Origin of the sequence: Pseudomonas sp. 102515, from assembly GCF_031085165.1 — a bacterium.
GTDB lineage: Bacteria > Pseudomonadota > Gammaproteobacteria > Pseudomonadales > Pseudomonadaceae > Chryseomonas.
Genome location: NZ_JAVHTY010000007.1, coordinates 1 through 54,689 on the forward strand (window position 1 = coordinate 1; position 54,689 = coordinate 54,689).

Below are 54,689 nucleotides of genomic sequence, written 5' to 3' on the forward strand. Positions count from 1 at the left end.
CTTCCCGAACTCAGAAGTGAAACGATGCATCGCCGATGGTAGTGTGGGGTTTCCCCATGTGAGAGTAGGTCATCGTCAAGCGCCTAACACCCAGCACCCCCGCTCAGTTCATTCTGGCGGGGGTGTTGTCTTTGGGGCGGAAGAAAGTCGAACGGAGTCCGGGAATGCCGTTGCTGAAACTGCTGAGTGATGGAAAATTTCATTCCGGCGTCGAGCTTGGTGAGGCCTTGGGCATCTCCAGAAGTGCCATCTGGAAGCGTCTGAAGATGCTGGAAGATGACCTGGGCGTCGAAGTGTTCAAGGTGCCGGGCCGGGGCTACCGCCTGGAAGAGCCGCTGTCGCTGCTCGATGCCGAGCGGATCGCCGAGGAGGGCGGCTGGCCGGTAACGGTCCTGGGCTCCATCGACTCCACCAATGCGGAAGCGCAACGTCGTTTGCAACAGCAGTTGCCTCCATTCGCCTTGCTGGCCGAGCATCAGCAGGCCGGCCGCGGCCGTCGCGGTCGTGCCTGGGTCAGTCCCTATGGCAAGAATCTCTATCTCACCGCCGTGGTCTCCAGCCCGGGCGGGATCCAGAAGCTGCAGGCCCTGAGCCTGACCATGGGCCTGGCGGTCATTCGCACGCTGCAACAGCTGGGCGTCGAGGATGCCTGCTTGAAGTGGCCCAACGACGTCCTGGTGCGTGGCCGCAAGCTAGCCGGCATCCTCATCGAATTGTCGGGTGATCCGCAGGACGTTTGCCAGGCCGTCATCGGCATCGGTATTAACGTCAACATGCGTCTGGCCGACAACATCGATCAACCCTGGATCTCCATGGCCGAAGCACTGGGCGGTCTGCAGGATCGCAACCAGGTTGCCAGCCTGCTGCTCCGGGAGATCGACAACCTGTGGCAGATTCACCGCCAGGCTGGATTCGCCGCCCTGCGCGGCGAATGGGAGCGTTATCATGGCTGGCAAGGTCGAGCGGTAACCCTGTCTTCGGGGGTTCGCTGTATTCAGGGCACAGTGGCAGGAGTTGCCGAAGATGGGGCTATCCTCATGCATGTAGACGGTCAGACACAGGCGTTCAGCGGTGGCGAATTGAGCCTGAGCCTAGATCATGATTCTTGAACTCGATTGCGGTAACAGCCTGATCAAGTGGCGGCTGCTCGCCGCCGGCGCCGAAGTGGCCGCTACGGGCATCGTCGACAGCGACGATGCCCTGGTGGCTGCGTTGTCCCAGCCGGATACACCGCCACTGGCGGCTTGTCGTCTGGTCAGCGTGCGCAGCGATGAAGAGACCCAGCAGCTCAAGGAGTTGCTGACCGCGACCTTCGGTATCCCCTGTTACCAGGCCGTGCCGGTAGAGGCCTGGAATGGCGTGCGCAATGGCTATCGTGATCATCAGCGCCTGGGCATGGATCGCTGGCTGGTGATCCTGGCCGCGGTACAGCTCGCCGAGGGCAAGGCTTGCGTGGTCCTGGATCTGGGCACCGCGGTCACGGCCGATCTGGTCGATGCCCAGGGCGAGCACCAGGGAGGGTTCATCTGTCCGGGGATTCCGTTGATGCGTCGGGAACTGCAGACCCATACCCGTCGGATCCGCTACGATCCACATTGGGCCAGTGGTGAACGCTACGAGGCGCCGGGACGCACGACCATCGAGGCCGTGGAGCGTGGGTGTCTCTACATGCTCAAGGGATTCGTCCGTACCCAGTACGAACTGGCTCAGGAAATGTTCGCCGAAGGCTGCGAGATCTTTCTGACCGGGGGTGACGCGGAACTGGTCAAACATGTCGTTCCGGGCGCGCGAATCGTGCCCGATATGGTGTTTGCTGGATTGGCTTTGGCGTGTCCGCTCGAGAACGAATGATGCGTTGGTTGTTTCTGCTATTGGTGGTACTGAACGTTTTCTACTACATATGGCACCAACAGCAGGTGCCGTTGCTGGGTAAGGAAATCGCCCCTCTGGCGCTGTACAAAGGCGAGCGTGAAAACATTCGCCTGTTGAACGAGACGGCATCTGGTGACGCTGCACGGCGTCAGTGACGGCGGTACCCTTCGATGAGGAGCGAAGATGCTGACGCTAGGTAATCTCTGCCTGTTGCTGGGCGCAGTCGGCATTGGTCTGTGGTTCTGGCACGCCCACGGCATTCGCGAACGAGCGCTGGTGCTGGCCGAGCAGGAGTGTCGTCGCCGCAAGGTCATGCTGCTCGATGGTGCCGTGGCTTTTTCCCGCTTTCGCTGGCTGGCCGATGCCAAGGGGCGCAAGCGCCTGGCGCGGTTGTTCGCCTTCGAATTCACCGTGACGGGCGAGGAGCGGCTCGATGCCTCTCTGGCCCTGTTCGGCAAGGCCCTGGCCAAGGTCGAGTTCGCGCCTTTCGTGGTGCCCGAGGTTGAGCGCCCAACCGCGGATTCGGTGGTGGCTTCGGCTCCTGCCTATCAGGCCAAGCCCGAGCACGGCCAGGTGGTCTATCTGGATCAATGGCGGCAGCGCCAGCGTACCGAGACCAACAGGCGCCAAGAGCCGGAGTGATCTCCGGCGCTCTCTCCCCCCACTTTTCCTTCCGTAGTCCCGACGATCAGCTCCGGCTGGTCCGTTCTGGCTTTCCGCTTCTTTTCATGTGATCCCTGATGTTCAGCCCTCTCGTTACCTTTCCTGCACTCTATTTCGCCACCCTCCTCATGTTGGCCGGCTCCGGCCTCTTCACCACCTATATCGGTCTGAGACTTACCGGAGAAGGGGCGGGGGACCTGTGGACCGGCGCCTTGATGGCGGCCTACTATTTCGGACTGGTCTGCGGTGGCAAGTTCGGTCATCGCCTGATCGCCAGTGTCGGCCATATCCGTTCCTATGTGGCCTGCGCCGGTGCGGCGACGGTCACGGTGCTCATTCACGCCCTGATCGATGACCTGAACGTCTGGATCGCGCTGAGGTTCGTCATGGGCGTGGTGATGATGAATCAGTACATGGTGATCGAGAGCTGGCTCAATGAGCAGGCGGAGAATCATCAGCGCGGCAAGGTGTTCGCCGGCTACATGGTGGCGGTGGACCTGGGGCTGGTGATCGGCCAGGCGCTGTTGGCCTGGCATCCGCAACTCGACTACAAGCCGCTGCTGCTGGTCGCCATCTGCTTCGCCTCCTGCCTGATTCCCCTGGCCATGACCCGCCGGGTGCACCCGGCGAAGCTGGTGGCGGCGCCGCTGGAGATCCGTTTCTTCTGGCAGCGGGTACCCCAGTCGCTGGTGACCATCTTCACCGCGGGTCTGCTGGTAGGCGGCTTCTATGGCCTGGCGCCGGTATTCGCCAGTCGCAGTGGCCTGGATACGGCGCAATCGAGCTTCTATGTCGGGTTGTGCATCGTCGCGGGTTTCTGCGCCCAGTGGCCGCTGGGCTGGCTGTCGGATCGTCTCGATCGCTGCAAGCTGATTCGCGCCAATGCGGTGTTGCTGTGCCTGGCGGCGGTGCCCCTGTGGGGGCTGATCAGCTTGCCCTATCCGTGGCTGCTGGCCGCGGGCTTCGTCTCGGGGATGCTGCTGTTCACCCTCTATCCGCTGGCCACGGCCTTCGCCAACGACCACGTCGAGCCCGAGCGGCGAGTGGAGTTGTCGGCGATGCTGCTGACCACCTATGGCGTCGGTGCCTGCATCGGGCCACTGCTGGCCGGCGCGGCCATGGAGCATTTCGGCCCCGGCACCTTCTATGTGCTGACCTCGGCCTATGCGCTGATCCTGATCGTCTTCGTGCAGCCCCGTTTCGTCAGTGGCGAGCACCGGCTGGACGCGGCACCGCTGCACCACGTGGCCATGCCGGATTCGGTGAGTCCGATGGCGACGGCGTTGGATCCGCGCATCGACGAGGTGCCGCAGGAGATGGTGGTGGAGGCCCCTGCCAGCATTGGGCCGGGTAGCGAGAAGATCCATTGAGCGAGCCCGGCGCAAGGCCGGGCAAGAAGGAGCGGGTAGCGCTTAGGCCTGGCGGGTCTGGCCGGCCTCGATCAGGCGGTCGAGGGTCTGGGCCGAACCGTTTTCGGCCAGGACGTCACCCTGCAGGCGCTGCTGCTGGCGGTCGATCAGCCGACCCATGGGGTGCTGGCTGGATTCTTCGGCCACTTCATCGCCACCGAGACGCTGCTGCTGGTCTTCGATCACCTGACCCAGGGGGCGCAGGCTGGATTCCTCGGCGATCCGGCGTTCCTGCAGCTGGCGTTGCTGCTGCTTGATGACCTCACCCAGCGGCCGCAGACCGGATTCTTCGGCCAGGGTGCGTTGCTGCAGGCGCTGCTGCTGTTGCTTGATCAACTGGCCCAATGGGCGTTGGCTGGATTCCTCGGCGATCTGGGTGGCAGCGCTCGGGGTGAAGGCGAAGTCCTGGGCGAAGGTGTTCAGGGCCAGGGCGGTCAGGGCGAAACCGAAGGCGATACGCAGGTTCATGATGGTGTCCTCTGGGGAAACTGTGCTGGAGTGCGTTCAGTATCCCGAGCAGGACCGCCTGAAAAAAATAGACTGGCCAGATAGTGACTATCAGCGCCGTCGATGCCTTTCAAAAGGTCTCTAGCCTCCCGTCGATGATTCCGGCTTCTCCACTTCGCTCAGGTGCGCGTCGCCGAACAGTTCGCGCAAGGCGGCGGCATAGTCGCGCGTGCCTATCACCATGCTGTTGGAATGGGTTCCGCCGGGGATCAACAGCAGGCGCTTGGGCGGCCGAGCTGCCGCATAGAGGGCTTCGCTGAAGCGGGGAGGGACATAGCGATCATCGCCGCCGTGGACGATGAGCACGGGGATATGGATGTCCGGGATCTTGTCCAGGGAATCGAATTTCTCCGACATCAGCCAGCGCAGGGGAAAGCGCGTGTCGACCACGGCCGAGGCGGCATCGGCCAGGGTGGTGAAAGTGGACTCGATAATCAGACCGGCCGCGGCGGGATAGCTACCGGTGGGATCTCCGTCGCGGGCGATGCGCCAGGCCAGGTCCACCGCTACGGCGCCGCCCAGGGAGTGACCGTAGAGGTATCTCTTGCGGGGATCGGGCTGCAGGCTCTGCAGGTGCTTCCAGGCGATGCGGGCATCCTGGTAGACGCTGCGCTCCGACGGGACGTCGCCAGGGCTTTCGCCGAAGCCGCGATAGTCGATGGCCAGTACCGAATAGCCGAGTTGCCGCAGGGTGGCGATGCGCCGGACCTGGGCGGTGAGATTCCAGCGGGTGCCATGCAGATAGAGCAGGGTGGGCGCGTCCGGACGGCGGGCGGGCCACCACCAGGCGTGCAGGTAGTCGGTGCCGGTCAGGCCGTCGGGGACCGGCAGATTGAACTGGCGGACGCCTTCCGGCACGCCGGTGAACCAGCTGGCGGTGCCGGGTTCGATACTGAACACCCACTGGCGTTCGCGATAGGCCAGCTCGGAACAGCCATAGGGGACCCCGACCCCCACCAGCAGGGTGACGAAGAGCAGCGGGATCAGGCGGCGGCGGAGCAGGGTGGCAAGGGACATGGCTTTCTCTGGATACCGGAAGACGCAGGGTAGGGGCATTCGTCGCCTGACGCGAACCCCCGTTTCGGTTGGACAGTCATCCTAGAGACAGCGACTGCAGCGACCCCCAACCTGAGGTGAGCCATGAGTGCGACAGCCAAGAAGAGCGATCCCGAGCTCTGGGAAAAGGTGAAGAAAGAGATTACCGAGGGCGACAAGGGCGGCAAGCCTGGGCAATGGTCGGCGCGCAAGGCGCAACTGGCTTCCCAGGAGTACCAGAAGCGCGGTGGTGAATACCAGGGCGGCAAGGGCAAGGACAATCATCTGCAGCAGTGGACCGACGAGAAGTGGGACACCCGCTCCGGCAGGCAGTCCGAGGAGACCGGCGAACGCTATCTGCCGGAAAAGGCCCGGGACTCCCTGAGCAAGGAAGAGTACCAGCGCACCACCGCCAAGAAGCGCCGTGACACGCGCCGCGGCAAGCAGCACTCCAAGCAGCCGGCCGATGTGGCGCGCAAGGCGGCGTCGGCGCGCGAGTCGGGCCTGGCCGGTCTGACCAAGGACGAGCTGATGAAACGTGCGGCGCGCCGCGAGGTGCGGGGCCGGTCGCGCATGAAGAAAGACGAACTGGTGAAGGCGTTGCAAAAGGCAGGTGAAAAATGAGCACCAAGAAGGCTTCCAACGACGACAAGAAGGACGACAAGAAGGAGGTGCGCAGCGAGTTCAAGCAGGTGGTCAACATGACCCCGAGCCAGTTGCGCAAATGGCTCAGCGGCGATACCAGCAAGGGCGTGGGCATGACCAAGGGTGGCAAGAAGGTCAAGGCCGCCAACGATGGCAAGGCGGTCGGTCATGCCATGGGTGAGCGCATCCTCGAGCTCAAGGGCAAGCGCCAGGCCGAGCTGGAAGACGACGACTACCAGGCCATGCGCAAGGTCATCGGCTATGTGCATCGCCATCTCAAGCAGCGACCGGACGGTGACATCGAAGACTCGCGCTGGCGCAAGTCGTTGATGAACTGGGGCCATGACCCCCTGCGCGACAAGCGCAGCGCCTGATCCCGACGAACCGCAGCCCAGGCTGCGGTTTTCCTTTCTGTGCAGAGTGACTGGCCGAATTTGTGGGCAACTGTGACGCCGCAGCGCGGACGCAAAGGAGTAGGGTAGCCGCCTATCTATCTGAACACGCTCAAGGAGTTGTCGATGGCACCCCGGGATCTGTTGCTGGCACTGGTCGTCATCCTGGCCTGGGGGGTGAACTTCGTCGTCATCAAACTCGGCCTGCATGGCGTGCCGCCCATGCTGCTGGGTACCCTGAGATTCTGTCTGGCGGCCTTTCCGGCCATCCTCTTCGTGCGGCGTCCCCAGGTGTCCTGGCGGCTGCTGCTGGCCTACGGCCTGACCATTTCCCTGGGACAGTTCGCCTTCCTGTTCTCGGCCATGTACGTGGGCATGCCGGCGGGGCTGGCCTCGCTGGTATTGCAGGCCCAGGCCTTCTTCACCCTGGCATTCGCGGCGACCTTTCTCGGTGAGAAGGTGCGCCGGGCGAGTCTGGTCGGGCTGCTGGTGGCGGCGCTGGGCCTACTGCTGATCGGTACCGAGCATGGCGTCACCATGACCCTGGCCGGTTTCCTGCTGACCCTGGCGGCGGCGGCCATGTGGGGGCTGGGCAACATCGTCACCAAGAAGATCGGCAAGGTGGACATGCTCGGCCTGGTGGTCTGGGGCAGCCTGATTCCGCCCATCCCCTTCTTCGTCCTGTCGCTGCTCCTGGAAGGTCCCGAGCAGATTGCCACGGCGCTGACCTCGCTGTCGGGCGGTTCGGTCTTCGCCATCGTCTACCTGGCCTTTATCGCCACCCTGGTCGGCTACGGTATCTGGAGTCGCCTGCTGTCACGCTATCCGGCCGGCCAGGTGGCGCCCTTTTCCCTGCTGGTGCCGGTGGTGGGGCTGACCTCGGCCGCCGTGTTGCTGGGTGAGCAGATGACTCTCCAGCAGGAAGTGGGTGGCCTGGCGGTCATGCTCGGCCTGTTGATCAATGTCTTTGGCGGTCGCTGGCTGGATGCGCGGGACAAGGCCTCATCCGCTGCATGATGTTGCACGTTTATAAATGATTGTGCATGATCTGCTGGTCCTTTTGGAGTATTAGCGATGACTGCCATTCACCTTCCCGAAGAACGCCAGGCCGCGATCCTGGCCCTGCTGCGCGAACAGGGCCGGGTCCTCTCGGCCGAACTGGCCGCGACCTGGGGCATTTCCGAAGACAGCGTGCGCCGCGACCTGCGCGAACTGGCCCGTCAGGGCCTGTGCCGCCGGGTGTATGGTGGGGCGCTCTCGCTGCTGACGCCGCCGGAGGCGCTGCCGGCGCGTATCGGTCAGGACGAGGCGGCCAAGCAGACACTGGGGCGGGCCGCGGCCGGGCTGGTGCAACGGGGGCAATTGCTGTTGCTCGATGCCGGCTCGACCAACCTGGCCATCGCCCAGGCGTTGCCCATGGATCTCGACCTGACCGTGGCCACCAATGCGCCGGTGATCGCCACGGCGCTGCTGCAGCGGCCGGGCATCCGGGTGCTGATGATCGGCGGCCTGGCTGCGCCGAAGTCCGGCGCCTGCCTGGGCGCCCGGGCGCTGCGCGATCTGCGCGGCGTGCGCGCGGACCTGGCCTTTCTCGGCACCTGCGCCCTGGCGGTAGAAACCGGGGTGACCGGCTTCGACCTGGAAGAAGCCGAGTTCAAGGCGGCCGTGGCCGAACAGAGCAGCCAGGTCGCTGTCGCGGTGACCGCCGAGAAGCTCGACAGCGTGGCCTTCTATCATGTGCTCCGGCTCGATCAGCTGAACCACCTGGTGCTGGAGCCGGGGTTGAGCGAGGAGCGCCTGCAGCCCTATCGCGACGCCGGCCTGCACCTGCATTCGCTCGCCAGCGACCGCTGATCTCTCGCCCAAGGATTCCCATGACCTCTGCCGTACTGCGTCGCCAACGCCGCGCCACCTCTACCGTCTTTCTCGCCAATGGTTGCGGAATCGGTGGCTGGGCGGCCGCCATTCCCGAACTCAAGCGCGATCTGGCGCTGGGCGACGGCCAGTTGAGTCTGGTGCTGCTGGCGGTCGCCCTCGGCGCCCTGCTGACCATGCCCTTCGCCGGGGTGCTGGTGCCGCGCCTGGGCGGTACCGGACGCCTCACCCGGCTGAGTATCCTGGCCTTCGGGCTGGTGCTGATCTGGCCCGGGGTGGCGCCGTCCCTGGGCTGGCTGCTGCCTTGCGCGCTGCTGCTCGGTGCCAGCAATGGCCTGATCGACGTGGCCATGAACGCCCATGCCAGCGATGTCGAAAGCCGCTGGAACGGCCCGCTGATGTCGTCCTTCCATGCCGCCTTCAGCCTGGGCGGATTTCTCGGCGCCGGCCTGGGGGCACTGGTGCTGCACCTGGGCGCCTCGGCGCTGGCGGTGCTGCTGGCCGCTGCCCTGGTGGCGCTGGTGCTGGCCTTGCCCGCCGCCCTGGCCTTGGACGAAGGCGATCGCAGTCCGGTGAGCCACGCCCTGCGGCTGCCGGATCGGCGGGTCCTGGCGCTGGGGTTGATCGCCCTGGGCTGCCTGATGCTGGAGGGGGCCATGACCGACTGGAGCGCCGTCTACCTGGGCCAGGTGGGCGGGGCGAGTCCGGTGGTGGCGACCCTGGGCTATGCGGCCTTTTCGCTGACCATGCTGGTGGGTCGGCTGTTCGGCGACGGCATACGCGGCCGCTTCGGCGGTCCCCAGGTGATCGTTGGCGGTGCCCTGCTGGCGACCCTGGGACTGGCCCTGGCGGTACTCCTGCCGGCGCCCTGGACCGCGATCCTCGGCTTCGCCCTGGTCGGCCTGGGCCTGTCCAACGTGGTACCGGCGGCCTTCAGCGCCGCCGGCCAGGTAGCCGAGACGCCGGCGGCGGGCATCGCCATGACCGCCACGGCCGGCTATCTCGGTTTCTTGCTCGGTCCGCCGCTGATCGGCGCCGTGGCGGGGCAGGTGGGCCTGCGCGGCAGCCTGCTGCTGCTGACCCTGATCGGAGTGGCGGTGGCGCTGCTAGCGCTGCGTCAGCGCAAGCCCTAGGCGCTTGTTCAAAGGCTGCTGCGCGTCGGCCAAACGGCGTTGAAAAGCCCTGGGTCGCCAGCCCGGCCTGGGCGGCCCCGTCGCAATGCTCATTTACCATTCGTAAACTCGAGCGCGAGTCAGATCCGCTTCCTCAGGTGTTTTCGCGGGGCCGCCTAGGCCTTGTTTGCCTCTAGCTCGCGAGCCTTTGAACAGGCTCCGAGCGCTATCCAGGGAACCCCGCTGCGCTGAGTAGACCCAAGAGGGAACGGAAATCCAAGGAGGCGGCCATGACGCGCCCACGCAAGATCCTCGCCTGGCTGCTGGGAATCATCCTGCTGCTGTTCGTCCTGCTGGCGGTGGTGCTGGCCACCTTCGACTGGAATCGGCTCAAGCCGACCCTCAACGAGCAGGTGTCGAGCGCCTTGCACCGACCCTTCGCCATCAAGGGCAACCTGGGTGTGGTCTGGCACCGCGAGCCGGATCAGGGCGGCTGGCGCGCCTGGATTCCCTGGCCGCACATCGCCGCCGAGGACCTGACCCTGGGCAACCCGGACTGGGCCAAGGACAAGATATTCGTCCACCTCGACCGGGTGCAGTTGCGGATCTCGCCGCTGGCGCTGCTGGCCAAGCAGGTCTATATCCCGCGCATCGACCTCACCGGTCCGGTGGTCAATGCCCAGCGGCTGGCCGATGGCCGCAACAGCTGGACCTTCGAGACCGCCGAGAAGGACCCCAAGGCCGAACCCTCGGCCTGGACCGTGGACATCGGCACCATCGGCTTCGACGCCGGCCAGGTCGGCTTCGACGATGCCCAGACCGCTACCCGGCTGCGGGCGCGGATCACTTCCCTGGACGCCCCCATCGCCTATGCCGATCTGGTGGGCAAGCAGGGCACCTCGCGCCAGCGCTCCAGCGTCAAGCAGACCCAGCCCTTCCAGTTCGCCCTGGCGGTGGAGGGCAGCTACAAGCAGGTGCCGATCAGTGGCCGTGGCCAGATCGGTGGACTGCTGGCCTTGCAGGACGCCGATGTGCCTTTCCCCATCCAGCTCGATGCCCGGGCGGGCGAGACCCGCGCCCAGGTCTTTGGCACCTTGACCGATCCGCGGCGCCTGGGCGCCCTGGATCTGCATCTGGTGCTGGAAGGCAAGAGCCTGGCGCAGCTCTATCCGCTGACCGGGGTCACCCTGCCGGAGACGGCGTCCTATGCCACCGATGGCCATCTCACGGTCAAGCTCAACGATCCGGCCGGCGCCCGCTTCAGCTATGAAGACTTCAATGGCCGGGTCGGCAAGAGTGACCTGCATGGCGAGGTGCTGTTCACCGGCGGCAAGCCACGACCCAAGCTCAGTGGCACCCTGCGCTCCGATCAGCTGTTGTTCGAGGACCTGGCGCCGCTGATCGGCGCCGATACCAAGGAGCAGCAGGCGGCCAGGGGCGAGACCAGCAAGCAGCCGGTGGACAAGGCGCTGCCGGTCTCCGAATTCCGCACCGAGCGCTGGCGCGCCATGGATGCCGACGTACGTTTCACCGGCAAGCGCATCGTGCAGAACGCGCAGCTGCCGATCACCGATCTGAATACCCACGTGCGCCTGACCGATGGGGTGCTGCTGCTCGATCCCCTGCGCTTTGGCGTGGCCGGGGGCGACCTGAACACCACGGTGCGCCTGGAGGGTGACAAGACGCCGCTACAGGGGCGGGTCGATCTGCACGTGCGCCGGGTCAAGTTGAACCAGCTGTTCCCCACCGTGGAGGCCATGAAGCGCAGCATGGGCGAACTCAATGGCGATGCCACCCTGAGTGGCACCGGCAACTCGGTGGCGGCGCTGCTCGGCACCAGCAACGGCGAACTCAAGCTGCTGATGAACGACGGCCGGATCAGCCGCAGCCTGATGGAGCTGGCCGGCCTCAACGTCGGCAACTACCTGGTCGATCGGTTGTTCGGCGATGACGAGGTGGAGATCAATTGCGCGGTCGCCGATCTCGATTTCAAGAAGGGCCTGGTGCAGCCCCAGGTCTTCGTGCTCGATACCGAGAACGCCCTGATCAACATCACCGGCACCATCAACCTGGCGAGCGAACGACTGGATCTCACCGTCGATCCCCACAGCAAGGGCCTGCGCATTTTCTCGCTGCGCTCGCCGCTCTATGTACGTGGCTCCCTGAAGAATCCGTCACCGGGCGTGAAGGCACTGCCGCTGGCAGCCCGGGGTGCCGTGGCGGCGCTGCTGGCGACCTTCGCGGCGCCTGCCGCTGGTCTGCTGGCGCTGGTCGCACCCAGCAACGAGCAGGGCACCCAGTGCGTGCCGCTCCTGCAGCAGATGCGGGCCGGGCGTTGAGCTAGAGCCTTTCGGGGTACTAGACAGACGACCGTTCGGCGGCGTCTGACGGGCGGAAAAGAACCGCTCTGGTTGCCCGGGCTCTATAGAAATAACCCGAGTCGGGCAGCCTTTTCGCGGAGACCTCTCATGCGTGACGACACCGATAGCCATTACGAAATCCACTACAAGTTGCTGGGCGAAAGCTACACCGACCGTATCAGCAACCTGGACGTACCCATCACCGACGTGGTCCGCGAGCTGGCCTGCCGGCACCTGGATGCGATCAACGACGAGCGCTTCCACCTGGCCGACATCGAGTCCGGGCAGGCGCTGGTGGCGCTGCACGATGTGTCCATCCATCGCGTCGCGCCGGAAGCGCCATGAAGCGCCTGTTGAGTGGTGGATTGCTGGCCATGACCCTGCTGGGTCTGGCAGCTTGCTCCACCGAGACGGTGGTGACCCTGCAGGACGGTAGCCAGTACATCACCGAAGATCGTCCCAACACCAAGACGGCCGACGGCTTCTACGAATTCACCGATGTGGCGGGTCGTCATGTGCGGGTGAAGGCGGCTGACGTGGCCACCATCAAGGCGGAAGACTAGCCAGGAGACTGCCATGCCCCGCGGCGACAAGTCCAAGTACAGCGACAAGCAAGCACTCAAGGCCGAGCACATCGAGGAGAGCTACGAGAAGAAAGGCGTCTCCAAGGATGAAGCCGAAGCGCGGGCCTGGGCGACGGTGAACAAGCAGTCCGGCGGTGGCGAAAAGAGCGGCTCCGGCAAGACCAAGAGCGGTACCGCCAAAAGCGCGGATCGCAAGGACTCCGCGCGGCGTGCGGTGGCGACCAAGCAGGGCCAGTCGCCCAACAGCGAGCGGGCGTCGGTACGGCGTTCGCGTAACGGCAGCACCTCGCTTAGCGACATGACCCGCGACGAGTTGGTGAAGAAGGCCGCCGAACAGAATGTCCGTGGTCGCTCACGGATGAAGAAGGATGAGTTGATTCGCGCCCTGAGCTGAGGCATTCGAGACAAGAAAAAGCCGGACGCTGTCCGGCTTTTTCTTTGCCTGGCGCCTTAGCTGGGCAGCAGCCGGCAGGTGAGGCTCTTGATGTAGCGAGTCTCCGGGATGGCCGGGTGTACCGGGTGATCCGGGCCCTGGGCACCGCGTTCGAGGATCTGCAGGTTGCGATCCAGATGGCGGGCACTGCCGAGCAGGATGTTCTGCAGGTCGTCTTCGGGCAGGTGCATTGAGCAGGAGGCGCTGACCAGGATGCCATCCTTGTTCAGCAGGCGCATGGCCTGTTCGTTGAGGCGGCGATAGGCGGCCTCGCCGTTCTTCAGGTCCTTGCGCTTTTTGATGAAAGCCGGCGGGTCGGCCACGATGACGTCGAATTTCTCTTCGCCGGCCTTGAGTTCCTTGAGCGCCTCGAAGACATCGCCCTCGACGCACACCAGCTTTTCCGCCAGGCCATTGAGGGTGGCGTTGCGCTCCACGCCGTCGAGGGCGAAGCCCGAGGCGTCCACGCACATGACCTCGCTGGCACCGAAGGCCGCGGCTTGGACCCCCCAGCCGCCGATGTAGCTGAACAGGTCGAGCACCCGCTTGCCTTCGACATAGGGCGCCAGGCGCGCACGATTCAGGCGATGGTCATAGAACCAGCCGGTCTTCTGGCCTTCGCGGACCGGGGCCTCGAAGCGCACGCCGTTCTCTTCCAGCGCCACCCAGTCGGGGACCTCACCGTAGGCCACTTCCACGTAGCTGGAGAGGCCTTCGGCCGCGCGGGCGCTGCCGTCGTTCTTCCACAGCACGCCCTGGGGCTTGAACACCTGCAGCAGGGCGGCGAGGATGGCGTCGCGCTGGCGCTCCATGGTGGCGGAGGCGATCTGTACCACCAGGATGTCGTTGAAGCGATCCACCACCAGGCCGGGCAGGAAATCCGAATCGCCGTAGACCAGGCGATAGCAGTGGCTGCCGAACAGCCGCTCGCGCAGGCTCAGGGCGACCTTGAAGCGATGCACCAGCAGCGACTTGTCCAGCAGGTAGCCGGTGTCGCGAGAGAACAGGCGGGCACAGATCAGGTTGTTGGGCGACAGCGCCACCAGGCCCAGTGGCTTGCCACTGGTGGTTTCCAGGATGGCCTGGTCGCCCGGCTCGAAGGCGGTGAGCGGGGTGGCGACGACATCCACCTCGTTGCTGTACACCCAGAGGTGCCCGGCGCGCAGACGGCGGTCGGCATTGGCTTTGAGGCGCAGGCGAGGCAGGGTCATGAAGGTCTCCGGCGAAGGGGGCAAAAGCGCGGAATTATAGCGCAAAGCCACCCGCCTGGGCCGGCCGTCAGTCCCGCTGGCTGACCTCGATATCGCTCAGCCCGGCTTCCTGGGCGCGGCGGACGATGCTCGGCTGGGCATGGCGTTCCCAGGGCGCGTCGACCACCACCTGGGGGTCCTCGACGTGCTTGATCAGCAACTGCAGCACGGCTTCCTCTTCGGTGACCGGCTCGAAGCTCTCCAGCTCGTGGGTGAGGGGCTCGCCATTGAGGCGATAGCGGATCTGGTAGCGGTGCAGGGTCTGCATGGGGGTACCTCGGCAGCGGGGGATAAGCGATGGACCCCACCGGGCGGCAGCGGTTGCGTCAGCCGCCGAGGGTATCGAGGATCGGGCATTCGGGGCTGGCGTCGCCATGGCAACAGGACACCAGCTCGCCCAGCGTGCTGCGCAGGCGGGTCAATTCGGCGATCTTCAGATCCAGCTCGGCGATGTGCCGCTTGGCCAGCGCCTTGACGTCGGCACTGGCGCGCTGTCGATCCTGCCAGAGGCTGAGCAGCTGGCGAATCTCTTCCAGGCTGAAGCCCAGCTCCCGCGAGCGGCGGACGAAGGCCAGTACCCGCAGGTCTTCCGCGCCGTACTGGCGATAGCCGCTGTCGGTACGACCGGCGGGCGCCAGCAGGCCGATGCGCTCGTAGTAGCGCAGCATCTTGGCGGTGAGGCCACTGGCCTTGGCGGCTTGACCGATGTTCATGACGGAAGATCCCCGGACGGGCGCCAGCGACCGAGCAGCAGGGCATTGGCCAGGACACTGACGCTGGAAAAGGCCATGGCGGCGCCGGCATAGACCGGATCGAGCAGACCCAGGGCGGCCAGCGGCAGGCCGATGACATTGTAGACGAAGGCCCAGAACAGATTCTGGCGGATCTTGCGCTGGGTGCGCCGGGCGATGTCCAGCGCCGCCACCACCTGGCGCGGGTCCTCCTGCAGCAGGGTGATGCCGGCCGCGTGGCGAGCGGCCGCGGTGCCCGAGCCCATGGCGATGCCCAGCTCGGCGGCGGCCAGCGCCGGGGCGTCGTTGAGGCCGTCGCCGACCATGGCGACACCGCCCCTGGTCGCTTGCAGACGGGCCACCATGGCGGCCTTGTCGGCGGGCAACACCTCGGCCTCCCACTGCTCGATGCCCAGGGCCGCGGCCACCTGGCGGGCGCTGCCGCGGTTGTCACCGGTCAGCAGCCAGCTGTCGATGCCGTCCCGGCGCAACCGGGCGATGGCCTCGGCAGCACCCGGACGGATCTCGTCGCCAAAGGCCAGCAGCCCCAGCACCCGCGGCTGGCCGCCGCTTTCCAGCAGCCAGGACAGGGTCAGCCCCTGGTCTTCCCAGGCGCGCGCGGCGTCGGCCAGGGGGCCGGCGGCCAGCTGTTGTTCGGCCATGAGTCGCGCATTGCCCAGCAGCAGGGAGCGCTCCTGCCAAATACCCTGGAGGCCACGGCCGGGCAGGGCGCGCACGTCCCGGGCGGGTGGGGTGTCCAGGCCGCGGTCGCGACAGGCCCGGAGCACCGCCGCGGCCAGGGGATGCTCGCTGCCGCGTTGCAGACTGCCGGCCAGGCTCAGCAATTCGGCTTCCTCGATGCCGGGTGCCGTGGCCAGCTGGCGCAGGCGCAACTGGCCGGCGGTCAGGGTGCCGGTCTTGTCGAAGACCACGGTAGTGATGCCCTGGGCGCATTCCAGGGTCTCGGCGTCCTTGATCAGGATGCCGTGGCGCGCCGCCACCCCGGTACCGGCCATCAGGGCGGCGGGTGTGGCCAGCCCGAGGGCGCAGGGGCAGGCGATGACCAGTACCGCCACGGCGGCGAGCAGACTGGGTTCCAGGGCGTGGCCGCTCAGCAGCCAGCCGAGCAGGGTGACCAGGGCCAGGGTCACCACCACCGGGACGAACACCTGGCTGATGCGATCCACCAGCTGCTGGATGGGTGCCTTGGTGGCCTGGGCGTCTTCCACCAGGCGAATGATACCGGCCAGCACCGTCTCTCCACCCAGGGCAGTGACCTCGATCTGCAGATTGCCCTCGCCATTGATGGCGCCCCCCACCACCTCGTCGCCGGGACCCTTGGCGACCGGGCGGCTTTCGCCGGTGAGCAGGGCTTCGTCCACCTGGCTTTCACCCTGCAGGATGCGGCCATCGGCCGGGATGCGTTCGCCCGGACGGAGCTGCAGGCGATCACCCAGGCGCAGGCGATTCAGGGCGACCTCTTCTTCCTGGCCGGCCGCATCGAGGCGCCGGGCACTTTCCGGGCGCAGGGCTTCCAGGGCGCGCAGGGCCGCGCCGGTACGGCGCTTGGCGCTGGTCTCCAGGTATTTGCCCAGGCGCACCAGGGCGATGACCATGGCCGCCGTCTCGAAGTAGAGGTGCGGGCTGCCCTTGACCAGCCAGAGGTAGAGGCTCAGGCCAAAGGCGGCGCTGGTGCCTAGGGTGACCAGCACATCCATGTTGCCGCTGCGGGCGCGCAGGGCATGCCAGGCACCGCGATAGAAGCGCGCGCCGGCCAGGAACTGCACCGGCGTCGCCAGCAGGAATTGCAGCCAGGCGGGCGGCATCGGGTGCCAGCCGAAGGGCGTCAGCAGCATGGGCAGGATCAGTGGCGCGGCCAGCAGCAGCGCCAGGGCCAGCTCCAGACGTTCCCAGGACCAGCCTTGACGGGCCGGCGCTGAACGCTCGTCTTCGGCGCGGCGATCCTGGGCGCCGTAGCCGGCGGCTTCCACCGCGGCGATCAGCGCGTGCGTCTCGACCGCGGCCAGGGTCTTGACCCGGGCTCTTTCGCTAGCCAGGTTGACCTCGGCGGCCAGCACCCCGGGCACCGCACGCAGGGCCTTTTCGATCCGCCCGGCGCAGTTGGCGCAGCTCATGCCGGACAGCGCCAGGTCATGCTCGGCCTCGGCCACCCGGTAGCCAGCCGAGCTGACCGCCTCGGCCAGCGCCGGCGCCGCGTCGGCCGGCGCGCTGACGCGGGCCTTTTCGCTGGCCAGGTTGACGCCGGCCGTGCTGACCGCCGGCACCTTCCGCAGGGCGCGCTCGACCCGACCGGCGCAGGCCACGCAGGTCATGCCACTGATGGAGAGTTCGAATTCGTGCATGGGCACCTCCTGAGCTCAGTGTTGACCTTGACCTCGGGTCAAGGTCAACACTGGAACCCGGGCCTGGCGCTGGCGTCAGGAGAAAGAGGTCAAGACAGACAGGAGCAGACCATGCACGTCATCAAGGTGATCGGAATGAGTTGCGCCCACTGCGTGAGCGCCATCCAGGCCGCGGTCCTCAAGGTGGACAGCGGCGCCCGGGTGGAGGTGGATCTGCAGGCGGGCGAGGTGCGCATCGACAGCGCCGAGGTGGATGCGCCCTTCCGCAAGGCCATCGAACAGGCGGGCTATACCGTCGCCGGCTGAACCCAGTCGCGCACGATGGCGCGGAAGAAGGTGGTGAAGACCTGATCGGCGGCCAGCAGCGGGGCGAAGGTCTGTTCGTCGCGCAGCAGATCGGAGAGGGTGCCGAGAAACAGGCTGTGCAGCATCCGGCTGGCCAGCTGCGGCGTCACGCCCGGCTGCAGGCGGGCTGCCTGGGCGGTGAAGAGGGCGTCGGTGATGCGGATGAACTGCCGCAGGAACTGCAGATCGCGCTCCTCCGCCTCGCGCAATTCCTCGGTGAATTCGCAGCGGTGCAGCATGATGGTCATCACCCGCTGCTCGCGGCCAGGCTGGGTGAATTTCGCCATGCCCTCTATGCACAGCTTGAACAGCCGTTGCAGGCTGTCTTCCTCGCCGTCGACGCGCAGACGCTCGGTCAGTTCGTCGGCCGGGATCCTTATCTGGCTAAGCATTTCGTGGAACAGGTGGGCCTTGTTCTGAAAATGCCAGTACACTGCACCCCGGGTGACGCCGCATTCGCGGGCGATCATTTCCAAGCTGGTACGCGCCACGCCATTGGTCAGGAACAGGGCTTCCGCCGCATCGAGAATGGCTTGGCGGGTCTGTTCGGCTTCTTCTTTCGTACGACGCATGGGCGATCTGGCTGGCAGTGGGTCTGCCACGCAGTCTAGCGCGCCTCGCCGCTTTTACAAACATGATTGTATGTAACTGCGCGATACTTCCGCTTCCACCGGATCAGGCTTCATGACTTTTCGCTTACTGTTGATTCTCGGGGCCCTCTCGGCCTTCGCTCCTTTCGCCATTGACATGTACCTGCCGAGCTTCCCGTCACTGGCCAGGTCGTTCGCCACCGACATCGAACATGTGCAGCTGAGCCTGGCGGTGTATTTCGCCGGCTTGGCCAGCGGTCAGCTGTTCTATGGCCCCCTCGCCGACAGATTCGGTCGCCGCCTGCCGCTATTGATCGGCATTGGCCTGTTCTGCCTGGCGTCGCTGGGCTGCGCCCTGGCACCCAGCCTGCCCTGGCTGATCGCCGCACGTTTCGTCCAGGCCCTGGGCGGTTGTGCCGGCATGGTGATCGCGCGGGCCGTGGTGCGGGATCTCTGCGAGCCCATGGCCGCTGCGCGGGCCTTCTCGCAGATCATGCTGGTGACCGGAATCGCCCCGATCATCGCGCCCTTCGCCGGCAGCCTCCTGCTCAGCACCTTTGGCTGGCAGGCCATCTTCGTCAGCCTGGCGCTGTTCGCCGCCGCCTGCGGCACGGCCGTGGCGCTCTGGCTGCCCGAATCCCTGCCGGCGCACCATCCGCGCCCGCCGCTGCGGGGTGCCTTGCGCAACTACCTGCGGCTGCTGCGCGATCGCACCTTCATCGGTCACACCCTCACCGGCGGCATCGCCATGGCCGGCATGTTCGCCTACATTTCCGGCTCGCCCTTCGTGCTGATCGAACTCTACGGCGTCAAACCCGAGCACTACGGCTGGGTATTCGGCCTCAACGCCGCCGGCTTCATCCTGCTGGGGCAGCTCAATGCCCGCCTGGTGGTCCGCCAGGGACCGGCCTTCTGGCTACGGCGCGCGGTGGTGGCCTATGCCGCGGCGGGGCTGGTCCTGCTGCTGGTGGGCGCCTTCCAACCCAAGGCGCTGCCGGTGCTGATGATCCCGCTGTTCTGCGCCATCGCCCTGCTCGGCGGCATCGTGCCCAACGCCTCGGCTTGCGCCCTGGCGGGGCAGGGCGCCAATGCCGGCAGTGCCTCGGCGCTGATGGGCAGTCTGCAATTCATCCTGGCGGCGCTGGCCTCCAGCAGCGTGGGTGCCCTGCACAACGGCACCGTGGTGCCCATGTGCGCGGTGCTGGCGCTCTGTGCGGTGGCGACCGCGCTGATGGCGCGCTGGACCCACAATCGCTCGCCTGCCTGAAGCGGAGTGGATTTTTCCCGGCGAGGCGGGTCAGATAGGCGAACCCTCACCCTTCCAGGGACGCCGACATGACCTTCGCCTACTGGTGCATCTTCCTTGTCTACCTCGTGCCCTATGGCGCGGCCTACTACGCCAAGTTCAAGGGCAGTGGCTTCACGCCCGAGGACAACCGGGATCCGCGCGGCTTCCTCGGCAAGCTGGAAGGGGCCCGGGCCCGGGCCAACGCCGCCCAGCAGAACGCCTTCGAGATCAATCCGCTGTTCGCCGCGGCGGTGATCGTCGCCCACGTCACCGGCGGTGCCGACCAGGGCACCATCAACTTCTGGGCCTTCCTCTTCCTGCTCAGTCGCATCGCCTACACCTGGCTGTACATTCGTGACCACGCCACCCGCCGCTCGCTGGCCTGGGCCGGTGGTTTCTTCTGCTGCCTCTGCCTGTTCATCGCCGCGGCCTGAGCCTGCGCTGAGCGGACGTCGTCGGTCTTGACCGGCGGCGTCGGCTACGGCTTCATTAGCGGCCTATCTTTCCTGGCCAACCGCCATGAACGCTGCTTCGCCCGCCCAGCAGGTGCTGGGGCATTTCGCCGAACTCGCCCAGCGCCGAGGCTATACGCTGGACAACGCCCAGCAGACGGCCATCGAACGCTTCGCCGTCTTGGCCGACGAGCTCCTGCGCCCGCGTCTGTTCCGCCGCCAGGCGCCACGCAGCCTCTATCTCTGGGGGCCGGTAGGGCGTGGCAAGAGCTTCCTGCTGGACGGCTTCTTCGCCGCCCTGCCATTCGCCGAGAAGCGCCAGGTGCATTTCCATGCCTTCTTTCGCGAACTGCACGAGCGGATGTTTCGCCAGCCGCCTGGCGGCGATGCCCTCGCCGCCAGCCTGGACGAGTTGCTCGAGGGTTGCCGACTGCTCTGCTTCGATGAATTCCATGTGCATGACATCGGCGACGCCATGCTCATCACCCGGCTGTTCAAGGCACTGTTCAGCCGCGGTGTGGTGCTGATCACCACGTCCAACTATCCACCCGAGGGGTTGCTGCCCAATCCGCTCTATCACGAGCGCTTCCTGCCGGCGATCCGGCTGATCGAGACGCGCATGGACATCCTTTCGGTGGCCGGTCCCCAGGACTATCGCGGCGCCAGTCCTGCCGAGCCCGATCCCTTCGGCATCGGTGCCTACCTCTGGCCGGGCAGCCCGGAGCAGCGCCAGGCGTTGGGGCTGCCGCCACTGGCCCAGACACGCGTGGAGGTGCCGGTAGGGCATCGCAGTCTGCCTGCCATCAGCGCCGCGGAGGGTCTGCTGCACTTCAGCTTCGCCGATCTCTGCGAAGGCCCCACCGCGGTCCTCGACTACCTGACCCTGAGCGAAACCTGGCAGCGGTGGCTGCTCGACGCCGTGCCGCCGCTGCGCGACGCCAGCCCCGCCGCCCGGCAGCGCTTCATCAACCTGGTGGACGTGCTATACGACCGTCGCCTGGCGCTGTTCCTGGTCAGCGCCGCGCCCCTCGACGAGACCCTGGCCGACAGCGACATCGCCGACATGTCGCGGACGCGCAGCCGGCTGTCCCAGCTGCGACAAATCGGGCCGGACTAGCGCTCGGCCTTCAGCTTCGCACTGTCGAGATGCCAGCGGCGCTGCTCGGCCGAGGCGCCGTCGACGTCGTTGACCCGACGCAGTTGATAGGTGCCGCTGAAGGTCTGGCGGGTGCCGTCGGCGAGGCGCGCCTTGACCGTCACCTGGATGCTGACATAGCTCGAGCCGGCCGCACCCTCGACCGGGCCCGGTTGGCCAAGCGTCACCTGCACGCTGCGGGTCCTGGCATAGCCCTGGCGGAATGTCTCGTAGCGGTTGCCGGGTTGGCCGTCGCTTCCCCATAGCTGCCAGGCGGTGCCGTAATCCCGCGCATCCAGCGCCCGGTAGTAACGCTGGACCACGGCCGCCGCCGCCTCGGCGCTGCTGGGCCGCGGACCGCAACCCGGCTCCTCGGCCGCTTCGCCATCGCCGAGCAGCGCGCAGCTGCGGGCGATCTCGTCCTGCATCAGGGCGCAGCTGTTGGCGGCGTTGCAGGGCGGATGGGTGGCCGGGGAGCGCGCACGACAGCTGGTGGCCAGGGCCTGGGCCGGCTCTTGTCCGAGTTCCTGGGCGCAACTGCGCGGCGCCCGCTCGGTGGCAGCCAGGGCATTGGTGGCAAGGGACAACAGCAGGAGAGAACAGAGCGGTAGGCGCAGGGGCATCGACGCGATCCTTGAGCAAAGCCCCAGCCTAGCAGGCCGAGGTCGGCGCGGAAAAAAGCACGCGGCGGTCATCCGTCGTCTGGCCAGTTGGCTGACGTAAAAGCGTCATACGGCCGGCGCAGGGTGAGTGGATCCCGTGTCGGAGTTCGTCCCATGCCTTCGTCCAGTCCAGTCGCCTCCCTGTCTCCGCTGTCCCATCCCCTGCACCGTTCGCGCAAGCCCGGTCCGCTGCGGATCGTGCTGTTCATCGTGCTCCTGCTGACCGGTCTGGCGGTGACCCTCGGCGGTATCCACAACGACGTCAGCGACGCCCAGTCCCCGCCCACTACTTGGCTGCCCTTCGCCGGCCTGGCGCTGGCGCTGGTGATCGCCCTTGGCTTCGAATTCGTCAACGGCTTCCATGACACGGCCAACGCCGTGGCCACGGTGATCTACACCCACTCGCTGCCGCCCAATGCGGCGGTACTCTGGTCCGGCTTCTGCAACTTCCTCGGGGTGCTGTTCTCCAGCGGCGCGGTGGCCTTCAGCGTCATCGCCCTGTTGCCGGTGGACCTGGTGGTGGAGATGGGGGCGGGCAAGGGCTTCGCCATGATCTTCGCCCTCCTGATCGCCGCCATCATCTGGAATCTCGGCACCTGGTGGCTGGGCTTGCCGGCGTCCTCGTCCCATACCCTGATCGGTTCCATCATCGGCGTCGGCCTGATGCACGCCTGGCTGGGCGGCCTGGACGGCAGCAGCGGCGTGGACTGGGGCCAGGTGGCCAAGGTCGGCTATGCGCTGCTGTTCTCGCCGCTGATCGGCTTCGTCTGCGCGGCGGTGCTGCTGGTACTGCTCAAGCGGATCGTGCGCGACCAGACGCTCTACCAGGAGCCGAAAAGCGCCGAGCCGCCGCCGCCGTGGATTCGCGGCCTGCTGATCCTGACCTGCACCGGGGTGTCCTTCGCCCATGGCTCCAACGACGGCCAGAAAGGCATGGGGTTGATCATGCTGATCCTGGTCGGCGCCCTGCCGACCGCCTATGCGCTCAATAGAGCCGTGCCGGCCACCGCCACCCCGGCCTTCGCCGCCGTGGCCGAGGTCACCGCCAGCGGCCTGCGCCAGGCGGCGCCCCAGGCCGCGCCTGCCGATCCCCATGGGGTGCTGCTGGAGTTCGTGCGCAAGCGACGGAGCGATCCCGAAGTGCTGCCGGCGCTGGCCGCCATCACCGACGACATCGCTCGTGAAGTGCGCCAGTACGGCGCCCTCAACAACGTGCCGGCGCAGAGCATGCCCAACGTGCGCAATGCCATGTACCTGGCGTCGGAATCCATCCGCCTGCTGGAAGAGGAGCATCTGCCGGGCCTGGCGCCCAAGGCGCAGGAGGATCTCAAGGAGTTCAAGCGGCAGATCGACCAGGCCACCCGCTTCATTCCGCTGTGGGTGAAGGTGGCGGTGGCCATCGCCCTGGGCCTGGGCACTCTAGTCGGCTGGCGGCGCATCGTCGTCACCGTCGGCGAACGCATTGGCAAGACCCACCTGACCTACGCCCAGGGCGCCTCGGCCGAGCTGGTGGCCATGGGCACCATCGGCGTGGCGGACGCCTTCGGCCTGCCGGTTTCCACCACCCACGTGCTCTCGTCCGGGGTGGCCGGGACCATGGCCGCCAACGGCTCCGGGCTGCAGGGGGGCACGGTGCGCAATCTGCTGCTGGCCTGGGTGCTCACCCTGCCGGTGGCCATGGCGCTGTCCGCTTCACTCTACTGGCTGCTGGTGCAGGTGTTCTGACACGGCCTCGGTCAGACAGCGGCGAAACAGCGCCACGGCCGGCAGGTCGCGTCCGGCGTGGCGGCTGATGACCTGCAGTTCGCGGTGGAAGGTGAGGGCGCCCAGGGACAGCCGACGCACCCGGGGATGCTCCAGCCAGAGGCCGGCGCAGGGCACCAGGGCCACGCCCAGGCCGTGCTCGACCAGCTTGACGATGGCGTCGAGCTCGTCCAGTTCGAGCACCTGGCGCACCACCAGGCGCTGCTCGCGCAAGAAAGCGCTGACCCGGCGACCACCGAAGGAGTGGCGGTCATAGCGAATGAAGGGCTGGGTTTCCAGCAACGTGCGCGGATCGTCGCCGGGCAGGTCGGGCGGGGCGATGAGTACGAAGGGCTCCTGCAGTAGCGCGCTGGCGTGCAGTTCCTTGGGCAGCTCGAAGGGGGGGCGGATCAGGATGGCCAGGTCCAGCTCGCCGGCGTCCACCTGGCTGAGCAGGCTGAGCGACACCCCGGGCACCAGACGCGGCTCCAGGCGCGGCGCCCGCTGGCGCAGCCGTACCAGGGTGCCGGGCAGCAGGCCGGTCTGGACGCTGGCGATGGCGCCGATGCGCAATTCGCCCTGGATCTCGTCTCCGGCGCCGGCCATGCGCGCGTAGGTGGCGAGGATCTCCTCGGCCAGGGGCAGGGCGCGGCGGCCGGCAGCATTGAGCAGGGCGCTGCGGCCGTTGCGGTCGAACAGGTCCACACCCAGATTCTGTTCCAGGTTGCGCATCTGGGCGCTCACGGCCGAGGGCGTGAGCCCCACGTGCAGACCGGCCGCGGCGAAACTGCCGTGGCGCGCGACGGCGAGCAGGGTCTTGAGTTCGCGAAGCATGGCGGTTGCCTGTAGCCCGGGCAGGCCACTGTAGCGAGCGTTGCGGCGAGCAACAAAATTTTTGTCGCTCGGAGGCAGGAAAATACGCTTTATGCCCAGGAAAACCTGGGGTGAGAATGACCACATCCCACCTCAACAGGATTTCCCGCCATGGCCCTGTCGCCCTTTCACCTTGCCATTCCCGTCTACGACCTGGCCGCCGCACGGCATTTCTACGGGGATGTCTTCGGCCTCGCCGAAGGCCGCTCCAGCGACCACTGGGTCGACTTCGACTTCTATGGTCACCAACTGGTGATCCACGAGCATCCCAAGACCGCTTCCCAGGAAGACGCCCATACCAATGCCGTGGACGGCCACAACGTGCCGGTGCCGCACTTCGGCATCGTGCTCGGCTGGGATGAGTGGGAAGCCCTGGCCGACCGCCTGCGCGCCCGTGAAACCCAGTTCGTCATCGAGCCCTATATCCGCTTCCAGGGCCAGGTCGGTGAGCAGGCCACCATGTTTCTCTTCGACCCCTGCGGCAACGCCCTGGAATTCAAGGCCTTCAAGGACATGAGCCAGCTGTTCGCCAAGTAAGGCCTGGGCGGCCCCCGGGCCGCTCGCCTGTGCCGCGACCGGAGCCTCGAGAATTCCGGCGCCTTTTCTCGTGATTCGTCTGCCCGCTGGTACCTCCCATGGAAACCGCGAGCCTTACCGGCATTCATTGCGCGGCGACCGCCGAATGGCGGATCCGGCCGCTGGGTGAGCGGCTGCTGGTGATCGAATCCCGTGCCGCGCCCTCCGCCGGCCTCAGCCGTCGCCTCGGTGCCCTCGCGGCCTACCTGGGCGAGCGGCAGGCCCGCGGCGAGCTGCCCGGGGTGAGCGATATCGTGCCGGCGCTCGCCAGTATCGGCGTGCATTACCGTCCCTGGCAGGTGGCGGGGCGGGCGGGTCACCCGACACCCTACGCAGCCCTCGGCACCCGCCTGATGGCCTTGCTGGACGAGGAGGGGGCCGCGGCCCTCCGACCGAGTCGACTGATCGAGCTTCCCGTCTGCTACGGCGGTGACTTCGGCCCCGATCTGGCCGCGGCGGCGGCCGCTTGCGGACTCTCCGAGGCCGAACTCGTCGCCTTGCACGGCGCCGAGGTCACGGTACTGATGCTCGGCTTCGCCCCCGGTCATCCCTATCTCGGGCACTACGACGAGCGCCTGGCGCTGCCGCGGAGGCGTGTACCCCGAACCCGGGTGGCGGCCGGCAGCCTGGGCCTGGCCAATCGCCAGAGCGTCGTCTATCCGCAGGCCTTGCCGGGTGGCTGGTCGCTGATCGGCCGTACGCCCTGGCGGTTGTTCGATCCCTGCGCCAAGCAGGCCTGCCGGCTGCGTGCCGGCGATAGGATTCGCTGCGTGCCCATTGATGCGGAGGCCTTCGCCGCCCTGCAGGAGGCGCAGCCATGACCCTGGAAGTGCTCTCGCCGGGACTGGCCAGTACCTTCCAGGACCTCGGGCGCCATGGCTATCAGCACTGGGGCGTGCCGGTGGGGGGACCGATGGACGAGGTGTCCCATCGGCTGGCCAACGTGCTGCTGGGCAATGCGCCCGACGCGCCGGTGCTGGAGATCACCTTGCTCGGTCCCACGCTGTATTGCCACGGGCGCTGCCGCTTGGCGCTGACCGGGGCCGACCTGGGGGCGACGCTGGGTGGCAGTCGCTGGCTGCCTGGTCAGACGCGAACCCTGGTGCCGGGCGACTACCTTGGCTTCGGCCGCCGCCGTTCCGGTGCCCGTGCCTACCTGGCGGTAGCGGGTGGCTTCCGCCTGGAGCGGGTGCTGGGCAGCCGCTCCACCAACCTGCGAGCCGGCTTCGGTGGCTGGCAGGGGCGTAGGTTGCAAAAGGGCGACCTGCTGCCGCTGGCAGGCAGCTTCGCCAATCCACCGCGCCTGGTGCTGCCGGACGGACTGGTGACGACCGACAGCGTGACGCCGCTGCGCCTGCTGCCAGGGCGCGACTGGTCGGCCTTCAGCCCTGCCGCCCAGGCGGCCATGCGCGAAGACCGCTTCACCCTCACCCCGCAGGCTGATCGCATGGGCTATCGCCTGCAGGGGCCCACCCTGGCGCTGGCCGCGCCGCGCGAATGCCTTTCGGAAGCCGTCGCCTTCGGCACCGTGCAGGTGCCGCCGGATGGCCAGCCCATCGTGCTCATGGCTGACCATCAGACCACCGGGGGTTATCCCTGTATCGCCCAGGTGGCTCAGGTGGATCTGCCACGTCTGGCGCAGTGCGTACCGGGCGACCACCTCAGCTTCACCTTCCTCGACCTGGCGGAGGCGCAGCGGCTGGATATCGCCCGCGAACGCGTGTTGACGGCGCTGGAAGGCAGCACGCGTAGCGCCTGAATCCTCGCGGATCGGCGCAGCAGACGCCGACCGTCATTCGCTTTTTCTCTGCCGAGCAACGTTCCCATCATAGAAGGATACGTCCATGTCTCGTGTGCTCTCTTCCGCTCCCCTCGGCACTTCCCTGGTCGACAACGAACACCTGGCGCGCCGGGCGGCGACCGCCGCCGCCACCGGTACCGCCATCGAATACTATGAGTTCGGCGTCTATGGCTTCATGGCCACCTTCCTCGGGCCGCTGTTCTTCCCCGGCGACGATCCCACCGCCGCGCTGCTCGCGGTGCTGGCGGTGTTCGGCAGCGCCTTTCTGGTACGGCCCCTGGGCGGGGTGCTGCTCGGTCGGCTGGGGGATCGACATGGACGACGCGCGGTGTTGCTGGCCACGGTGATCGGTATGGGGCTGGCGACCGCCGGGATTGGCCTGCTGCCTACCACGGCTCAGGCTGGTCTCCTGGCGCCCGTGCTGCTGGTCGCGCTGCGCCTGGTTCAGGGCTTCTTCGCCGGTGGCGAGGTGATCGGCGCCGCCGCCTTCGTCGCCGAGTCGGCCCCTCGGGGCCGCCGTGGCTTCTTCGGCGCCTTCACCCCGGTCGGGGTGGCCCTCGGGGGTGCCCTGGCGGCCATCGTCTGTGGCGTCACCACCACCGTGCTCGGTACCGAAGACATGCAGGCCTGGGGCTGGCGTCTGCCCTTCCTGCTGGCCCTGCCGCTGGTGGCGCTGTCCGCACTGCTGCGACACAACGTCGAGGAAACCCCGGCGTTCCGGCGCTTCCTCGCCCAGGCCCAACCGCCCAAGGCGCCGATCCGGGAAGTGCTGACCGAGCAACGCCCCGCGCTGCTCAAGGTCATGCTGCTGGCCCTGGGCCAGAACGCCGGCTATTGGGTCGGCCTGATCTTCATGAATCTCTATCTGACCACTCACCTCGGCTACCCCAAGGCGCAGGTGTACTGGATCATGGCCGGCGTGAGCCTCTGCGCGGCGCTGATGATGCCGTTCTGGGGCGGGCTGTCGGATCGCCTGGGACGACGTCGGGTGCTGACCCTGGGCTTCACCGCCTATGTGGTGCTGGTGATCCCCATGATGCTGCTCATGGCCCAGGGCAACATCTGGCTGGCCGCGCTGGCGGTGCTGGTGGCCGCTCTGCCCATGCCCATCGTCCAGTCGGTGGGCTATCCCACCTATGCCGAGCAATTCCCCACCCGCGTGCGTTACACCGGCATGGCCATCGCCATCAACCTCGGCGCCATTCTCGGTGGCGGTCTCACGCCCTATCTGGCCACCTGGCTCATGGCCCAGAGCGGCAACCTGCTGATGCCAGGATTCCTGCTGGTGACGGCGGCCGCCATCGCCTTGGTCACCCTCCGCCGGGTGCGGGAAACCGCCCAGGAGGCGCTGCAGTGACGCCGGTCGAATTGCGCTCGAGGATCGCCAGGGGCGAATGGATCACTCCGACCGCCGGGGTGCTCGACGACTACCAGCAGGCCAACCTGGTGATCGTGCCCCAGGCCCATGCCTATGCGCTGCTGCTGTTCTGCCTGCGTAACCCCAGGGCCTGCCCGATCCTGGCGGTGGGCGACGCGGGTGATCCCTGGGTGCCGCTGCCGGGGGCGGCCATCGACATCCGCACCATGCTGCCGCGCTATCGCGTCTGGCAACAGGGTCGGCTGGTCGCCGAACCAACGGACATCGAGGCCTACTGGCGGGACGACGCCGTCGCCATTCTGCTGGGCTGCAGCCACACCTTCGATGCGCCTCTGCGCCGCGCCGGCGTTCCGGTCAGTCCCGAAGCGCCGCCGGTCTATACCACCAACCGGCCCAACATAGCCGCCGGTCCGCTCGCCGGCACCCTGGCGGTGAGCATGCGCCCGGTTCCCCGCGAACTCGTGAGCCAGGCGGTGCTGGTCACCGCTCGCTATCCCAGTGGCCATGGCGCGCCGGTCCACATCGGCGATCCCCTGGCGCTGGGTATCGGCGATCTGCAGTCGCCGGATTTCGGCGTGGTGCCACCCTTGGGCGAGGATGACGTGCCGGTGTTCTGGGCCTGCGGGGTGACGCCCCAGCAGGTCCTGCCCCAGCTGGGCGCCGTCTACTGCATCGCTCACTATCCCGGTCACATGCTGGTGCTGGACCAGCGCCCGGAAGCCTTCGGCTAGTTCGGTCGTTCGGCCAGGGCGATGATTCACCGCTCCAGCCTAGGCAAACGCCGACGCAGCGGCCATGCTTGAGCCTTGCCCGTCGCCCGGTTGCCGTCATGAATGCCCGCCAGCCCTTCCTCGATCCCTATCACCAGACCATCCGCCAGCTGTCCGATCGCATCGTCGCGGCCCAGGCGCCGATTCGCATCCTCGATGCGGTGAAGTGGGACGACGGCGTGCGCCAGGGTTTCCTGGAGGGCAAGGGCAAGCGCCTGCCGGCGGTGGATCGGGCCTTCTACGAGGGGCGCCCGCTGGGCTTCGACGGCGATGCGCTCAAGGGCGAATTCCAGAGCATCGAGCGCGAAGTCACCCGCCAGCTCGGCCAGTTCAATCCGGTCGGCCAGATCATGAGGCGCATGTGCCGCGAGTACCGCATGGTGATCCGCATGCTGCAGGCGCGCGGCACCCCGGATTTCGGCCTGATCTCCCAGGAACTCTATGGCGCGGCCTCGGACGCCTTCCATGCCGGCGATCCGACCCTGGCCGACCTGGGCATGATGATGTCCAACTACCTGGACAACATCGCCCATCGCGGCGCCTTGGAAGACGAGCCCAAGACCCTGACCGCCAAGGACGCCGTGCCCATCCTGCAGGAACGGCTGAATCGGGTGTTCGGTGAGACGGAAGGCACCATCCGGGTGTTCGAATCCGATGGCATCGTCGCCGATGCTGCCGCCGGTGCCGACTACATCAAGGTGCGGGCCGACGCCCTGTTCAACGAACGCGACGTCCGCGCCCTGGAGGTCCACGAGGGCCTGGTGCACGTCGGCACCACCCTCAATGGCCAGAACCAGCCGATCTGCACCTTCCTGGCCAAGGGCCCGCCGTCGTCCACCGTGACCCAGGAAGGCCTGGCGATCCTCATGGAGGTGATCGCCTTCGCCTCCTATCCGACCCGCCTGCGCAAGCTGACCAATCGCACCCGCGCCATCCACCTGGCCGAGGACGGCGCCGATTTCCTCGAGGTGTTCCGCTTCTTCCAGGAGCAGGGCTACGACCTGGAGTCGGGCTACCAGAACGCCAGCCGGGTGTTTCGTGGCTCGACGCCGACCGGGCTGCCCTTCACCAAGGACCTGTCCTATCTCAAGGGCTTCATCCTGATCTACAACTACATCCAGCTGGCGGTACGCAAGGGCAAGCTGGAGCAGATCCCGCTGCTGTTCTGCGGCAAGACCACCCTGGAAGACATGCGCATCCTGCGCCAGCTGGTGGACGAGGGCGTGGTGGTACCGCCCAAGTACCTGCCGGCGCAATTCCAGGACCTCAACGCCCTGGCGGCCTGGATGTGCTTCTCCAACTTCCTCAACCACCTGAGCCTGGATCGGATCGAGGCGGACTACGCCAACATCCTCTGAGCATCCCTGCAGGCGCTGACATGAACAAGCCCCGGCAGACCGGGGCTTCTGGCTAGCGGCGCGGCGGCGCTGGCATCACTCGCCCTTGAAGGCAGCCGCGATGCTGGGCTCGCTGCCACCCGCGCGCGGGTCAGCCGAACGCTCCGGCACGAAGGCCAGGGCGCGATTGAGGGCGCCGCAGGCTTCCAGGCCGCTGGCGCGGGCGATGGCCTCGGCCACGGCGCTGCCGGGAATGGTCTCGTCGCGCAGCAACTGGTCGGTGATGTCGTCCAGCGCCGGCTTGAGTTCGGTGATCAGCGCCAGACAGCGGTGATCCAGGCTGTGCAGCAGCTGATCGGCAGCGGCGATGCTGGGCGCGGCGTCGAACTCGATGCCGGCATCGCGCAGGGCCTGCAGGCTCAGCAGCGAGCCGCTCGGGCCCATGCCCAGGGAGGCGACCATGGACAGTGCCAGCTTGGAAGCTTCCTGCAGATCCTGGGCGGCGCCCGAGGAGACCTCGTTGAAGTACAGCTGCTCGGCGCAACGACCGGCCAGCAGCATCTGGATGCGGCCTTCAAGTTCCGACTTCAGGTGCAGACGCTTGTCTTCGGTGGGGGTGATCAGGGTCACGCCCAGGGCCTGGCCACGCGGCAGCAGGGTGACCTTTTCCACCCGACCGACGTTGAGCACCGCGGCGACCAGGGCATGACCGGCTTCGTGCACCGCGATGCGGGTGCGCTCGGCCGAACCCAGCGGGGTGACCCCGACCGGTTGCTCGCCGATGCGGCAGGTCTCGATGGCCTCGACGAAGTGCGCCATGGTCACGGCGCTGGCGTTCTCGCGAGCGGCCAGCAGGGCGGCGTGGTTGCTGATATAGGCGATGGCCGCCGGGGTCAGGCCCACGGTGCCGCGGGAGAGGGCGGCCAGATCCAGCTCGCCTTCGCAGGGCAGCTTGCCGGCATAGAGTTCGAACAGGGCGCGGCGGTCTTCCAGACTCGGCAGCGGCACGGCGATGGTGCGGTCGAAGCGGCCTTCGCGGCGCAGCGCCGGATCCAGGGAGTCGGCGAAGTTGGTGGCGCCCAGGACCAGTACGCCGCTGGTGCCGTCGAACCCGTCCAGCTCGGTGAGGAACTGGTTGATGATGCGGTTGGCCTCGGCGTCGCTGGAGCGTGACTGCTCGGCGCGGCGACCGATGCCATCGATCTCGTCGATGAAGATGATGCAGGGCGCCTTCTTGCGCGCCGTGCGGAACAGCGACTTGACCTTCTGGATGCCGACGCCGAAGAACATCGACGAGAAGTCGCTGCCGGTCACCTGGATGAAGTGGGCGTTGCATTCGGTGGCCAGGGCCTTGGCCAGCTGGGTCTTGCCGGTGCCGGGTTCGCCGGTCAGCAGCACGCCCTTGGGCGGACGGGCACCCAGGGCGGCGAAGGCCTTGGGATTGCGCAGGCAGGTGGTGACGTCTTCCAGCGCGCGCTTGGCCTCGGCGGCGCCGACCACGTCCTTGAAGGAGATGCCGGTGCCCTTGCGGTGCAGCTTGAAGGGGCTGGCGAACCGAAGGGCCAGGGGCACGGCCAGCAACAGCAGGAGCAGATAGCCCGGCAGGTTGAACAGCAGGGCATCCAACCAGGGATGGCGCTGGCCCGACTCGCTCCAGGTGGCGATCGGGAACAGCGGCTCGGCCTGGGTGGCGTAATCGGCCAGCAGGCGATCGGCGACGCGCCCGCCGTTGTCGGTCACCGCGTAGTGCTCGCCGCGGGTGGTGTCGACGTAGAGGGTATGGTCACCGATCACGGCGCCACTGATGACCTTGGCGCGCAGATCGGCCAGCAGCACGGAGAAATCGCGCGGCTCCTGGGTCCAGCGTTCAGGGGCCTGCTGCACACCGGCGAGCATGGCCGTGGCGGTCGGAGCCGGAGTGGAGGGCTTGAGCCACCACCAGCAGGCCAGGCTGACGAGGGTGACGAGGGCGAGAACGCCGGCGATCAGCAGGCGCGGATACTTGGAAACGACGGACTTCTTCATTCACATACCGTTAGGGTCGGAGCGACATCGGACGCGGACTCCCGGATTATCGGCCTGTGGCGAAAAGGATGAACCTCAGTTCCCCGGAAAACGATGAGTGGACTCACCATCCGTCGAGTATCCCCACACTTTCGGCCTTTTCCGCGGTCCGCAAGACCCTGTTGTTTTGCCGCAGATGTCAGGAGACAACGCCTTCATGCCCCATCCCATCGATTGTCGAGACGGGCTCGCCGCCTTGCCGCAGGGGCTGCTCGACCACCTGCGCCAGGCCGCCGAGGTGCTGGTCCTGACCGGTGCCGGCGTGTCGGCGGAAAGCGGTATCGCCACCTTTCGCGAGGCGCTGACCGGGCTCTGGGCGCGCTTCGATCCGGCGCAACTGGCTACGACCGCAGCCTTCGTCGAGGACCCGGTCCGGGTCTGGAGCTGGTACGAGTGGCGCCGCGCCCAGGTGCTGGCGGTCCAGCCCAATCCCGCCCATCGCGCCCTGGCGGAGTGGGGTCACCGGCACGGACGGCTACACCTGGTCACTCAGAATGTCGACGACCTGCACGAGCGCGCGGGCAGTCACGAGGTCATCCACCTGCACGGCAGCCTGCACGCGCCGCGCTGTTTCGAGTGCGCCCGGCCCTTGGCATCGCCGGCGTTACCGGAAGGGGGGAGCAACTCGTGGCCCCGCCGCGCTGTCCCGCCTGCGGCGGTCTGGCCCGCCCTGGCGTGGTCTGGTTCGGCGAGGTGCTACCGGAAGAGGCCCTGGCCAGCGCCTGGGCCCTGGCCGAGCGCTGCGACCTCTGCCTGGTGGTCGGCACCTCCGGCTTGGCGCAGCCGGCGGCCAGTCTGCCGGGGGTGGCGCGCCAGCAGGGCGCCACGGTGGTGCGCATCGATCCGCAGCCGGCGGCGGATTTCAACGGTGACTGGCAGCTGCTGGGCGCAGCCGGGGTGATCCTGCCGGTGCTGCTGGAGCGCCTCCAGGACCTCAGTGCAGCGCCTGGCCACCAGTCCCCAGGGCATCCAGGGTGCGCTTGAGCGCGGTGTAGGCCTGACGCTGGTCGTCGTCTTCGGTCAGCAGGCCGTCGAACAGGGTGGCGACCAGGGCCGGATCCTGGGCGACGAAGCGATCGATGAGGACGTCGTTGTCCTGGCGCCCGGCGGTGATCAGCAGCACGGCGAGCTGGGCGACATAGCGCGCCGCCAGCGGATAGGCCTTGAGAAAGACCTTGAAGGGGGCATCGGACAGTCCTGGAGCGAAGCCCTTGGCCAGGCCCTGCTGGGCGGCGGCGATGGCCTGGCGGACGGCGTCCTGCCAGTTGCCGGCGGTTACCGCACCCGCCGGCAGGGCGCGGCGCATCTGACCCAGTAGGCTGTTGAGGAAGATGCGGCGGTTGGCCTGGTAGTCGTCATCGGTATCGAGCAGTTCGCGGCGAATACGGGTCAGGACGCGGTCGTCCTCGGCATCGGCGGTCACCGCCTGTTTGAAGGCCAGGGTCAGCTCGCGATCCAGCAGGCCGGGCTTGCGGCCCTCCAGCTCGGCCTGCAGCAGCGGGCCGCTGGAATCGGCGAAGAAGAAGCGTTCGGCGTGGGGTGCCAGGCGTTCGCGCAGGCGCGGCCATAGCTCCGCCGCGAACAGTTGCTCGGCCGTGCCGCCGGAGACGATTACCCGGTGTTGCGGGGCCTCGGCCAGATAGTCGAACAGCGCGGGGGTATCGAGCGCGGTGCGATCGACGATGAGGTAACGGTGCTTCACGGCAACTCCTGAACGCGACGGCCGCACCGGTCGGGGTACGGCGGGATGGCCGTTAGTCTATAGGAAGGTGGGAACGCTTGGCCCGGCCTTTGGCCTAATGACCCAGGGTGCAGCCCGCGACACCCTTCCTTTCGCGGCCGGAGGACACCAAGATGCGCAAGACCCCGCTGATCCTTGCCTTGAGCGCTGCCCTGGCCCTGGTGGCCGGTCCCAGCCTGGCCGCCAACAACAACGATGCCGGGGTGACCGGCAACGGCATCGGCGCGCCGGGCAGCTCCAACACCAGCAACAAAGACAGCGCGGACGACACTTCCACCGCCACGCCGTCCACCCAGAAGAAAGCCGACAGGACCCCGGCCACCAAGGCGCAGGGCAGCCAGCAGAAGCGCGTGCTCAATGATTGAGGCAAGCAAAAGGCGCCTCTCGGGGCGCCTTCGTTCGATCGCGGCGACTGGTCGCAGGAAGCGGCCTCAGCAGGCGCGGGTGTAGCGGACCTGCCAGTCGAGTCGCTCGTGGGTGGCCCGCTCGATCCGGGCACGGCTGTCGCAGATGAAGGCTTCCAGCAGGGAAGTGTCCAGCAGATCGACCCGAGCGATGCGTCGTTGCAGGAGCGCCGTGCCGTTGGGCGCATAGACCTCGACGTTGAAGGTCGCCTGATCCTGGGCGGTCATGGCGCACAGCATCGGTTGAAAAGCGCCCTTGATAATGGTGTTCGCATCCGTGAACTTCAGCGGCTCGGCCATCGCAATCACTCCTGTCAGCTATAACGCTTCGACCGATTCTTGCGGTACCCGTTCGACTTTCGCCACGACCGGCTGGCAGATTTGTGATGCAGGCGGTGGCGGCGCCCGTGGAGGAGACGGCCGGTCAGTTGATCAGGGTACCGAAGGCCTTGTCCGCCTCTATCACCTCGGGCAGTTCAGTCAGCAGAAGCTCCAGATCCACGCCTTCCAGCAGCGGATTGGCCAGGGCCGCCTTGGCCTGGTCGTTGATACCGCCGTGACGCCGCAGGACGAATGAAATCAGGCGCGCCTGGGCGACCATGCGCGCCGGGGCGGAATCCTCGGGCGCATCCTGGGGATGCAACTGGTAGGCGATGGCATGCTGGATCACCACCGGCAGCTGCCAGCGGCGGGCCAGCTCGGCACCCACCTCCGGATAGCCGAAGCCGATGGCCTGGTCGGCGGGCACCGGGGCGCGCTGCTCGGCATCGATGCGCACGGCGATGTCGGGCGCCGCGGTCCTGATCAGCAACTCGCCGATGCTGTGTAGCATGCCGCAGGTGAAGGCGGTCTCGGGATCGGCGCCGGCCTGGCGGGCGAGCACGCGGCAGATGCTGGCCACGTCGAAGCTGTGCTGCCAGAAATCCCGTGGATCGAAGCTGGGGTTGTGGCGGAAGGCCGCGGTCACCGCCGAGGCCAGCACCAGGGTGCGCAGGGCGTCGAAGCCCAGGCGGATGGCGGCGCCTTCGATGCTGGTGGACGGCCGCACGCCGCGAAAGCGTACCGAGTTGGCCAGGCGCAGGACCTTGGCCGAGAGCACCGGATCCAGCGCCAGGTTGCGGGCGACGTCTTCGATGCTGCTGTCGGGATCGTCGAACTGCTGGATCAGCTCCTGAGCCACCTTGGGAATGCTGGGAAGGGTATGCAGGTGATCGAACAGAGCATCGATTTCCATGATGGCGCCTGGTTGGTTCTATACCGATGGTGGGAGCTGATAAGTCGTTGAAAGGATGAACGAGGGCCTGGGCACTGCCAAGCCTAGTCGAAGATCCGCCAGCGAAGAGCTTAGCGGGCCGGGCGAGCGGCTTTGCAGGGCGAGCTGACCGGTGGCGTCATTTCGCCGCCGTCCGTTGGCTCGGTCCGCGCGCGGCCGTGGTCCTATGCGGGCTTGTCACAGGCGAAGAGATGAGCAGACGTCTATTGTCTTGCTTGAGTCCGCTTTCCGCCGCCGACGGGCCGAGAATGGGATAGCATCCAGTGATATCAGTTGGCCACTAAATTTGGCGTTCGAGTTGTGCAATGACTTATCAGACTCACATTCGCCAGATGCTGCAGTTGCCCAATGTGCTGGCGCAGAGCACCGGCATCCTGGGCTGGTTGATCAGCGTGCTGATCAACCCCTTCCTGACCGCCGGGGTACCGGCCTGGGGCTGGCTGGCCTTTGCCGGCATGATCGGCTCCTGCCTGGCCATGACCACCGCCCGGCGTTTCGCCGTCTGGCGGTTGTTCGCCCTGGTGTTCGTGCTGTTCGAGGCCCTGGCCTTCCGGTTCCAGATCCTGGGCATGGGCGAGGCCGGCCATGCCTGGATGATTCCCATGGCCATCGTCATCATCCTCGGCTCGACCATTCTGTTTTCCCATGTGCCCGACTACGGCATCGCGGCCGGCGCGGTCTGGCTGCTGCTGTTCTATGGCGAACTGGATACCATCACCGCGGCGGCCCTGCCGCTGTTCGTGGTGATGCTGGGGGCCAGCCTGGCACTGGGGCTGCTGCTCAATGCCACCTTCGTGCGCATCGTCGCCAGCACCCTGGAGCTCAAGGAAAGCTATCGGCTGCAGGCGGAAACCGATGCCCTCACCGGGATCAGCAACCGACGCGCGCTGATGCTGGACATGGAGCAGGTCTGCCGAGAGGGATCGCCGTCCTGGTATTTCGTCATGCTCGACATCGATGACTTCAAGCGGATCAATGACCGATTCGGCCACGACGTGGGGGACCAGGTGCTCAAGGAGATGGCCGTAACCTTGGGCAGGCACTTCCCGGGTGGGCGCTTCGGGCGCCTGGGCGGCGAGGAATTCGGCGTGCTATTGCAGGCCGAGGATGAGCGCCAGCTGGCGCAGCGACTGCAGGCGCTGCTGGACGACAGCCGCAGCAACACCCGCACCGGCAGCTGTTTTTCCTTCAGTGCCGGGGTGGCGCGCCTCGCCCCGGGCTATCAGCCCTCGGATCTGCTCAAGCAGGCCGATGGCGAACTCTATCAGGCCAAGCGCGCCGGCAAGGACCGGGTGCACTACCGCGGCGGCATGATCTGCGGCTAGGCCCGTCCGCACGGCGCCCTGGCCACGCCTAGAGCGCCTGACCTTCCGGCGGCGGATGGGTGCGATTGCGGCCCAGGTGCTTGGCGCGGTAGAGCGCGGCATCGGCGCTGGCCAGCAGGTCGGCGGGCTGGGGTGGCGGGGTCTGGCCGGGCGGCTGGACGGCGATGCCGAGACTGACGGTGATGCGGCCGAAGGGACTGGTGGCATGGACCACCTCCAGCACCTGCAGACGCTCCTGGACCATGTCGGCCACGCGCTGGGCGCCGCTTTCGTCGCAATTGGGCAGTAGCAGGACCATCTCTTCACCGCCGTAACGTGCCGCCAGGTCGCCCGGGCGCCGCGCCGCCGAAGCCACCACGCCAGCCACCGCCTGCAGGCAGCGATCGCCCGCGGGATGGCCATAGTGGTCGTTGTAGGCCTTGAAGTGATCGATGTCGATCATCAGCAGGCTGAGCGACTGGGCATTGCGTTGCGCCCGGGCCAGCTCCACCGGCAGCAGGTTGTCGAACTGCCGACGATTGCCCAGCCCGGTCAGGCTGTCCTTGAGCGTCAGCAGGTGCAACTCGTCATGGGCCTGGCGCAGGGCCATGGCGCTGCGTTCGCCGGCGCGGATCTCGCGCAGCAGGCTGAAGCCGAAGACCAGCATGCCGGCGATGATGAGGCCGACCACCGTCACCGATCTCAGCATGTCCTGGCGCCAGCTGGCGAGGACGTCGCTCCTGGAGATACCGGCCAGGGCCACCAGCGGATAGCCGTCCAGGTGCTGGAAGGCATAGAGGCGTTCCTGGCCGTCGAGCATGGCGCGCACCAGGGCGGTACCGTTGGGCGCCTGATTCACGTACTGGCGAAACAGGTCGCCGGTGGCCAGCGGGGTGCCGACGTGCTCGGGCACATAGGGGCGGCGGACCATCAGGGTACCGTCGTCCTGCGCCAGGGTGATGGCGCCACGGGCGTCCAGCTTGAAACGCTCGTAGTAGTCGACGAAGTACTGCAGGCGGATGGTGGCGAGCAGGACACCGGCGAAGCGGCCGTCGCGGTCCTCCAGGCGGCGCGAGACCGGGATGATCAATTCGTGGGTGCTGCGGCTCTCGATCACCGTGCCGACGTGCAGCACGTCGGCGGCGTGCTGGCGGTGAAACTGGAAGTACTCGCGATCGGCATTGCTGGCCCGGGGCGGCTCGCTGCTCTTGTCGGTCACCCGCCAGCCGCCGTCGCGATCGTAGATGAACAGCCCGTGCAGTTGCGGCAGAAGGGCAGCCTGGCGCGCCAGCAGGCGATGCACGCGGGGACGATCCAGCTGATCGAGGGGTTGATCCTCCAGGCGGTCGCGGATGCTGACCAGCAGCGAATCCGCTTCCTTGATGGCGTCGTCGGCATGCTGCGCCGCCGCCAGGGCGATGTTGCCGACGTCGCTGCGCGCGCTGGCGAAGGCATTCTGGTAATTGCGCCATACCTGCCAGGACTCCAGCGCCAGGATCACCGCAACGGCACAGACCAGCAGCCACAGCGCCCGGCGCTGGGTGGCCGGGTTGCGCGGCGGGAGGGGGGTATCGTCGGCGTCGACCATGGCGGGGTAGCTTCCTCGGCCTCGGTGTGCAGGAGATCGCGAGTCGCGCGATTCAGGCCACTACACAGGGATATAAGTCAGACAAGTCTACAGTTTCGTCGGAATCTTGCAGAGCGCACGAATCCCCGTGGCGCAGCCGTGGTCACTAGCGATACAGCCGTCCTTGGGATGGCACCCAGCCAACTGTCCGACCGGGAGGTCAAAGATGTCGCAGATCGCCGAACAGATCGTCAAAGACGCCATGCAGCGTATCGAGGAGAACGAGTCGCAGCATGCCGCCGATCCCGTGCGCAACTTTTCCCTGACCCTGACCGATCCCGCGGAGATCCAGGTCGGCGCGGAAATCTACTTTCTCTTCGAACAGCGCCTCAAGGGTTTCTATCCGGACGCCCGGGTCGTGGTGCGTGGCCATGCCGCCGAGGGCTACAACATCACCGCCCAGGTCGAGCGCCGCCGCTCGGCCTGACGGCCAGGCCCTCACCTCGTGCTAGGTGCGGGCCAGCTTGACCAGTTGCCGGGCCAGTAACGGCCCGGTCAGCACCACCCCGATCAGGCGCAACGCCTGCATGGCCAGCACCAGGCCGACGTCGGCATGGGCATCCACCGCGATGATGGCCATGGAATCCAGTCCGCCGGGACTGGTCGCCAGATAGGCGGTGAGAAAATCCACATGCATCAGCTTCGCCATCAGCAGTGCCGAGAGGGCGCAAAGGCCGATCAGCAGCAGCGAGGCGAAGATCATCTTCGGCAGAGCGCGCCAGACATAGGCGACCGTGGCCCGGTCGAATCTCAAGCCCACATAGCAGCCCATGGCGCCATAGGCCGCCGCGAGCAGTAGATGGGGCAGGGTGATGTCCAGCCAGCCATTGAGTTGCAGCAGGGTGCCCAGGGCGATGGGCAGCAGCAGGGCGCCGGCAGGAAACAGCCGGCCGCCCAGCCAGCTGCCGGCGAGGGCCACCGCCAGGGTCAGGGCCAGGTTGAAGGCGAAGTGGCCGTCCAGGCTGACCACCGTCGCCTGATGGCCGGTGCCGCTGCCTTCGGCCCCCAGCAACCGACCGACCAGGGCACTGATCAGGACCACGCAGACCACCCGGACATACTGCATGGTGGCGACGATGCGTGGATCGGCGCCGTATTCCTCGGCCATGGCCACCATGGCGGCAGCGGCGCCCGGCGTGGTGCCCCAGGCAGCGGTACTGCCGGGCAGACCACCGAAGCGCACCAGCAGGGCACCGGTGAGCAGGCTGAGCAGCACGGTCAGGGCGGTGGCCAGCAGCATCACCGGCCAGTGTTCGGCGACCGTGAGCAGCACCGCAGCGGTCATGGCATGGGCGATCAGGCAGCCCACCACGCCCTGGCCGGTCTGGAACAGCCGGCGGGGCAGGCGGATGGTGGCGCCGCAGACGCCAAAGGCGATGGCCACCAGCATGGGGCCGAGAAAGAGAGCGGCAGGCACCTGCAGCCAGCTGAGTCCGCCACCGACCAGGGCCGAGCAGAGGATCAGGGCAAGCCATTGCAACAGGGGCGGGTAGGGCGAGGGGGTAGACGGGGTGGACAATGCGGTCTCCGGACAGCGGGGGACCGGCGCGGCGTACCGACCCCAGGGCCGGCACGAGGCCGACCCCGGGGCGATTATACGACCTTTGTGGCTTTCAATGGCCTTTCGGTCGTCGAAAAAACCGCCCGATCAACGCACCAGGTGCAGGAACTGCAGGTGACGCTCGTACTGGTCGAGCATGTCGTTGAGGATCTGCTCGCGGCTGTAGCCCACCAGGTCGTAGTCCTGGCTGCCCTCGGTGAGGTGCACCTCGGCCCGGTAGTAGCGACGATTCTTCAGATGCAGGCCGCCGATGCCGGCGCGGGCGAAGGAGGGCGTGAAATAGCCCTGCATGATCACCTGATAGATGAAGGGGTGCTCTTCGCCGTGGCCGATGATGAGTTGCAGGTTGGCGTTGGTGGCGTCGAACTGGGTCTCCACCACCAGCCCCTTCTCCCGCGAGACCTCGACCATCTCTTCCATGGCCGGGCGCACGGTGCTGTCCATGAAGCGATAGACCTCGTCGCGCGAGGGGAAGTACACCGCCTGGGACAGCCGCTGGCGCCAGCCGCCATGACGCGCCTTGCCGTTGGTCGCCACCGGGGCCAGGGAATGCAGCCGCGCCCGCTGGCGCTGGGATTCCAGGTGCAGCGCCTTGTGCAGGCCCCACATCATCAGCAGCACCACCACCGAGAAGGGCAGCGAGGTCAGCACCACCGCCGATTTCAGTGCATCCATGCTGCCGGCGAACAGCAGGCCGCCGGTGACCAGGGCCACGGCCGCGCCCCAGAACACCCGCAACCACTTGGGACCGTCTTCGTCGGCTTCACCCCCCGTGGACGACAGGGTCGAGAGCACCACGGTGCCGGAGTCGGCCGAGGTGACGAAGAAGACGAAACTCACCAGCACGGCGACGCTGATCACTGCGCGGCTGGCCGGATAGGTCTCCAGCACCTGGTAGAAGGCCATGGCCGGATCGGTGAGGGCGGTCTGCGCCAGACCGGTCATGCCCTGGCCGAGCACCAGTTCCAGGGCGCTGTTGCCGAAGATCGACAACCACGCCAGGGTGAAGCCCAGCGGGATGAACAGCACGCCGAAGACGAATTCGCGGATGGTGCGGCCGCGGGAGATACGGGCGATGAACAGCCCGACGAAGGGCGCCCAGGCGATCCACCAGGCCCAGTAGAACACCGTCCAGCCGCCGAGCCAGTCGGACGGTTCGTCATAGGCATAGAGGTCGAAGCTCTTGCCCGGCAACGCGGCGAGATAGTCGCCGATGTTCTGGATCAGGGTGTTGAGCAGGTGCTGGGTCGGACCGGCGAACAGCACGAACAGCAGCAGGGCGACGGCCAGCACCATGTTGATGTCGGACATGATGCGCACGCCCTTGTCGACGCCTGACACGGCCACGGCGATGGCCGCGCCCATCATCAGCACGATGAGGATCAGTTGCACCCAGTGGCTGTGGCTGATGCCGAACAGGTAGTCGAGACCGGCATTGAGGTGCAGCACGCCGAAACCGAGGTCCGCGCCCAGGCCGAAGATGGTGGCGATGATGCCGAAGGCGTCCACGGCGTGCCCGATAGGCCCGTTGATGCGCTTGCCGATCAGCGGATAGAGCGCCGAGCGTAGTGCCAGCGGCAGGTTGTGGCGATAGGCGAAATAGGCCAGGGCCATGGCCACCAGAGCGAACACGCCCCAGCCGTGCAGGCCCCAGTGCAGGAAGAGGATCTGCATGGCCTGGCGCGCCGCTGCCGGATTGCCGCCTTCGCCGGCCGGCGGCTGGGCGAAGTGGGTCAGGGGTTCGGAGACGCAGAAGAAGAACAGGGTGATGCTGATGCCGGCGGCGAACAGCATGCCGGCCCAGGACAGATAGCTGAACTCGGGTTGGTCGTGGTCGGCACCGAGCTTGATCTTGCCGTAGCCGGACAGGGCGGTGACCACCACGAACACCAGATAGAGCGACATGGCCAGCAGGTAGTACCAGCCGACCGTATTGGCGGCCCAGGTCTGGGCCTGCAGCAGCCAGGCGCCGGCCTGTTCGGGACGGCCGATGACCACCAGGGAAAACAGCAGGATCACTGCGGCCGCGCAATAGAAGGCGGGAGGATTCAGCTTTACGGTGCCGGATGAGGGCGTCGCACTCATGAGGACTCCTTGCGAACTGCCAAAGGGAAGAAAGCTTTTTTAATTGATCGTTCGATTAAAAAAGAATACCACAGGCGACCCCCGAGGTGAACGCTTCGAGTCAGCGAGGCGTTGAAAGTTGCCGTCTAGAGGGTTTGCTCATGCCGGTGGTCGACTTTGGTCGAGCCGGGGCCGAATGGTCAGAACCGTGACCTCTTGGCAAAGTCTGTTAGGTATGAATCAGGCATCTTCTCCCTTCGGCTCCTATCGTCCACTACTGCTTCTGGTAGAGGACGAACCCTTGCTGCGGGAGTTGGCCACCGAGGCCCTGGAGTCGCTGGTGGACCTCCAGGTGGTGGCCGTGTCGACCGCCGATGCGGCCCTGTGCTATCTGGAACAGAACAGTGCACGCATCGATGTGCTCTTCACCGACGTGCGCATGCCGGGGCGCCTGGATGGCGAGGCCCTGGCCCAACTGGTCTCCCAGCGCTGGCCGCACATCCCGGTGATTCTCACCTCCGGCGATCGCCTGACCGTCCCCCGCGGCGCCGGCCGCACCCGCTTCATGCCCAAACCCTGGCATATCGACGACATGGCCAATTGCGTCAACGAGGCGCTGGGGCAGAGTCGGGTGGCGTAAGGGCGCGCGCGGTAGGGTATCGAGGGTCGACTATCTCGGCACCGTAGCGTGGAAAACGGCGTAGCCTTTCCCGCAAGTAGCCTCGTCGCACGCCGTTCCCTCACCCCAACCTTCTCCCTGAGGGAGAGGGGGCTATCCGCGCAGGTGTTCATCCATATCCATTCCTGCAGGATGACGATCAGCTGTCATGCCGGCAGCCGTAGGAGCGGCCGCGATCGGCTCGCCCTACGGCTGCCATTGCGGATCCTTGCCGCTCAGCTTGCGATCGAGGAAGAAGGCCGTGCTGATCAGGGCCAGGTGCGACAGCGCCTGGGGCAGGTTGCCGAGGGGGTAGCCACGCTTGTCCAGTTCCTCGGCATAGAGACCCAGGGGGTTGGCGTAGCCCAGCAGTTTTTCGAACTCCAGGTGGGCTTCGTCGACGCGACCGGCGCGGGCCAGGCATTCGACGTACCAGAAGGAGCAGGCGACGAAGGCGCCTTCTTCGCCTTTGAGGTTGTCCGCCGGGGTGTCGACCGGGTTGTAGCGGCGGATCATGCCGTCATAGGCCAGGTTGGTCTTGATGGCGTCCAGGGTGGACAGCCACATGGGATCGGTGGCGCTGACGAAGCGCACCAGCGGCATCAGCAGCAGGGCGGCGTCCAGGCTCTTGCCGTGGCGGGTCGAGGTGAAGTGACCCTGTTCGGCGTTCCAGAAGTTGTCCCAGATGTCTTCCTGGATGGCGGCGCGTGCGGCGTACCAGCGCTCATAGGGCATCGGCAGCGAGCGCTTGACCGACAGCCGCATGGCGCGGTCGATGGCCACCCAGCACATCAGTCGTGAATGCAGGAAGTGCTCGGGATCGCCGCGCATCTCCCAGATACCGGCATCGGGCTGGTTCCAGTTCTCGCAGACGTGGTCGATCATCCGCACCACGCCCTTCCAGCCATGGTGGGAGATGGCTTCGCCATACTTGTTGGACAGGTAGATGGCGTCCATCAACTCGCCATAGATGTCCAGCTGGACCTGCTGGTAGGCCTCGTTGCCGATGCGCACCGGACTCGAGTCGGCATAGCCGGCCAGGCGGTCGAGGGTTTCCTCGGGCAAGTCCAGGCCGCCGTCCAGGCGATACATGATCTGCAGCTTTTCCGGGGCGTTGTGGCTGTTTTCCACGCACTGGCCCACCCAGTGGGTGAAATCCTTGGCTTCCTGGGTGTAGCCCAGGCGCATGAAGGCGTAGACGGTGAAGGAGGCGTCGCGGATCCAGGAGGCGCGATAGTCCCAGTTGCGCTCGCCACCCAGGGCCTCGGGCAGGCTGAAGGTGGCGGCCGCGGCGATGGAGCCGTGCTTGCAGGAGGTCAGCAGCTTCAGCGCCAGGGCCGAGCGGGTGACCATCTCGCGCCAGCGACCCTGGTAGTGACTCTTGGCCGCCCAGGAAGTCCAGTAGGAGAGGGTATCCTCGAAGCAGAGCTCGCTCTGTCCGGCGACGACCTTGTCGTCTTCCTCGCAGCCGAAGACGAAATCCAGTTGTTCACCCTGGTCCAGTTCGAACTCGGCCAGGGCGGCGTTGCCCTCCACCTGCAGAGGGACGCTGGACGCCAGGCGCAGGGTCGGCTGGCCAGCGGCCTCGAACAGGGCACCGCCATCCACCAGGCGCGCCCGGGTCTCGGCGCGGGCATAGTCGTGGGCCGGGGCGCAGACCAGGCGGAAGCGGCAGCGTCCGGCCACCACCTGCACGCGGCGGACGATGCGCGGCTGGGTGTCCTCGCTGCTGCACACCGGCATCAGGTCGGTCACCTCGGCGACCCCTTCCGCCGACAGCCAGCGGGTCTGCAGGATGTTGGTATCGGGTAGGTAGAGTTGCTGCTCGCGGGCATCGTCCCAGACCGGCGCCAGGCTGAAGTAGCCGGCCTTCTCCGAGTCGAGCAGGGCGGCGAACACCGAGGGACTGTCCAGGTTCGGCCAGCAGAAGTGGTCGATGGTGCCGTCGGTGGCGACCAGGGCGCAGGTGCGCAGGTCGCCGATGACACCGTGGGCGCCGATACTGCGGCGGCCCTGCACGGAGGTGGAATCAGCCATTGTCTTCGAATCCCGGATAGAGGCACATGCCGCCATCGACGAACAGGGTGGTGCCGACGATGTAGTCGGCCAGGTCGCTGGCGAGAAAGACCGCCGCGTTGCCCACGTCGTCGACATGGCCGACGCGCTTGTAGGGGATCAGCCTGAGCAGTTCACGCGCCTTGGCCTCGTCACCGGTCACCTCTTCGTTGATGGCGGTGGCGATGGCGCCCGGGGCGATGCTGTTGACGCGGATGCCCTCCGCGGCGACTTCCTGGGCCAGGCTGCGCATCAGCAGGTTGACCCCGCCCTTGGACGCGGCATAGTTGACGTGCCCGGCCCAGGGAATCACCTCGTGCACCGAGCTCATGTGGATGATCTTGCCCAGGGCACGGGAGATGTTCTCGTCGCGGCCCTGCTGGCGAAACTGGCGGATCGCCGCCCGGGCGCAGAGGAACTGGCCGGTGAGGTTGGTGTTGATCACCGTGTTCCAGTCCTCGAGCGACATGTCGGCGACCGCCGCGTCCTTTTGCAGGCCGGAGTTGGCGACCAGGATGTCCAGGCGGCCGAAGGCTTCCAGGGTGCGGTCGAACAGGGCCTGGACCGCGGCCTCGTCGCCGACGTCACCGCCCACGGCGATGGCCCGGCCGCCGGCGTCCTGGATGCGCCTGGCCAGCTCTTCCGCCGGTTCGGCGCTGGAATGGTAGTTGATGGCGACGGCGGCACCGGCCTTGGCCAGGGCTTCGGCGACGGCGGCACCGATCCCGGAACTGCCGCCGGTGACCAGGGCGACCTGGCCGTTGAGGGAAAGCTGCATGTCCAGACTCCTGCACGGGAAAAGGTGTCTGACTGCTGACCGCCATGCTCGCGTCTAGGTTCAGCCCGCGAGCGTTGCCGGATGTTCAGGCCGAGGCCGTGCGGAACAGGCTCATGCGGCGCTCCAGATCCTCGGCCAATTCGGTCAGCTGGCGACTGGCCCCGGCGATCTGCTGCGAACCGCTGGCGGTTTCCAGGGTGGCGGTGTGGATGCGATTGATGTTCTCGTTGACCTCCTCGGCCACGGCGGTCTGCTGGGCCGCGGCGGTGGCGATCTGGGCATTCATGGCGTTCACCGAACCGACGTCCGCCTGGATGGCCGCCAGGGCCGCGACGGCGCGCTGGGTCAGCTCGGCGGTCTGGTGGGCCTGGCCGCGGCTCTCTTCCATCTGCGCCGAGGCGCGCCCGGCGCCTTCCTGCAGGGTGGCGATCATGGCGCGGATCTCGCGGGTCGATTCCTGGGTGCGGGTAGCCAGGTTGCGGACCTCGTCGGCCACCACGGCGAAACCACGGCCCTGCTCACCGGCACGGGCGGCCTCGATGGCGGCATTCAGCGCCAGCAGGTTGGTCTGCTCGGCGATGCCGTTGATGACGGCGACGATGTTCTCGATGCTGGCGCTGTCGCTGGACACCTGCTGCACGGTGACACTGGCCTGCTCCAGGGCTTGTACCAGCTGACCGATGGCCTGGCCGGAACTGGCGACCAGCCGGTTGCCGGTGTCCACCTGGGCACTGGCATTGCCGGTGGCCTGGGCGGCCTGGGCCGCGTAGCCGGCGACTTCGCCGATGGTGGCGGCCAACTCGGTGACCGCCGCGGCCATGTGCTGGGCCTGGTTGGACTGCACATCGGTGTGGCGCTGGTTGGTCTGGGCGGTGCTCTGCAGCTGGGCCGCCGCCGCGGCGACCGAGCTGGCGGTATGGCGCACCTGGACGATGGTCTGGCCCAGGTGTGCGGTGGCGCTGCCCAAGGTGCCCATGACGCTGTCCGGGTAACGAGTGGCAGGGCGCTCGTCCAGACGGCCCTCGGCCAGCCGGCGGATGGCGGCGGCCACGGCGTGGGGTTCGCCGCCCAGGGTCGCGCCCATCTGGCGAATGATCATGATGGAGACGGCGATGCTCAGCAGCAGGGCGAGGGCGCAGGTCACCAGCATCAGCCAGCGGAAGCCGCCGGCGATGCCGCGAACCTCGGCCAGATGACCGCTGGCGATGGCTTCCTCGTGATCGATGAGCGCATTGATGCGCTTGAGCCACTCGACATAGGCCGGCGAGACGCGCTCCAGGAGGAACACCCGGGCGCCTTCCAGATCACCGGCCTGGCGCATTTGCAGCAAGCGATCGGTCAGGGGCAGGGCGGTACCCTCGATGTCCTTGATGGCCGCCAGCAGGCGCTGTTCCTCGGCGGTGGCGCCCTGGCTGGCATACAGCTGATCCATGGGCTCGGCGGACTGGCGATAGAAGGCCTTGAGTCGGTCGATGTCGACCAGGCGGCTGGCCAGGGGCGCGGCGTCGTGGATCAGCACCGTATCGCGAATGGCGATGGCGCGATCGTGCACACTGCCGCGGAAGTTGATGGCATAGCGCTGCTTGACGCTGGCACCTTGGCTGACGGCAGTCAGGGTGTCGTCGATGACGCCGACGCGCTGGACGCCAACCAGGGTGATCAGCAGCATCAGCACCAGGATCAGGCCGAAGCCCAGACCCAGGCGGGCGGCCATGGAAAGGGGGGTACGCATGTGAACCTCAACGCTTGAACGGTGTGACATGGATCACATTTTTCGGCAAAGGTTTGCGCGATAAGGTTCTTCAGGGGCGAGCGGTCATCCCCTGGGTATGAATGGCCCCTGGGAGGACAGGGCTGGATTCAGCTGTCCTGACGTGGCTCCGTCAGCCGGTCGCGCCTGGCCAGACCCGGGAACAGCTTCATCCAGGCCCCGGTGATCACCAGGGTGCCGACGCCACCCAGCACCACCGCGGGCACCGTGCCGAAAAAGTGCGCAGTGACCCCCGACTCGAATTCGCCGAGCTGGTTGGAGGCACCGATGAACAGGCCGTTGACCGCACTGACCCGGCCGCGCATGGCATCCGGGGTCTCCAACTGGACGAAGGAGCTGCGGATCACCACGCTGACCATGTCGGCGGCGCCCAGCACCACCAGGGTGCCCAGCGAGAACCATAGCGAGGTGGACAGCCCGAAGGCGATGGTGGCCACGCCGAACAGCGCCACCGAGCCGAACATGATGCGGCCCACGTGGCGATTGAGACTGACATAGGCGAGCAGAAAGGACATGCCCAGGGCGCCCACGGCCGGTGCCGAGCGCAGCAGGCCCAGGCCCCAGGGTCCGGTGAGCAGGATGTCGGCGGCGAACACCGGGAGCAGGGCGGTGGCGCCGCCCAGGAGCACGGCGAAGAGATCCAGGGAAATGGCGCCGAGCACGTCCGGGCGACTCCTGATGAAGCGGATGCCGGCCAGCAGGTTGTCCAGGGTCGGCTTTTCCTTCTGGCTGGGCGTCTGCCGCGCCGGCAGGCTGGAGACCAGCAGGATGGCGATGCCATAGAGCACCAACGCCGGGCCATAGACCCAGGCGGCCCCCAGGGCATAGAGCAGCCCGCCCAGGGCGGGGGCGATGATGGTGGCGCCCTGCATGGCCGAGGCCGCGGCGGCGATGGCGCGGGGAAAGATCGAAGGCGGCACGATGTTGGGCAGCAGCGCCTGGGTGGTGGGTTGCTCGAAGGCGCGGGCGGTGCCCAGGCAGAAGGCCAGGATGAAGATCAGTTCGCGGGTCACCGCCTGGTTGAGGCTGCCCACCAGCAGCACCAGGGCGATCAGTCCCTGGCCGGCCTGGCAGAGGGCGGCGACCCGGCGGCGGTCGTAGCGGTCGGCGACATGCCCGGTGTGCAGCATGAACAGCACCCGTGGCAGGAATTCCACCAGCCCCACCAGGCCGAGGTCGAGCACATTGCCGGTGAGGGAATAGAGGTGCCAGCCGATGGCGACGGTGAGCATCTGGAAACTGCCGGCGGTGCAGATGCGGGCGAACCAGAAGGCGACGAAGGGACGGTGGTGACGCAGCTGCAGGGTATCGCCGGACATGGCAGGGGGCTCGCGAGGGCAGAGGCGGCATCTTAAGCCACCCCGAGGCTGATCGTCATACAACTGCGGGGGTGCGACAGCCTGCCCGATGCGACATCGAACCACGTAAGCAAATGTATCGAGGAGGACTATTCTAAAGCCTGACGTTGATCCCCGTCAGCTTCCGACCTGGCCCTTTGGGCTAGCCGCGGTGGCGCCTTTTTAGCGTCCCGCTAGAACCCCCGGCGACGCCGGAGGTTCGAACCTCGGTCAGCGTCAACTCGACCGGCTGCTCTCGACGGCCGGCGTGCCTGAGAGGAATAGCTATGTTCGGCCTCGAAGCCCTGGATCTCGCCCGGATCCAGTTCGCCTTCACCGTGTCCTTCCACATCGTCTTCCCGGCGCTGTCCATCGGCACCGCGAGCTTTCTCGCCGTGCTCGAAGGGCTGTGGCTGAAGACCGACAACCACGTCTACAAGGATCTGTATCACTTCTGGCTGAAGATCTTCGCCATCTTCTTCGGCATGGGCGTGGTGTCCGGTCTGGTGATGGCCTATGAGTTCGGCACCAACTGGAGCGGCTTCGCCGACTATGCCGGCGCCGTGACCGGCCCCTTGCTGACCTACGAGGTGCTCACCGCCTTCTTCATCGAGGCCGGTTTCCTCGGCGTCATGCTGTTCGGCTGGAACCGCGTGGGCCGCGGCCTGCACTTCTTCTCGACGGTGATGGTGGCTATCGGCACCCTGATGTCGACCTTCTGGATCCTGTCCTCCAACAGCTGGATGCACACCCCGAGCGGCTACGAGATCGTCGACGGCCGCATCGTCCCGGTGGACTGGCTGGCGGTGATCTTCAACCCGTCGTTCCCCTTCCGCTGGGCGCACATGACCATCGCCGCCTACCTGTCGGTGGCCTTCCTGGTCGGCGCTTCGGCGGCCTGGCACCTGTTGCGCGGCAACGACAACCCGGCGGTACGCAAGATGTTTTCCATGGCCATGTGGATGGCCCTGCTGGTAGCCCCCATCCAGGCCTTCGTCGGTGACGCCCACGGCCTCAATACCCTGGAGCACCAGCCGGCCAAGATCGCCGCGATGGAAGGCCACTGGGAGAATCCCCCCGGCGAGGCGACCCCGCTGATCCTGTTCGGCTGGCCGGACATGGAGCGCGAGGAAACTCGCTTCAAACTCGAGATCCCGGTGCTGGGCAGCCTGATCCTCAAGCACAGCCTCACCGAGCCGATCCCGGCGCTCAAGGACTTCCCCAAGGAAGACCGGCCGCCGGCCTATGTGGTGTTCTGGTCGTTCCGCATCATGGTCGCCCTGGGCATGCTGATGATCGCCGCCGGCCTGTGGAGCGCCTGGCTGCGCTGGCGCGGCACGCTGTTCGAGACCCGCGGCTTCCTGCGCCTGGTCACCTGCATGGGGCCGGTCGGCCTCATCGCCCTGCTGGCCGGCTGGTTCACCACCGAGGTGGGCCGCCAGCCGTGGATCGTCTACGGCCTCCTGCGTACCAAGGACGGGGTGTCCAACCACAGCGTCACCCAGCTGAGCATCACCCTGGTGGCCTTCGTGGTGGTCTATTTCGCCGTGTTCGGCATCGGCACCCTCTATGCCCTGCGCATGATCGGCAAGGGTCCGCACACCGGCGAGGGTGATCTTTCCACCACCGGTGGCCCCGGTACCGATCGCCATCCCAAGCGTCCGCTGTCCGGCGCCGATGGCGGCCTGGAAGAAGACAATCCCAATGACCAGCTGACCGGAGACCGCACATGAACGGCATCCCTGGCATCGACCTCCCGCTGATCTGGGCGATCATCATCATCTTCGGCCTCATGATGTACGTGGTCATGGACGGCTTCGACCTGGGCATCGGCATCCTCTTCCCCTTCGTCAAGGGCAAGGAAGATCGCGACGTCATGATGAACACCGTGGCACCCATCTGGGACGGCAACGAGACCTGGCTGGTGCTCGGCGGGGCGGGGCTCTATGGCGCCTTCCCGCTGGCCTACTCGGTGATCCTGCCGGCGCTGTACCTGCCGCTGATCTTCATGCTGATCGGCCTGATCTTCCGCGGCGTGGCCTTCGAATTCCGCTTCAAGGTCCAGGAAGGCAAGGAGGCCCTGTGGGACAAGTCCTTCATCTTCGGTTCGCTGCTGGCCAGCTTCTGCCAGGGCGTGGCCCTGGGCGCCTTCATCGAAGGCTTCCCGGTGGAGAATCGCCAGTATGTCGGCGGCCCGCTGGACTGGCTGACACCCTTCTCGGTGTTCTGCGGCCTGGGCGTGATCGCCGCCTATGCGCTGCTGGGCAGCACCTGGCTGATCATGAAGACCGAGGGTCCGCTGCAGGCCACCATGCGCCGTCTGACCAAACCGCTGCTGTTCCTGCTGCTGGCCTTCACCGCGGTGGTGAGCATCTGGACCCCGCTGAGCCAGGCGGCCATCGCCGCCCGCTGGTTCAGCATGCCCAACCTGGTCTGGTTCCTGCCGGTGCCGATCCTGGTGGGCGTGGTGACCCTGGCCCTGCTGCGTGCCATCCTGCGCGATGACTCGCACCATGCGCCCTTCCTGCTGACCCTGGCGCTGATCTTCCTCGGCTACAGCGGTCTGGGCATCAGCCTCTGGCCGAACATCATCCCGCCGGGCGTTTCCATCTGGGAGGCCTCGTCGCCGCCGCAGAGCCAGCTGTTCCTGCTCATCGGCACCCTGTTCATCATCCCCATCACCCTGATGTACACCTTCTGGGGCTACTACGTGTTCCGCGGCAAGGTACGCGCGGGGGAGGGCTACCACTGATGGTCGGCCGCTCGCGCGAACCCAACCCCGCGGACAACAAGCCGCTCTGGCAGCGCCTGGCCTGGATGGCCGGCATCTGGGCCTGCAGCCTGGTGGCCCTGGGCGTGGTGGCCTGGGTGTTGCGGTTGGTGCTGACGGCGGCGGGGCTCAAGTCGCACTGACTTCTCCCAGGTGTTTTGGTGGATGAGGCTGCGCCGTCATCCACGCTACGCGGGGCTCAATCCTTGTGTAGGAAACTTATCCTCCAGGTCCCCGCGCTCCGCCGCCCTTCGGCCACGGCCCGCTGGAGCGGCACTGGCGTGAGGGCATCCTGCGCAAGGCGCAGGACCGGCCAATTGGGGCGAGCCTTTTGGTTACTTTTTTGGCAATTGAAAAAAGTAACCCGCCCGACGAGGGCGGAACAAAAAGCGTCCGAATACACCGCGAATCAGCTTGGCGACCTAGCTCCCACCCCAATCCTCCCCCGCAAGCGGGAGAGGGGGCTGTTCGCGCGGGAGGGCCATCCGGCGTGAGTGATCCGCTTGTGCCCCGGCTCAGCCTACCCCCAAACCTACAACTTTTCCCAGTTATCCCCCTGCCGCCCGCCCGCTAGCCTGACCCCGTTCCCATCCAGACGAGGAAGGCATCCATGCAGGTTCGAGAAGGCTACGCCGATTTCCAGGGTCACCAGACCTGGTACCGGGTCACCGGTGACCTGACCAGTGGGCGGCTGCCGCTGGTAGTGGCCCATGGCGGACCGGGTTGTACGCACGACTATGTCGACAGCTTCAAGGATCTGGCCGAGCACGGCTGGCCGGTGGTGCATTACGACCAGTTGGGCAATGGCCGTTCCACCCACCTGCGCGGCATCGATCCGGGTTTCTGGACGGTGGCGTTGTTTCTCGACGAATTGAACAACTTGCTGCGCCACCTGGGTATCCGCCAGTACGCGTTGCTTGGCCAGTCCTGGGGAGGAATGCTCGCTGCCGAGCACGGGGTGCGTCAGCCTGCAGGACTGCGGGGGTTGATCATCGCCAATTCGCCTGCGTCCATGGCGCTCTGGCGCGAAGCTGCGACAGGGCTGCGAGCCGAGTTGCCGCCCGAGGTGCAGGCCACCCTGGAGCGCCACGAGGCCGCCGGCACCACCGACTCTCCGGAGTATCGCGCCGCCAGCCAGGTCTTCTATGACCGCCATGTCTGCCGGGTGCAGCCCATGCCGGCCGAGGTGGCGCGGACCTTCGCCGCCATCGACGCCGATCCCACCGTCTATCACGCCATGAACGGCCCCACCGAATTCCATGTGATCGGCAGTCTCCGGGACTGGAGCGTGATCGAGCGGCTGGCGCGGATCCAGGTGCCGACGCTGCTGATCTCCGGGCGTCACGACGAGGCCACGCCGGCCTGCGTGGAGCCCTTCGACCGGCTCATACCGGACGCACGCTGGCGCATCTTCGAGAATTCCAGCCATATGCCCCATGTGGAAGAACGCGAAGCCTGCATGGCCACGGTGGCGATCTTTCTCGCCGAGGTGGAAGGCCGCTAGGCGTCGGCGTCCAGGGCCGCGGCGATCTCGTCGATCCGGCTCTGGCGATCGTCGGCCTGCAGGCGCGGGCGTGGATTGAGCGCCGACCATTCCGGGTGGGCCCGGGCCACCTGTACGGCGGCGGGCAGCTTGCCCTCGCGCCAGCGCTGCTCGTCGGGGGCGGCCACCTCGATGGCGCCCTGGGCGGCATGGCCGCGGGTCTCCAGGGCCGCCAGCAGTTGCCGCTGCCGCAACGCCAGCAGCCGCAGCACGGCATCGTCGATGGACAGCTCCCGCCCGCCGCGCAGCTTGCCGAACAGCCGCCGGCCATAGTGGCCACCGGTCTGGGCCAGGCCGCCAGCCAGGGCGCCCAGTACCGTGGCGGCGCCCAGGGTCAGGCCACCGGCGAGCAGGTCGAGGCCGACCCCAGCCGCGGCCCCGGCCGCCACGCCGCCGCCCAGGCGGATGCCCAGCAGGCGCAGGGTTTCCGGATTGAACAAGTCATCGCCCCAGCGACCGTCCAGCAGCGGCAGGTCGCTGGCATGGGCATCGCCCGGGCGAAAGCCGAACAGTCGCAGGAGTTCTTCAACGCAGCGCTGTTCGCGGGTGCGCAGGGCGTCGCGCAACTCGGCGGTCGCGGTATTCACCTCAGCTTCGCCAGGCGCCACGCTGCGTCGGGCGGCGGCGGCGTCCACCAGCAATTCAGCGATCCGTCGCACGCCTTGCTGATGGCGGCGGCGCGCCTGCTCGGCATGGTCGGCGATCAGGCGTTGCAGCGCCGGGCGGCCACTTTCCAGCAGGGTCGCCAGGCTTTCATAGAGACGCGCCTCGCCATCCGCCGGCGGGGCGACGCTATCGAACCGTACCAGGGCATGCAGGCCGAGACGGGCCAGGGTGGCGCGCCAGTCGTCGGCGCGATGACCGTCGGCGGCGACGAAATTGAGTACCGGTACCAGCGGCCGACCGCAACCGGCCAGCACCGCCAGTTCGTCGCGGTACTTGGCCAGCACCGGCTCGCGGGCGTCGATCACATAGAGCCCGGCGTCGGACGCGCGCAGCTGGCGGATCACCTTGGCTTCCTGCTCGAATCTCTGGCGGGCTTCCACGCTGTCGAGAAAGCGGTCGAGCAGGGTGGCGGCGTCCAGGCGCTCGCCGGGTCGTTCCAGTTGCTCCAGATAGTCGCGCAGGGCGATGGCGTCTTCCAGGCCGGGGGTATCGTAGAGCTCCAGCAGCGCCTCGCCGTCCACCGACAGCCGGGCACCCTCGACATGGCGGGTGGTGCTGGGACGGTGGGAGACCTCGCCGAAGTCGACGTCGCGGGTCAGGGTGCGCAGCAGTGACGTCTTGCCGACATTGGTATGACCGACCAGCGCCAGGCGCAGGGGGGCGCTCATGGATTCGTCTCCAGCCAGGCCAGTTCTTCGAGATCGCCTGCGCAGTGTGCCAGACGCAGGGCGTCCAGCGCCTGGCGCCAGTTGTCCAGGCGGATCGGGTCGAGCTTGCTGCCCAGGGGGGCGGGCAACAGCCAGACGCGGGTCGCCGTGGCGCAGCGCGACAATTCTGCCAGCAAGGTCAGGGTACCGCGATCCGGCGACCGGCGCGGATCGCAGGCGATCAG

General features: G+C 67.0%; 54 protein-coding genes and 3 pseudogenes (1 of these 57 running past the window's edge). 34 read left to right on the forward strand and 23 right to left on the reverse strand.

The window, feature by feature from the left end; genetic code table 11:
- The first annotated feature begins 164 nt into the window (after positions 1-164).
- The 5 genes from birA (at position 165) to RCF34_RS21405 (ending at position 3,905) form a co-directional block, all read left to right on the forward strand.
- Entirely contained in the window at positions 165-1,109 is a 945-nt protein-coding gene (gene birA / locus RCF34_RS21385) for a bifunctional biotin--[acetyl-CoA-carboxylase] ligase/biotin operon repressor BirA (RefSeq protein ID WP_308709993.1), read from the forward strand.
- The gene (locus RCF34_RS21390; protein ID WP_308709994.1) at positions 1,099-1,851 is read left to right on the forward strand and encodes a type III pantothenate kinase; all 753 of its coding nucleotides are present in this window, start codon (positions 1,099-1,101) and stop codon (positions 1,849-1,851) included. Before birA ends, RCF34_RS21390 begins: the two co-directional genes overlap by 11 nt.
- Positions 1,848-2,027, forward strand: a complete 180-nt coding sequence (locus tag RCF34_RS21395; protein WP_037006863.1) for a hypothetical protein — start codon at positions 1,848-1,850, stop codon at positions 2,025-2,027. The genes RCF34_RS21390 and RCF34_RS21395 overlap by 4 nt, the downstream gene beginning before the upstream one ends.
- A 28-nt stretch (positions 2,028-2,055) precedes the next feature.
- On the forward strand, positions 2,056-2,514 hold the full coding sequence (locus RCF34_RS21400; RefSeq protein WP_308709995.1) for a DUF3301 domain-containing protein: 459 nt from the start codon (positions 2,056-2,058) through the stop codon (positions 2,512-2,514).
- A gap of 98 nt (positions 2,515-2,612) precedes the next feature.
- Entirely contained in the window at positions 2,613-3,905 is a 1,293-nt protein-coding gene (locus tag RCF34_RS21405; RefSeq protein WP_308709996.1) for an MFS transporter, read from the forward strand.
- Between the two features lie 42 nt (positions 3,906-3,947).
- On the opposite strand, the gene RCF34_RS21410 is transcribed toward RCF34_RS21405, so the two are convergent.
- Both RCF34_RS21410 and RCF34_RS21415 read right to left on the reverse strand, forming a co-directional pair.
- On the reverse strand, positions 3,948-4,412 hold the full coding sequence (locus tag RCF34_RS21410) for a hypothetical protein (protein WP_308709997.1): 465 nt from the start codon (positions 4,410-4,412) through the stop codon (positions 3,948-3,950).
- Positions 4,413-4,532: 120 nt separating this feature from the next.
- Entirely contained in the window at positions 4,533-5,468 is a 936-nt protein-coding gene (locus RCF34_RS21415; RefSeq protein WP_308709998.1) for an alpha/beta fold hydrolase, read from the reverse strand.
- Between the two features lie 123 nt (positions 5,469-5,591).
- Between RCF34_RS21415 and RCF34_RS21420 the strand changes: the two genes are divergently transcribed.
- From RCF34_RS21420 to RCF34_RS21460, 9 genes are all read left to right on the forward strand, one after another.
- Positions 5,592-6,110 (forward strand): hypothetical protein, encoded by a 519-nt coding sequence (locus RCF34_RS21420; protein ID WP_308709999.1) that lies wholly within the window; start codon positions 5,592-5,594, stop codon positions 6,108-6,110.
- Positions 6,107-6,505, forward strand: coding sequence for a DUF3140 domain-containing protein (locus RCF34_RS21425; RefSeq protein WP_308710000.1), 399 nt, complete (start codon positions 6,107-6,109; stop codon positions 6,503-6,505). Before RCF34_RS21420 ends, RCF34_RS21425 begins: the two co-directional genes overlap by 4 nt.
- Before the next feature lie 144 nt (positions 6,506-6,649).
- A complete protein-coding gene (locus RCF34_RS21430) occupies positions 6,650-7,540 on the forward strand; it encodes an EamA family transporter (protein WP_308710001.1) in 891 nt (296 codons plus the stop codon).
- 57 nt (positions 7,541-7,597) lie between these two features.
- Positions 7,598-8,377: a DeoR/GlpR family DNA-binding transcription regulator gene (locus RCF34_RS21435; protein WP_308710002.1), complete on the forward strand. Its 780-nt coding sequence runs from the start codon at positions 7,598-7,600 to the stop codon at positions 8,375-8,377.
- A 20-nt stretch (positions 8,378-8,397) separates the two neighbouring features.
- Positions 8,398-9,531 (forward strand): MFS transporter, encoded by a 1,134-nt coding sequence (locus RCF34_RS21440; RefSeq protein WP_308710003.1) that lies wholly within the window; start codon positions 8,398-8,400, stop codon positions 9,529-9,531.
- 269 nt (positions 9,532-9,800) lie between these two features.
- Complete coding sequence (locus tag RCF34_RS21445; RefSeq protein WP_308710004.1) at positions 9,801-11,849, forward strand: AsmA family protein; 2,049 nt, start codon at positions 9,801-9,803, stop codon at positions 11,847-11,849.
- A gap of 129 nt (positions 11,850-11,978) precedes the next feature.
- Complete coding sequence (locus RCF34_RS21450; RefSeq protein WP_133862860.1) at positions 11,979-12,215, forward strand: hypothetical protein; 237 nt, start codon at positions 11,979-11,981, stop codon at positions 12,213-12,215.
- Entirely contained in the window at positions 12,212-12,433 is a 222-nt protein-coding gene (locus RCF34_RS21455) for a YgdI/YgdR family lipoprotein (protein ID WP_183631489.1), read from the forward strand. Before RCF34_RS21450 ends, RCF34_RS21455 begins: the two co-directional genes overlap by 4 nt.
- Positions 12,434-12,446: 13 nt before the next feature.
- Positions 12,447-12,848: a Rho termination factor N-terminal domain-containing protein gene (locus tag RCF34_RS21460; protein ID WP_308710005.1), complete on the forward strand. Its 402-nt coding sequence runs from the start codon at positions 12,447-12,449 to the stop codon at positions 12,846-12,848.
- A gap of 56 nt (positions 12,849-12,904) precedes the next feature.
- Here the strand turns inward: RCF34_RS21460 and RCF34_RS21465 are convergent, their stop codons facing one another.
- The 4 genes from RCF34_RS21465 to RCF34_RS21480 form a co-directional block, all read right to left on the reverse strand.
- On the reverse strand, positions 12,905-14,098 hold the full coding sequence (locus RCF34_RS21465; RefSeq protein ID WP_133862863.1) for a class I SAM-dependent rRNA methyltransferase: 1,194 nt from the start codon (positions 14,096-14,098) through the stop codon (positions 12,905-12,907).
- Positions 14,099-14,165: 67 nt separating this feature from the next.
- A complete protein-coding gene (locus tag RCF34_RS21470) occupies positions 14,166-14,405 on the reverse strand; it encodes a hypothetical protein (RefSeq protein ID WP_308710006.1) in 240 nt (79 codons plus the stop codon).
- Positions 14,406-14,463: 58 nt separating this feature from the next.
- The gene (cueR, locus tag RCF34_RS21475; RefSeq protein ID WP_007162594.1) at positions 14,464-14,850 is read right to left on the reverse strand and encodes a Cu(I)-responsive transcriptional regulator; all 387 of its coding nucleotides are present in this window, start codon (positions 14,848-14,850) and stop codon (positions 14,464-14,466) included.
- Positions 14,847-17,231 carry a heavy metal translocating P-type ATPase gene (locus tag RCF34_RS21480; RefSeq protein ID WP_308710007.1) on the reverse strand — a complete coding sequence of 795 codons (2,385 nt, stop codon included), beginning with the start codon at positions 17,229-17,231 and terminating at the stop codon, positions 14,847-14,849. The genes cueR and RCF34_RS21480 overlap by 4 nt, the downstream gene beginning before the upstream one ends.
- Before the next feature lie 111 nt (positions 17,232-17,342).
- Between RCF34_RS21480 and RCF34_RS21485 the strand changes: the two genes are divergently transcribed.
- Positions 17,343-17,537 (forward strand): cation transporter, encoded by a 195-nt coding sequence (locus tag RCF34_RS21485; RefSeq protein WP_308710008.1) that lies wholly within the window; start codon positions 17,343-17,345, stop codon positions 17,535-17,537.
- On the opposite strand, the gene RCF34_RS21490 is transcribed toward RCF34_RS21485, so the two are convergent.
- On the reverse strand, positions 17,519-18,148 hold the full coding sequence (locus RCF34_RS21490; RefSeq protein ID WP_308710009.1) for a TetR family transcriptional regulator: 630 nt from the start codon (positions 18,146-18,148) through the stop codon (positions 17,519-17,521). The genes RCF34_RS21485 and RCF34_RS21490 overlap by 19 nt on opposite strands.
- A gap of 112 nt (positions 18,149-18,260) precedes the next feature.
- Here RCF34_RS21490 and RCF34_RS21495 point away from each other — a divergent pair, with 112 nt between their 5' ends.
- The 3 genes from RCF34_RS21495 to zapE all read left to right on the forward strand — a co-directional run bounded on the left by RCF34_RS21495 (position 18,261) and on the right by zapE (position 21,023).
- On the forward strand, positions 18,261-19,433 hold the full coding sequence (locus RCF34_RS21495) for a multidrug effflux MFS transporter (RefSeq protein ID WP_308710010.1): 1,173 nt from the start codon (positions 18,261-18,263) through the stop codon (positions 19,431-19,433).
- A gap of 68 nt (positions 19,434-19,501) precedes the next feature.
- Positions 19,502-19,888: an MAPEG family protein gene (locus RCF34_RS21500; RefSeq protein WP_308710011.1), complete on the forward strand. Its 387-nt coding sequence runs from the start codon at positions 19,502-19,504 to the stop codon at positions 19,886-19,888.
- 85 nt (positions 19,889-19,973) lie between these two features.
- Entirely contained in the window at positions 19,974-21,023 is a 1,050-nt protein-coding gene (zapE, locus tag RCF34_RS21505; protein WP_308710012.1) for a cell division protein ZapE, read from the forward strand.
- On the opposite strand, the gene RCF34_RS21510 is transcribed toward zapE, so the two are convergent.
- Positions 21,020-21,664: a hypothetical protein gene (locus tag RCF34_RS21510; protein WP_308710013.1), complete on the reverse strand. Its 645-nt coding sequence runs from the start codon at positions 21,662-21,664 to the stop codon at positions 21,020-21,022. The two genes, zapE and RCF34_RS21510, sit on opposite strands and share 4 nt — an antisense overlap.
- A 153-nt stretch (positions 21,665-21,817) precedes the next feature.
- On the opposite strand from RCF34_RS21510, the gene RCF34_RS21515 reads away from it, so the two are divergent.
- Positions 21,818-23,428, forward strand: coding sequence for an inorganic phosphate transporter (locus RCF34_RS21515; protein WP_308710014.1), 1,611 nt, complete (start codon positions 21,818-21,820; stop codon positions 23,426-23,428).
- Here RCF34_RS21515 and RCF34_RS21520 read toward each other — a convergent pair.
- The gene (locus RCF34_RS21520) at positions 23,396-24,280 is read right to left on the reverse strand and encodes a LysR family transcriptional regulator (protein WP_308710015.1); all 885 of its coding nucleotides are present in this window, start codon (positions 24,278-24,280) and stop codon (positions 23,396-23,398) included. The genes RCF34_RS21515 and RCF34_RS21520 overlap by 33 nt on opposite strands.
- A gap of 150 nt (positions 24,281-24,430) precedes the next feature.
- Here RCF34_RS21520 and RCF34_RS21525 point away from each other — a divergent pair, with 150 nt between their 5' ends.
- The 6 genes from RCF34_RS21525 to RCF34_RS21550 all read left to right on the forward strand — a co-directional run bounded on the left by RCF34_RS21525 (position 24,431) and on the right by RCF34_RS21550 (position 30,202).
- On the forward strand, positions 24,431-24,856 hold the full coding sequence (locus RCF34_RS21525; RefSeq protein ID WP_007162584.1) for a VOC family protein: 426 nt from the start codon (positions 24,431-24,433) through the stop codon (positions 24,854-24,856).
- 98 nt (positions 24,857-24,954) lie between these two features.
- A complete protein-coding gene (pxpB, locus tag RCF34_RS21530; RefSeq protein ID WP_308710016.1) occupies positions 24,955-25,716 on the forward strand; it encodes a 5-oxoprolinase subunit PxpB in 762 nt (253 codons plus the stop codon).
- A complete protein-coding gene (locus RCF34_RS21535; protein ID WP_308710017.1) occupies positions 25,713-26,654 on the forward strand; it encodes a biotin-dependent carboxyltransferase family protein in 942 nt (313 codons plus the stop codon). Before pxpB ends, RCF34_RS21535 begins: the two co-directional genes overlap by 4 nt.
- Positions 26,655-26,739: 85 nt before the next feature.
- On the forward strand, positions 26,740-28,053 hold the full coding sequence (locus RCF34_RS21540; protein WP_308710018.1) for an MFS transporter: 1,314 nt from the start codon (positions 26,740-26,742) through the stop codon (positions 28,051-28,053).
- Positions 28,050-28,805 (forward strand): D-glutamate cyclase family protein, encoded by a 756-nt coding sequence (locus RCF34_RS21545; protein WP_308710019.1) that lies wholly within the window; start codon positions 28,050-28,052, stop codon positions 28,803-28,805. The genes RCF34_RS21540 and RCF34_RS21545 overlap by 4 nt, the downstream gene beginning before the upstream one ends.
- Positions 28,806-28,903: 98 nt before the next feature.
- Positions 28,904-30,202, forward strand: coding sequence for a flavohemoglobin expression-modulating QEGLA motif protein (locus RCF34_RS21550; protein ID WP_308710020.1), 1,299 nt, complete (start codon positions 28,904-28,906; stop codon positions 30,200-30,202).
- Positions 30,203-30,277: 75 nt separating this feature from the next.
- On the opposite strand, the gene RCF34_RS21555 is transcribed toward RCF34_RS21550, so the two are convergent.
- The gene (locus RCF34_RS21555; protein ID WP_308710021.1) at positions 30,278-32,206 is read right to left on the reverse strand and encodes an AAA family ATPase; all 1,929 of its coding nucleotides are present in this window, start codon (positions 32,204-32,206) and stop codon (positions 30,278-30,280) included.
- 196 nt (positions 32,207-32,402) lie between these two features.
- Between RCF34_RS21555 and RCF34_RS21560 the strand changes: the two are divergent.
- Positions 32,403-33,229: pseudogene (locus RCF34_RS21560) on the forward strand (NAD-dependent deacetylase).
- On the opposite strand, the gene RCF34_RS21565 reads toward RCF34_RS21560, so the two are convergent.
- Positions 33,180-33,947 (reverse strand): hypothetical protein, encoded by a 768-nt coding sequence (locus RCF34_RS21565; RefSeq protein ID WP_308710022.1) that lies wholly within the window; start codon positions 33,945-33,947, stop codon positions 33,180-33,182. The pseudogene RCF34_RS21560 and the gene RCF34_RS21565 overlap by 50 nt on opposite strands.
- A 152-nt stretch (positions 33,948-34,099) precedes the next feature.
- On the opposite strand from RCF34_RS21565, the gene RCF34_RS21570 reads away from it, so the two are divergent.
- Positions 34,100-34,351, forward strand: coding sequence for a hypothetical protein (locus tag RCF34_RS21570; protein WP_308710023.1), 252 nt, complete (start codon positions 34,100-34,102; stop codon positions 34,349-34,351).
- A gap of 66 nt (positions 34,352-34,417) precedes the next feature.
- On the opposite strand, the gene RCF34_RS21575 is transcribed toward RCF34_RS21570, so the two are convergent.
- Together RCF34_RS21575 and RCF34_RS21580 are read right to left on the reverse strand one after the other, a co-directional pair.
- Positions 34,418-34,690 carry a hypothetical protein gene (locus RCF34_RS21575; protein ID WP_308710024.1) on the reverse strand — a complete coding sequence of 91 codons (273 nt, stop codon included), beginning with the start codon at positions 34,688-34,690 and terminating at the stop codon, positions 34,418-34,420.
- Between the two features lie 124 nt (positions 34,691-34,814).
- Entirely contained in the window at positions 34,815-35,627 is an 813-nt protein-coding gene (locus RCF34_RS21580) for an HDOD domain-containing protein (RefSeq protein ID WP_308710063.1), read from the reverse strand.
- Positions 35,628-35,968: 341 nt separating this feature from the next.
- Between RCF34_RS21580 and RCF34_RS21585 the strand changes: the two genes are divergently transcribed.
- The gene (locus RCF34_RS21585) at positions 35,969-36,988 is read left to right on the forward strand and encodes a GGDEF domain-containing protein (RefSeq protein ID WP_308710025.1); all 1,020 of its coding nucleotides are present in this window, start codon (positions 35,969-35,971) and stop codon (positions 36,986-36,988) included.
- Between the two features lie 28 nt (positions 36,989-37,016).
- Here the strand turns inward: RCF34_RS21585 and RCF34_RS21590 are convergent, their stop codons facing one another.
- Positions 37,017-38,555: a sensor domain-containing diguanylate cyclase gene (locus tag RCF34_RS21590; RefSeq protein WP_308710026.1), complete on the reverse strand. Its 1,539-nt coding sequence runs from the start codon at positions 38,553-38,555 to the stop codon at positions 37,017-37,019.
- Between the two features lie 205 nt (positions 38,556-38,760).
- On the opposite strand from RCF34_RS21590, the gene RCF34_RS21595 reads away from it, so the two are divergent.
- Positions 38,761-39,021: a hypothetical protein gene (locus RCF34_RS21595; protein ID WP_308710027.1), complete on the forward strand. Its 261-nt coding sequence runs from the start codon at positions 38,761-38,763 to the stop codon at positions 39,019-39,021.
- A gap of 21 nt (positions 39,022-39,042) precedes the next feature.
- On the opposite strand, the gene RCF34_RS21600 is transcribed toward RCF34_RS21595, so the two are convergent.
- Both RCF34_RS21600 and betT read right to left on the reverse strand, forming a co-directional pair.
- Positions 39,043-40,113: an AbrB family transcriptional regulator gene (locus RCF34_RS21600; protein WP_308710028.1), complete on the reverse strand. Its 1,071-nt coding sequence runs from the start codon at positions 40,111-40,113 to the stop codon at positions 39,043-39,045.
- 129 nt (positions 40,114-40,242) lie between these two features.
- The gene (gene betT / locus RCF34_RS21605) at positions 40,243-42,207 is read right to left on the reverse strand and encodes a choline BCCT transporter BetT (RefSeq protein WP_308710064.1); all 1,965 of its coding nucleotides are present in this window, start codon (positions 42,205-42,207) and stop codon (positions 40,243-40,245) included.
- 247 nt (positions 42,208-42,454) lie between these two features.
- On the opposite strand from betT, the gene RCF34_RS21610 reads away from it, so the two are divergent.
- Positions 42,455-42,859: a response regulator gene (locus tag RCF34_RS21610; RefSeq protein ID WP_308710029.1), complete on the forward strand. Its 405-nt coding sequence runs from the start codon at positions 42,455-42,457 to the stop codon at positions 42,857-42,859.
- Positions 42,860-43,084: 225 nt separating this feature from the next.
- Here RCF34_RS21610 and RCF34_RS21615 read toward each other — a convergent pair whose 3' ends face one another.
- The 5 genes and pseudogenes from RCF34_RS21615 to RCF34_RS21630 form a co-directional block, all read right to left on the reverse strand.
- Positions 43,085-44,914, reverse strand: a complete 1,830-nt coding sequence (locus RCF34_RS21615; RefSeq protein WP_308710030.1) for a glycoside hydrolase family 15 protein — start codon at positions 44,912-44,914, stop codon at positions 43,085-43,087.
- Positions 44,907-45,710, reverse strand: coding sequence for a glucose 1-dehydrogenase (locus RCF34_RS21620; protein ID WP_308710031.1), 804 nt, complete (start codon positions 45,708-45,710; stop codon positions 44,907-44,909). The genes RCF34_RS21615 and RCF34_RS21620 overlap by 8 nt, the downstream gene beginning before the upstream one ends.
- Positions 45,711-45,795: 85 nt before the next feature.
- A pseudogene (locus RCF34_RS23210) lies at positions 45,796-46,323 on the reverse strand (methyl-accepting chemotaxis protein); the annotation flags it as partial.
- Between the two features lie 597 nt (positions 46,324-46,920).
- Positions 46,921-47,472 (reverse strand): annotated as a pseudogene (locus RCF34_RS23215) (MCP four helix bundle domain-containing protein); the annotation flags it as partial.
- Positions 47,473-47,570: 98 nt separating this feature from the next.
- Positions 47,571-48,800 carry an MFS transporter gene (locus RCF34_RS21630; RefSeq protein ID WP_308710033.1) on the reverse strand — a complete coding sequence of 410 codons (1,230 nt, stop codon included), beginning with the start codon at positions 48,798-48,800 and terminating at the stop codon, positions 47,571-47,573.
- Between the two features lie 305 nt (positions 48,801-49,105).
- On the opposite strand from RCF34_RS21630, the gene RCF34_RS21635 reads away from it, so the two are divergent.
- The 4 genes from RCF34_RS21635 (at position 49,106) to RCF34_RS21650 (ending at position 53,092) form a co-directional block, all read left to right on the forward strand.
- Entirely contained in the window at positions 49,106-50,551 is a 1,446-nt protein-coding gene (locus tag RCF34_RS21635; protein ID WP_308710034.1) for a cytochrome ubiquinol oxidase subunit I, read from the forward strand.
- Positions 50,548-51,570 carry a cytochrome d ubiquinol oxidase subunit II gene (gene cydB, locus RCF34_RS21640; protein ID WP_308710035.1) on the forward strand — a complete coding sequence of 341 codons (1,023 nt, stop codon included), beginning with the start codon at positions 50,548-50,550 and terminating at the stop codon, positions 51,568-51,570. The genes RCF34_RS21635 and cydB overlap by 4 nt, the downstream gene beginning before the upstream one ends.
- A complete protein-coding gene (locus tag RCF34_RS21645) occupies positions 51,570-51,731 on the forward strand; it encodes a DUF2474 domain-containing protein (protein WP_017640936.1) in 162 nt (53 codons plus the stop codon). Before cydB ends, RCF34_RS21645 begins: the two co-directional genes overlap by 1 nt.
- 467 nt (positions 51,732-52,198) lie before the next feature.
- Positions 52,199-53,092: a proline iminopeptidase-family hydrolase gene (locus RCF34_RS21650; protein WP_308710036.1), complete on the forward strand. Its 894-nt coding sequence runs from the start codon at positions 52,199-52,201 to the stop codon at positions 53,090-53,092.
- Here the strand turns inward: RCF34_RS21650 and RCF34_RS21655 are convergent.
- Both RCF34_RS21655 and RCF34_RS21660 read right to left on the reverse strand, forming a co-directional pair.
- Complete coding sequence (locus RCF34_RS21655; protein ID WP_308710037.1) at positions 53,089-54,465, reverse strand: GTPase/DUF3482 domain-containing protein; 1,377 nt, start codon at positions 54,463-54,465, stop codon at positions 53,089-53,091. The genes RCF34_RS21650 and RCF34_RS21655 overlap by 4 nt on opposite strands.
- On the reverse strand, positions 54,462-54,689 hold the final stretch of the coding sequence (locus RCF34_RS21660) for a DUF2868 domain-containing protein (protein WP_308710038.1). Its footprint extends 1,161 nt past the window's final position; only the last 228 of its 1,389 coding nucleotides appear in the window; the start codon falls outside the window, past its right edge; the stop codon is at positions 54,462-54,464. The genes RCF34_RS21655 and RCF34_RS21660 overlap by 4 nt, the downstream gene beginning before the upstream one ends.

Bases quoted from the DNA above. Each gene is read 5' to 3' on its own strand.
- birA (WP_308709993.1), top strand. From the start codon at position 165: ATGCCGTTGCTGAAACTGCTGAGTGATGGAAAATTTCATTCCGGCGTC.
- RCF34_RS21390 (WP_308709994.1), top strand. From the start codon at position 1,099: ATGATTCTTGAACTCGATTGCGGTAACAGCCTGATCAAGTGGCGGCTG.
- RCF34_RS21395 (WP_037006863.1), top strand. From the start codon at position 1,848: ATGATGCGTTGGTTGTTTCTGCTATTGGTGGTACTGAACGTTTTCTAC.
- RCF34_RS21400 (WP_308709995.1), top strand. From the start codon at position 2,056: ATGCTGACGCTAGGTAATCTCTGCCTGTTGCTGGGCGCAGTCGGCATT.
- RCF34_RS21405 (WP_308709996.1), top strand. From the start codon at position 2,613: ATGTTCAGCCCTCTCGTTACCTTTCCTGCACTCTATTTCGCCACCCTC.
- RCF34_RS21410 (WP_308709997.1), bottom strand. From the start codon at position 4,412: ATGAACCTGCGTATCGCCTTCGGTTTCGCCCTGACCGCCCTGGCCCTG.
- RCF34_RS21415 (WP_308709998.1), bottom strand. From the start codon at position 5,468: ATGTCCCTTGCCACCCTGCTCCGCCGCCGCCTGATCCCGCTGCTCTTC.
- RCF34_RS21420 (WP_308709999.1), top strand. From the start codon at position 5,592: ATGAGTGCGACAGCCAAGAAGAGCGATCCCGAGCTCTGGGAAAAGGTG.
- RCF34_RS21425 (WP_308710000.1), top strand. From the start codon at position 6,107: ATGAGCACCAAGAAGGCTTCCAACGACGACAAGAAGGACGACAAGAAG.
- RCF34_RS21430 (WP_308710001.1), top strand. From the start codon at position 6,650: ATGGCACCCCGGGATCTGTTGCTGGCACTGGTCGTCATCCTGGCCTGG.
- RCF34_RS21435 (WP_308710002.1), top strand. From the start codon at position 7,598: ATGACTGCCATTCACCTTCCCGAAGAACGCCAGGCCGCGATCCTGGCC.
- RCF34_RS21440 (WP_308710003.1), top strand. From the start codon at position 8,398: ATGACCTCTGCCGTACTGCGTCGCCAACGCCGCGCCACCTCTACCGTC.
- RCF34_RS21445 (WP_308710004.1), top strand. From the start codon at position 9,801: ATGACGCGCCCACGCAAGATCCTCGCCTGGCTGCTGGGAATCATCCTG.
- RCF34_RS21450 (WP_133862860.1), top strand. From the start codon at position 11,979: ATGCGTGACGACACCGATAGCCATTACGAAATCCACTACAAGTTGCTG.
- RCF34_RS21455 (WP_183631489.1), top strand. From the start codon at position 12,212: ATGAAGCGCCTGTTGAGTGGTGGATTGCTGGCCATGACCCTGCTGGGT.
- RCF34_RS21460 (WP_308710005.1), top strand. From the start codon at position 12,447: ATGCCCCGCGGCGACAAGTCCAAGTACAGCGACAAGCAAGCACTCAAG.
- RCF34_RS21465 (WP_133862863.1), bottom strand. From the start codon at position 14,098: ATGACCCTGCCTCGCCTGCGCCTCAAAGCCAATGCCGACCGCCGTCTG.
- RCF34_RS21470 (WP_308710006.1), bottom strand. From the start codon at position 14,405: ATGCAGACCCTGCACCGCTACCAGATCCGCTATCGCCTCAATGGCGAG.
- cueR (WP_007162594.1), bottom strand. From the start codon at position 14,850: ATGAACATCGGTCAAGCCGCCAAGGCCAGTGGCCTCACCGCCAAGATG.
- RCF34_RS21480 (WP_308710007.1), bottom strand. From the start codon at position 17,231: ATGCACGAATTCGAACTCTCCATCAGTGGCATGACCTGCGTGGCCTGC.
- RCF34_RS21485 (WP_308710008.1), top strand. From the start codon at position 17,343: ATGCACGTCATCAAGGTGATCGGAATGAGTTGCGCCCACTGCGTGAGC.
- RCF34_RS21490 (WP_308710009.1), bottom strand. From the start codon at position 18,148: ATGCGTCGTACGAAAGAAGAAGCCGAACAGACCCGCCAAGCCATTCTC.
- RCF34_RS21495 (WP_308710010.1), top strand. From the start codon at position 18,261: ATGACTTTTCGCTTACTGTTGATTCTCGGGGCCCTCTCGGCCTTCGCT.
- RCF34_RS21500 (WP_308710011.1), top strand. From the start codon at position 19,502: ATGACCTTCGCCTACTGGTGCATCTTCCTTGTCTACCTCGTGCCCTAT.
- zapE (WP_308710012.1), top strand. From the start codon at position 19,974: ATGAACGCTGCTTCGCCCGCCCAGCAGGTGCTGGGGCATTTCGCCGAA.
- RCF34_RS21510 (WP_308710013.1), bottom strand. From the start codon at position 21,664: ATGCCCCTGCGCCTACCGCTCTGTTCTCTCCTGCTGTTGTCCCTTGCC.
- RCF34_RS21515 (WP_308710014.1), top strand. From the start codon at position 21,818: ATGCCTTCGTCCAGTCCAGTCGCCTCCCTGTCTCCGCTGTCCCATCCC.
- RCF34_RS21520 (WP_308710015.1), bottom strand. From the start codon at position 24,280: ATGCTTCGCGAACTCAAGACCCTGCTCGCCGTCGCGCGCCACGGCAGT.
- RCF34_RS21525 (WP_007162584.1), top strand. From the start codon at position 24,431: ATGGCCCTGTCGCCCTTTCACCTTGCCATTCCCGTCTACGACCTGGCC.
- pxpB (WP_308710016.1), top strand. From the start codon at position 24,955: ATGGAAACCGCGAGCCTTACCGGCATTCATTGCGCGGCGACCGCCGAA.
- RCF34_RS21535 (WP_308710017.1), top strand. From the start codon at position 25,713: ATGACCCTGGAAGTGCTCTCGCCGGGACTGGCCAGTACCTTCCAGGAC.
- RCF34_RS21540 (WP_308710018.1), top strand. From the start codon at position 26,740: ATGTCTCGTGTGCTCTCTTCCGCTCCCCTCGGCACTTCCCTGGTCGAC.
- RCF34_RS21550 (WP_308710020.1), top strand. From the start codon at position 28,904: ATGAATGCCCGCCAGCCCTTCCTCGATCCCTATCACCAGACCATCCGC.
- RCF34_RS21555 (WP_308710021.1), bottom strand. From the start codon at position 32,206: ATGAAGAAGTCCGTCGTTTCCAAGTATCCGCGCCTGCTGATCGCCGGC.
- RCF34_RS21570 (WP_308710023.1), top strand. From the start codon at position 34,100: ATGCGCAAGACCCCGCTGATCCTTGCCTTGAGCGCTGCCCTGGCCCTG.
- RCF34_RS21575 (WP_308710024.1), bottom strand. From the start codon at position 34,690: ATGGCCGAGCCGCTGAAGTTCACGGATGCGAACACCATTATCAAGGGC.
- RCF34_RS21585 (WP_308710025.1), top strand. From the start codon at position 35,969: ATGACTTATCAGACTCACATTCGCCAGATGCTGCAGTTGCCCAATGTG.
- RCF34_RS21590 (WP_308710026.1), bottom strand. From the start codon at position 38,555: ATGGTCGACGCCGACGATACCCCCCTCCCGCCGCGCAACCCGGCCACC.
- RCF34_RS21595 (WP_308710027.1), top strand. From the start codon at position 38,761: ATGTCGCAGATCGCCGAACAGATCGTCAAAGACGCCATGCAGCGTATC.
- RCF34_RS21610 (WP_308710029.1), top strand. From the start codon at position 42,455: ATGAATCAGGCATCTTCTCCCTTCGGCTCCTATCGTCCACTACTGCTT.
- RCF34_RS21615 (WP_308710030.1), bottom strand. From the start codon at position 44,914: ATGGCTGATTCCACCTCCGTGCAGGGCCGCCGCAGTATCGGCGCCCAC.
- RCF34_RS21620 (WP_308710031.1), bottom strand. From the start codon at position 45,710: ATGCAGCTTTCCCTCAACGGCCAGGTCGCCCTGGTCACCGGCGGCAGT.
- RCF34_RS21630 (WP_308710033.1), bottom strand. From the start codon at position 48,800: ATGTCCGGCGATACCCTGCAGCTGCGTCACCACCGTCCCTTCGTCGCC.
- RCF34_RS21635 (WP_308710034.1), top strand. From the start codon at position 49,106: ATGTTCGGCCTCGAAGCCCTGGATCTCGCCCGGATCCAGTTCGCCTTC.
- cydB (WP_308710035.1), top strand. From the start codon at position 50,548: ATGAACGGCATCCCTGGCATCGACCTCCCGCTGATCTGGGCGATCATC.
- RCF34_RS21645 (WP_017640936.1), top strand. From the start codon at position 51,570: ATGGTCGGCCGCTCGCGCGAACCCAACCCCGCGGACAACAAGCCGCTC.
- RCF34_RS21650 (WP_308710036.1), top strand. From the start codon at position 52,199: ATGCAGGTTCGAGAAGGCTACGCCGATTTCCAGGGTCACCAGACCTGG.
- RCF34_RS21655 (WP_308710037.1), bottom strand. From the start codon at position 54,465: ATGAGCGCCCCCCTGCGCCTGGCGCTGGTCGGTCATACCAATGTCGGC.